We start from the raw sequence: 45,936 nt of genomic DNA, 5'->3' as shown, positions 1-45,936 counted from the left end.
CTCGAAATCCTCCAGCAGTTCCAGGGCGCGCACCACCCAGAAGATGGGGTCCCAGGCGTTGGTGTAGGCGTCATAGTCCAGCCCGTTCACCGTGCCCTGGGCTGGGTTCCAGTCGATCCCGAAGTTTCGCAGGATCTTCGCGATGAAGTCGTTGAGCGGATTGTCGATCGTCGGGTCGTGGTCCGGACCCGATGAATCATCGCTGGCATCATCGGATTTCACGATGGCCGGCGCCGGATCTGATTGCGGTGTCGACGCGACGGCCGCGGTCGTCACCGCTTGATAGGTCGACATGGTGGTGGCCGCCTGGGTCCACATTCGCGCATAGTCGGCCTCGTTGACGGCAATGGGAACCGTATTGACCCCAAAGAAATTCGTGGCCAGCAGAGCCCCGTGCACGGCGTGGTTGGCGGCCAGTTCCGGCAGCGTGGGCATGGCGGTCAACGCCGCGGTGTACGCGGCCGCCGCCACCTCGTGTTGACTGGCGGCCGTCGCGCTGTCGACGCTCGATTTCGTCAACCAGGCCAGGTACGGAGCGTGCGCGACGGCGTAGGACTCGCTCGTGGGTCCCTGCCATGCCCCTGTTTGGACTGCCGCCAGCAGCGCGCTCAATTCGTCTGCGGCAGAGGCATATTCGATGCTCAGTTGCGACCAGGCACCGGCCGCAGCCAGCAACGGCCCGGGTCCGGGGCCGCTGCTGAGCAGCGCGGAATGCAGTTCGGGCGGCGAGGCCATCCAAATTGGCGCCGTCATAAGGCACTCCTCAGGCTGGAAGGGTTACCAGACCGAGGAGCCTAATGAATATGATTATCGTTTTCAAGTCGTGCTTTGTCCTGCCGCGCGCTACACGAGCGGACGGCCCTTCTTGATCCTGCGGTCCAGGTCCCACAGCATCAGGTTGAAGGGGAATTGCCGGATGATTCGCGGCAGCTTGCGGTTCACCGCACCCACCACCGCCATCAGGCGGTCGAAGCGCCGCTGCATGGTGGCGTCCCAGGGCAACCGCATCTCGTCACGGAACCTCTGCGGCAAAAAGCCGGTGGTGATCAAGAGATTGAAGCTCTCCATCCGTTCCCGTAACCGGCGGGGGAGGCGCAAACCGCGTACCCGGGAGACGGCGATCGGGTAGAGGAACTCGCGCACGGTGTCGTCGATGCGCACCTTGGCCAACGACTCCTGCCAATACCGGTCGAAGGCCGCCCGGTCCGCCGGCCACATCTCCGGCGGCACCTGCAACGTGGTGCCCAGCGTCATCGCCTCGCGGTACAGCCGGTCGGCGTCCGCGTCTTCCATCTCGCCGACAAAAGTGCGGTAGATGTCGATCCCGCCCTTATAAATGCAGGCCGCGACCCACAACTGCAGCTCGGGATCGAACGCGTTGCACTCCACCGGGTCGCCGGGCCGTGAGTAGACCTCCGCATGCGACCGGTTGACGGCGCGGCGATAGGCGGCCTTCTGCTCATCCGTCCCGGCATTGGCGACAGCGATGTAGGTGAACGTGGTGCGGGCCCGCTTGATGGGATGGCGGTCGATGCGGCCGCTCTCGACGCGGCTTTCCGCGACGCCATGGCCGACGCCGGGGCGCGACAACTCCATGATCACGTTGGCCGGGCCGGCCAGGAGCGCGACACCCATCAACCCGTAGTCCTCGGACACTCGTCGGGGCCGTCGAGCCGGATGCGGCCGGGGCGGGTCAGCCATCGGCCGCTCGACGTGCGGGATGAGCGGTTGAATCGTCTCTTGGATTGCCATCCAAAGGCCTCCCCGGCACGGGTGACTAAATCTGATAACGTCTGTTTCCCGATATTGCCCCGGACTGCCGCCGCTGTCAAGATGGAGCACATGTCCGAGGACCCGCGCGAGCGACCGTACGGGGGCGTCGATGCCGGCAGGCGGGTTGCCGACCGCCGCGCCCGGTTGCTGAGCGCCGGCCTGGACGTCTTGGGAACCGAGCAACGGGGCACCGCCGCGTTGACGGTTCGCACCGTGTGCCGCCAGGCCGGGCTGACCCCGCGCTACTTCTACGAAAGCTTCGCCGACAAGGACGAGTTCGTCGCCAGCGTCTTCGACTGGGTGGTGGCCGAGCTGGCCGCTACCACCCAGGCCGCCGTCGCGGCGGCGCCAGCCGCGGAGCAGGCGCGCGCCTGCATGGCCGACATCGTGCGCAGCATCACCGAAGACCCCCGCGTGGGGCGACTGCTGTTCAGCACGCAACTGGCCGATCCGGTGATCGTGCGCAAACGCGTCGAGTCCAGCGCGCTGTTCGCCATGCTATCCGGTCAGCACGTCGGCCAGGCGCTACAGGTCCCGGCCAACGAACGCATCAAGGCAGCCGCGCATTTCGTGGTCGGCGGTGTCGGACAAACCATCAGCGCCTGGCTGGCCGGTGACGTCCAACTCGAACCGGACCAGCTCATCGATCAGTTGGCCGCACTGCTCGACGAGCTCGCCGAGCCGAAGCTGTACCGCCTCTTCGAAACTCGTGCGGACACCTAGCTCACCCGGGCTCACACCCGGGCTGAGCCCGAACCGATCGTTCGCTCAAGGGAACAGCGGCAGATCCCAGAGCCGCATGCCGGGATGCAGCAACCACAACCGCATCATCGTGAGCCGCATGATGCGCACCGCGCTGGTGATCATGAAGATCGCCAACGGCACTTCGACCAGCACCGCCGTGATGACCGACAGCCAGATGTCTTTGGGGCCGGCGGTCATCAGATCGAACCACGCGTCGCAGATCAGCAGGACACCGGTGGTGAAGGCGGCGAGCACCAGCAGCTGACGACGCAGATACCCGAGTGCGGCCGTCGTCAGCATGAAGGCGACCAGCAGCACGTCGAAACCGATCCAGGTGATGGGCCAGTTGTGCGCGACGTAGTTCTCGGGCAGCGTCACCGCCAGATACACCAGCCACGGCACCATCGCCATTGAGCCACCGACCATCAGACTCAACCGGATCCGCCGCACCCGCGCCAGGAACTCCGGGTCGATCACGTTACCGAGTGGCTGCTCCAGCCGGGTGATCAGTTCCCGCCGTTGCTCGGCCGTCAGCGCCGCGATCTGCGCGTCGGTCAAAATGCCGTCGGTCATGAAAACATCCTGCGGCTCGGCCCGGTGGGATCAGTGAGCGGCACCCACTGGAGGTCGGCGGTCCGCCGCGGTCTTGGGCTCCGCTTGGACGTCGCTGCTTGCGAATTCCTTTACCCAGCAGGCGAATTCAAGGGTGATGCCGTCCGGGTCCTGGAAATAGAATGAGCGCACGTAGACGCCGGGATGCACAGTCGCGGACACCTGCATGGGGCTTTCGTCGTGGTTGAGCACCGGCCCGACCCGCACCCCTTTGTCCTTGAGGCGCTGACGATAGGCGTCGAACTGCTCGGCCGGCACGTGGAAAGCCAGATGGTTCATGGTGCTGACTGCGCTGGTGATGTCGCCGATGCCCGGGATCGCGCCCGGCGACGAAATCCCCGGCACCCTATCGGGAGCGTCGGCGAACCAGAAGAACGCGACGCAGTCGCCGTTGCCGGCGTCGAAGAAGAAATGCTGGCCCGCGCCGTTGGGTAGATCCAGCGATTTGATCAGCGGCATGCCGAGGACATTGCTGTAGAAGTCCACGGTTTTCGCCATGTCGGAACAGACCAGGGCGACGTGGTTGATCCCGCCGAGTTCGAATTCCGTGTTGGTGTTGTGCGGCTTGATCATCTGGTGGCTCCCCTCGGTCCCCGGCTTGACGATCCTGGCCAAGATCCAAATCTGAATCTAACATCAGTTTCAGTTTCGGCCCAGGGAGGTGCGCAGGTGTCGACCGTGGCGTCCCCTGCTGGCCGGGACGGCCAGCCCGCCGAGCTTCCCACCGTTCGGGGCAGGCGCACGCAGGCGGCCATCGACGCGGCCGCCCGGACCGTCATCGCGCGCAAGGGCGTCCTGGCCACGACCATCGCCGACATCGCCGCCGAAGCCGGGCGGTCGGCGGCGTCCTTTTACAACTACTACGACTCCAAAGAGGCGATGGTGCGTCAGTGGGCGCTGCGCTTCCGTGACGAGGCCAACGAACGCGCGCTAGCGGTGACCGAACATGGTCTGTCCGATCGGGAGCGTGCGCACGCCGCCGCTTCCGCGCACTGGCACACCTACCGCAACCGGCTCGCCGAGGTGATCAGCGTGTCGCAGCTGGCGATGATCAACGACGACTTCGCCCGATACTGGGCCGAGATTTGTGAAATACCAATATCTTTCATAGTCGAATCGGTCCGACGTGCCCAGGCTGACGGCTATTGCCCCCACGACGATCCGCGGCTGCTCGCCGAAGCCATCGTGGCGATGTTCAACCAGTTCTGCTACATCCAGCTCGGCGGCGCACGCGCGGTGGAACCCGACGACAAGGCTTGCATCCGCACCATGGCCAACATCTACTACCGAGCCATCTATGCGCGAGAGGGGCCGCTGAATTGACTCGTCGTACCGGTGCCGGAGTCATCCGCGAATTCGTCGGGCTGCCGTCGCGCACCGCGGGGCGCGCGGGCGCGGGTGGGCACCCGTGCCAGGGCCTGTATCACCGGGGGGTGGGACGCAAACCGAAGGTGGCGATGATCGCCACGCACTACCAGATCGACTTCTCCGAGCACTATCTCGCCGACTACATGGCCACTCGTGGCATCGGGTTTCTGGGTTGGAACACCAGGTTTCGCGGCTTCGAAAGCAATTTCCTGCTCGACCACGCGCTGGTCGACATCGGCGTCGGTGTCCGCTGGCTGCGTGAGGCTCAGGGCGTGGATACCGTTGTGCTCCTGGGTAATTCGGGTGGTGGCTCACTGATGGCCGCCTACCAGTCGCAGGCCGTCGAGCCCAACGTGACCCCGCTGGACGGGATGCGCCCGGCCGCCGGGCTGACCGAATTGCCACCCGCCGACGGTTACGTCGCCACCGCCGCTCATCCCGGCCGTCCGGAGGTGCTCACCGCGTGGATGGACGCCGCCGTCGTCGACGAGAACGACCCCGTCGCCACCGATGCCGACCTTGACCTGTTCAACGAGGGCAACGGCCCGCCCTACTCGGCGGAGTTTCTCGCCCGCTACCGCAGCACGCAGACGGCGCGTAACCACGCGATCACCGACTGGGCGGAGACCGAGCTCAAACGCGTTCGCGCGGCGGGATTTTCCGATCGTCCGTTCTGCGTGATGCGGACCTGGGCCGATCCCCGCATGGTCGACGCCAGCATCGAGCCCACCAAACGGCAACCGAACATGTGCTACGCAGGCGTCCCTGCCAAGGCGAATCGCTCGGCGCACGGCATCGCGGCGACCTGCACGCTACGCAACTGGCTGAGCATGTGGAGCCTGCGGGTGGCGCAAACCCGCGCCGAACCGCACCTGGCCCGAATCAGCTGTCCCGCCCTGGTGATCAACGCCGAAGCCGACACCGGGGTGTTTCCCTCTGACGCCCAACGCATTTTCGACGCACTCGCCAGCACCGACAAATCGCGGGCCACGGTGGACACCGACCACTACTTCACCACCCCGGGGGCGCGGGGCGAGCAGGCCGACACCATCGCCCAATGGATCGGCAAGCGGTGGCGCTGAGTGCTTCGCCCATCTCGTTGCCGGCCGGTGTACGACGGACACCCGCTGGCCCATCTCGTCAACCAACCGACTGGTTGTTAGCTTGGAAAGGACTTGGCCGAGACGGCCTCCTGCAGCAACGGAAGGCGACCAATGCCGATCGCAATAAATCCTGAGCATCATGACCTGGCCGATTCGGTGCGATCGCTTGTCGCGCGCATCGCGCCATCCGAGACGTTGCATGCGGCCATGGAGACCCCTATCGATAACCCTCCGCCGTACTGGCAGGCCGCGGCCGACCAGGGGCTGCAGGGCGTTCATCTCGCCGAATCCGTGGGCGGGCAGGGCTTCGGCATCCTCGAGTTGGCCATCGTGCTGGCCGAATTCGGTTACGGGGCGGTGCCGGGCCCGTTCGTGCCGTCGGCGATCGCCAGTGCCCTGATCTGTGCGCACGACCCGGACGCGAAGGTGCTCGCTGAGCTGGCGTCAGGCGCCGAAATCGCCTCCTACGGCCTGAATTGCTGCGCACTGACCGCCACCCGGCAGGGCAATTCACTGGTGATCCGCGGCGAAGTCCGGGCGGTCCCCGCCGCCGCGCAGGCCACGCTGCTGGTGCTGCCCGTCGCGATCGACAGCGGCGAGGCCTGGGTGGTGCTGCGCGCCGACCAGCTCGAAATAGAACCGGTGAAAAGCCTGGACCCGCTGCGCCCCATCGCCGATGTGCGAGCCAATGCCGTCGAGGTCGGCGACGACGTCGTGCTGACCGACCTGAGCAAGGCGACGGCGCACGCGCTGATGACCACGCTGCTGTCCGCTGAAGCCATCGGTGTGGCCCGCTGGGCGACCGACACGGCCTCTCACTACGCCAAGGTTCGCGAGCAGTTCGGCCGCCCGATCGGTCAGTTCCAGGCCATCAAGCACAAGTGCGCCGAAATGATCGCCGACACCGAGCGGGCCACCGCGGCCGTGTGGGATGCCGCCCGCGCGATCGACGAAGCCCGCGAAAACAATTGGGACACCGCAGGTTCGCACGTAGATTTCGCGGCAGCCGTGGCGGCGACGCTTGCGCCCGCAGCCGCCCAGCGCTGCACCCAGGACTGCATTCAGGTGCACGGCGGCATCGGCTTCACCTGGGAGCACGACGCGGGCGTGTACTACCGGCGGGCACTTATGCTGGCCGCCTCCTTCGGTCGCAGTTCGGATCACCCGCAAAAAGTCGTCGACACCGCCACCACCACCGGCATGCGCGCGGTGGACATCGACCTCGACCCCGACACCGAGAAATTGCGAGCACAGATCCGCGCCGAGGTCGCCGCGCTCAAGCGGATGGAGCGGGAGCAGCGCAAGGTTGCCATAGCCGAGGGCGGTTGGGTGCTGCCGTATCTCCCGAAGCCATGGGGCCGCGCCGCCAGCCCGGTGGAGCAGATCATCATCGCCCAGGAGTTCGCCTCCGGGCGGGTCAAGCGCCCCCAGACGGGGATCGCGACCTGGATCGTCCCGTCGATCGTGGCGTTCGGAACCGAGGAGCAAAAGCAGCGCTTCCTTCCGCCGACCTTCCGCGGCGAGATGATCTGGTGCCAGCTGTTTTCCGAGCCGGGCGCCGGATCGGATCTGGCCAGCCTCACCACCAAGGCCACCCGGACCGACGGCGGCTGGCGCATCACCGGCCAGAAGATCTGGACCACCGCCGCGCAGTTCTCGCAGTGGGGCGCGTTGTTGGCCAGGACGGACCCCAGCGCCCCGAAACACGCTGGCATTACGTACTTCCTGTTGGACATGCACAGTGATGGCGTCGATGTGAAGCCGCTGCGCGAGCTCACCGGCAACGCCATGTTCAACACCGTGTACATCGATGACGTGTTCGTGCCCGACGAGTGCGTGCTCGGTGAGGTCAACCGGGGCTGGGAGGTCAGCCGTAACACCTTGACCGCGGAACGGGTATCGATCGGCAGCAGTGAAGCAAACTTCTTGGCCACGCTGGCACAGTTCGTCGAGTTCGTTCGCGACGGCCACTTCGATCAGATCGCCCAGCATCGGGCGGGGCAATTGATCGCCGAGGGTCACGCGGCCAAGGTGCTCAACCTGCGTTCGACGCTGTTGACGCTGGCCGGCGGCGACGCCATGCCGTCGGCGGCGATCTCCAAACTCCTGTCCATGCGCACGGGCCAGGGATATGCCGAATTCGCGGTCTCATCGTTCGGCACCGATGCCGCGATCGGCGACCCGGATCAACTGCCCGGCAAATGGGGCGAATACCTGTTGGCCAGCCGCGCCACCACCATTTACGGCGGCACCTCCGAGGTGCAGCTGAACATCATCGCCGAACGGCTCCTGGGCCTGCCCCGGGACCCGTAAAGCGTCGCAACAGGGCCCGAACAGGGCCATGCCGACCTGACTAGGTCAGGCCGGCATGGTTCCCCCGGACGCGGTCGGCCATCCCGAGGGTTGGCGTGTCGGCGATGGCCGCTACCGCGCGGAGATGGTGGTTACCACCACCAGTTCCACCGGTGCTGGGGGCCCCAGTAGCCACCGCCACGGCCCCAGTAGCCGTGCCCCCAATCGCCATGTCCCCGACCATCATGGCCGCCCCATCCGCGATCGCCGGGACGATCGGGGATGAAGCCCGGTCCGCTTTGCGGCCCAGCACCGGTGAAACTCGTGGTGGGTGCGGACGCAGGAGCAGCTTGAGCGATGGGAGCGCCGCCGGAGAGCAGCGCGCCCGCCGAGGCTCCGGCGCCTGTGACGCCTGCGGCCGCGCCGCGCAATGATCGCGGGGAGATCATCGAAGTCATTCCTTCCAACCACTTGCTTTCGCCAGTAAAAACGTTAGTCGTACATTCACTGGCAAACAAGATTAATTGCTTGTTAGACGTGTGAATTGGATAACTACCGCCCAAAAGTTCTGCCGGTTTCGATCCGTATTTACGCTGCGAATTTATCACCAAATACTGATGCTCCTCGACGACACTTAGTGCTATTTAAGCAGGCCACACGCCGTCTACTGAGGTACTGTTCATAGGTCACGTAGCTACTGATGTCAGGTTCTCCACATTAGCGGATACTTTGATTAATGAATATTCAAAAGTAGCCAACCGCGTCATGGTCGACGATCTTGCAAGGGTTTTCGAGCAAACAGTTACTGTCACAATTTACGGCCCGACATGCGGTGGAAGGCGCCATTGTGTCCCGTGACTGCGTTATCAGTTGTGCGGCGCCAGACCGGGGACGGAGGCGGCCGGGCGACGCGACTTACGCTGGCGTCGGTGACAGAATCAGTATTGACACAACGGCACCGAGCGCTGATTTACTGATTCGCACTCACGAGGAAGACACCGAAGTGAATTTCAACAGCAGCCACAGCGGACCCAGCGCCGGAGCCTTTCGCGCCCCCAACTCGGCCGGCGGACCCACGGGAGACGCGGCCCCCACCGAGCGTCTCAGCCTCGGGCAGCCGAGCGGACAGCGGATCGCCAGCCCGCCGCCGGGGGCCCAGGCCGGGCGTACCCAGCGGACGCGTCGAACCGTCGACCTGCCGGCACCCACCCACCGCGCCCTCGACATCTGGCAGCGTGAGGCGGCCGACCGGCTGGGGGTCGCCCGGGTGACCGGGCAAGAGGTCCTTACCGCGCTCATCGACCAGCTACTGGTCGACCCGAAATTGACCGCGCAGATCACCCGCGCCATCAAAGACCGCCGCTGACCCCGTCACCGACGCGGCACCCGCCCGAGCGAGGCTAATCGACGTCCATTTCGCGCAACTCGCGCTTGAGGACCTTGCCCGTTGGGTTGCGCGGCAGCTCGTCGAGGAAGACCACCTCGCGTGGCACCTTGTAGCGGGCCAGGTGGTCGCGGACGTAGTGCTTGACCGTGTCCTCGTCGAGGTCGGCGCCGTCCTTCTTCACCACGAAGGCGCGCAGGCGGTGGCCCCATTCCTTGTCTTCGACGCCGATCGCGGTCGCCTCCACGACGTCCGGATGCCCCGTGAGGAGGTCTTCGACCTCGGCCGGGAAGACGTTCTCGCCACCGGAGACGATCATCTCGTCGTCGCGGCCGCTGATGAACAGCAGGCCGTTCTCATCGAAGTAGCCCACGTCGCCCGAGGACAACAGCCCGTCGATGATCTGCTTCTTACCCCCACCGGTGTAACCCTCGAACGGGAACGCGTTGCCGACGAAGATGCGGCCCACCTCGCCCTGCGGCAGCTCCTTGCCGTTGTCGTCGTAGATCTTGACCTTCACGCCTTTGACGACCGGCCCGACCGTCGACGAGTTGTACTCCAGGTGCTTTGGTTCGGCGATGGTGGCGAACGCGATCTCGGTCGAGCCGTACATGTTGTAGATGACCGGCCCCAGGTCCTTCAGGCCCCGTTCGGCCAGGTCGGCTCCCAGCGCCGACCCGGAGACGAACACGATCTTCAGGCTGGACAGGTCGGGTTTCTTGTCCATCTTCTCGACCGCGTCGAGGATCCGCGACAACATCACCGGGACCACCACCATCGCAGTCACCTTGTGCTTCTCGATGTCTTCGAGCACCAGCGGCGGCTTGAATTTGCGGCGCAGCACCAGCGTCGAGCCCAGGAACATCGCGATCGTGCCATGTAGGAAACCCAGCGCGTGGAACATCGGTGCGGGCAGCGACGTCACCTCGCCGGCCTTGAACGGAACGTGCGACAGGATGCCGCCGATCGGCGCCAGCGTCGGCGGGGTGCTGCGATTCGCGCCCTTGGGGGTGCCGGTGGTTCCGCTGGTCAGGATGATGATCGAGGAGTGCTTGCTCGCCTTGGGCGCGGGCTTCTTGTCGCTGCGCTCGATCAGATCGGCCAGCGTCTCGTCCTTGCTGCCCGACTTCTCGTCACTGTCCGGGTTGGTCCCGAGCGCCCGCAGCTTGCCCAGCTCCGGCTCGGCCTTGCTGACCGCCTTGGTGTACTCGTCGTCGTAAATGATCAGCTTGGCGCCCTCGCGCTCCGACACCTCTTTGATTTGCGGACCCGAGAACTCGCTGTTCAGCAGGATGATGCGAGCCCCCACACGGGCGGCGCCGAAATAGGCGATCAGGAACCAGCGGCTGTTGCGGGCCAGGATGGCGACGCCGTCGCCGGCCTTGACGCCCTTCTCGATCAGCCCGTTGGCCACCGCATGCGCGGCCTCGTCCAGCTCTTTGAAGGTGAATTCGCCTTCTTCGTCGATGCAGGCCGCGCGATCGGGATGGCGCCTGGCGTTGAGAGCCGGCAGCATGCCGAACTCGCCCCACTTATAGATGTCGGCGGCCATCGCGGCGTAGTTCTGCGGCGGCTCGATCCGAAACGCGCCCGACTCGAAGATCTTTCGCACGTAGTGCAGTTCCGCGGAGCCGCGTTCGAGGTACTGCTGAACTTTTGCGGCGGCCTGACCGGGCAGGCCGAGGAGGTTAGGCATGAAATCCACCTTATGTGACGTCCGTCTCAGTCCGGCCGGAATTCCCGGCCAATTAGCATGAACCGCATGACCCGTCCGGTTTCGCTGGAGGTGGCCGGGCGCCAGGTCACCATCACTCATCCGGACAAGGTGGTGTTCCCCCGCACGAGCAGCCGCGAAACCATCAAGCGCTCCGTCGGCCCCTACACCAAGCTCGACCTGGTCCGTTATTACCTGTCCGTGGCCGACGGCGCGCTGCGCGGTGTCGCGGGCCGCCCGATGATCCTGAAGCGCTTCGTCAAGGGCATCACGCAAGAGGCGGTGTTCCAGAAACGCGCGCCGGCCAAACGGCCGGACTGGGTCGACGTTGCCGAACTGCGTTACGCCCGAGGCACTTCCGCCGCCGAGGCGGTGATCCACGACGCCGCCGGGCTGGTCTGGGCGGTCAACCTCGGCTGCGTCGATCTCAACCCCCATCCGGTGCTCGCCGACGACCTGGACCACCCCGACGAACTGCGAGTGGACCTGGATCCGATGCCCGGGGTCTCCTGGCGGGGCATCGTGGACGTCGCGCTGGTGGCCCGGGAGGTGCTCGAGGACTACGGCCTGACCGCTTGGCCGAAGACGTCGGGGTCGCGCGGCTTCCACATCTACGCTCGCATCGCCCCGCGCTGGGAGTTTCGTCAGGTGCGGCTGGCCGCGCAGACCGTCGCCCGCGAAGTCGAGCGGCGCGTGCCCGAGGCGGCGACCAGCCGATGGTGGAAGGAAGAACGCGAAGGGGTGTTCGTCGACTTCAACCAGAACGCCAAGGACCGCACCGTGGCATCGGCGTACTCGGTGCGCGCGACCCCCGATGCCCGGGTCTCAACACCGCTGCGGTGGGACGAAGTCGCCGGCTGCAACCCCGAGGCGTTCACGATCGACACCGTGCCCGCCCGGTTCGCCGAAATCGGTGACCCCTGGGCCGGAATGGACGACGCCGTCGGCGAGCTCAACCGGCTGCTGGTGCTCGCCGAGGAGATGGGGCCGCCCGAACGGGCGCCGAAGGGTGCGGGCAAGCGCGGAGCGGGAGGCCGAAGGCAATCCACGATGCCGCTGATCGAGATCGCCCGCACCAAGACCAAGGACGAGGCGTTGGCGGCGCTGGATGTCTGGCGCGAGCGCTACCCGGCGGTGGCCCGGCGACTAGAACCGGTCGACATCCTGGTCGACGGGATGCGCGGGCCCAGTTCGATCTGGTACCGGATCCGAATCAACCTGCGGCACGTTCCCGAAGACCTACGACCACCCCAGGAAGAGCTGGTCGCCGACTACAGTCCCTGGGACGGATATGGCGGGAAGCAGAAGCCGTCAAGTTGACGCTTGGCCCCCGCCTAGATTCCCACTCGCGTTACCGCGTTGTGCTTGCGCAGGTAGCAGTACCACGTGACGCCGAGCAGACCGAGGAAGAACACGACGTAGAACCGCAACGCCGGTTCGATGCCGCCGAACTGCGACTTTGACCACGCGTATGCCAGCGGAACCACGAATCCACCGAAGGCACCCACCGCCGAGATGACGCCCAGCGCCCCGGCCGCCTGCCGGCGCATGCCCGCCATGGTGTCGGGATCGCCCCCGGCCAGCTCGCCCTTGATCTTGAAGATTCGCGAAATCATCCGATAGGTCGAGCCGTTGCCGATCCCGGTGGCTACGAACAGGAACATGAAGCTGGCGAAGAACGCCGGCAGGTTGACCGCCTGCACCGACCACAGCGCGGCCGCGGCCCCGATCGCCAGCATCACGAAGCTGGCGGCGGTGATACGAGCGCCGCCGATCCGGTCGGCCAGCCTGCCGCCGAGGGGCCGGATGACCGATCCGATGGCGGCGCCCAAAAAGGCCCACGCCAGGGCGATGTCACCGCGTCCGAAAACCGTCTTGAGCAGGGTCGGGAAGGCCGCCGAGTAGCCGATGAACGACCCGAAGGTGCCGATGTAGAGCAGCGACAAGATCCAGGTGTCGGGATGCCGCAGCGACTCCAGCACCGGCTTCACGTCGGCTCCCCCAGTCTTCGAGGCCTCGGTGAGGTTGTTCATGAACACAAACGCGCAGACCGCGGCGGCCACCGCCAGCGGCACGTAGCACAGTCCAGCGCGTGACAGCGCCATCCCACCGCCGGCGATGACGATGGGCGGAATGATCTTCTGCACCACCGCCACGCCGATATTGCCACCGGCCGCATTCAGGCCCAGCGCCCAACCCTTGTCTTTCTCCGGGTAGAAGAACGAGATGTTGGCCATCGACGAAGCGAAGTTGCCGCCGCCCAAGCCGGCGGTCGCGGCGATCGCCACCAGCGCGCCGAACGGAATGCCGGGATGGCTCACCGCCCACGCCAGCAGCAGACACGGAATGAGCAGCAGCGCCGCCGAGATGGTCGTCCAGTTGCGGCCGCCCAACAGCGGGACCGCGAAGGTGTAGGGCAATCTCAGGAAAGCTCCGACCCCGCTGGGGACCGCGACCAGGCACAGGGCCTGACTGGCGGTCAGCGCCCATCCGGACGCGGCGGGGTGGCCGGGGCCGCCGGGCGCGGTCATCTGAACCACCACGATGCTCCACAACATCCACACGCTGAACCCGACGTGCTCGGCGAAGATCGAGAAGATCAGGTTCCGGCGAGCGATCTGCTTGCCCGAGGTCTCCCAGAACTCGGGGTCTTCGGGCCGCCAGTCATCGATCCAGTGCCGTCCCGTATGGCGCTCACGCGGGGGCGCGGGCTGCGATACGGGGCTAAGCGTCGTGGTCATCTGGTGGGACTCCTGAGTTGATTGAGGCGCGGGCAGTGACCATTCGACGCTAAAGACGCACTGTTACCGGGCGGGGTGTGCACAGTTACGTGGGCGATACGCAGAAATCGCAGCCGCCCGTACCCGTTTGTCAGAACTCCGCAACGCAAGGACGTCGCGCGCCCACCACGGGCCGTCGATGGGCGACAATCGGCGCATGCAGGCGACTGAGCCTCCCCTGGGCCTACGGGAGCGCAAAAAGATCAAGACCCGTCGCGCCATCAGGCGCGAGGCGTTTCGCCTCATCGAGCAGAACGGGTACGCGGCCACCACTGTCGAACAGATCGCTGAGGCGGCCGACGTGTCACCGAGCACCTTCTTTCGCTATTTCCGATCCAAGGAATCGCTGCTGCTGGCCGACGACTTGGACCCGCTGATCCTGGACGCGCTCAAGGCCCAGCCGCGCAACCTGTCTTTAGCGCGGGCTTTCCGCCGGGCCTACGAGGCCGTCATGGCCCAGCTGCCCGACGACCAGCTGGAGTTCGAGAGCACCCGGCAGCGTCTGATGTTCTCGATCCCCGAGCTCAAGGCGGCGATGTACGACGAGTACTACCGCACCGTGACCGTCGTCGCCGGGGCGATCGCCCACCGGATCGGCCGTGCCGCAGACGATTTCGAAGTCCGAGTGTGCGCAGGGGCATTGACGGGCGCCATGATGGCCGCCTTCGACGGCGCGCCGAAGACGGCAGACACGATCTATCGCGCGCTGGATTTCATGGACGCCGGCATGCCGCTGGGCTGAAGGGTCTCACGCGCGGCGACGCATCTGCGCGGGGGGAACGCGATACTCTCACGCGATGCGACAGGGATGGAATCGACGAGGATTCTTGCAGTTCGCAGGGGTTGCCGGGGTAGCCGCGATCGGCGGCGCGACCGCGCTCGCTACCGGGTGCTCGTCACGCAAACCGGCTCCGGGGGCCACCCCGGGATCGGTGACGGTCACCCACCTGTTCGGTCAGACCGTCATCAAAGAACCCCCCAAGCGTGTCGTCAGTGCCGGCTACACCGAACAGGACGACTTGCTCGCGCTCGGAGTGGTGCCGATCGCGGTGACCAACTGGTTCGGTGACCAGCCCTTCGCGGTCTGGCCGTGGGCCGCGCCCAAACTCGGCGGTGCGCGGCCGGCGGTGTTGAACCTGGATAACGGCATTCCGGTGGACCAGATCGCCGGTCTCAAACCGGACTTGATCGTGGCGGTCAACGCCGGGCTGGACGCCGACACGTATCAGAAACTGTCCGCGATCGCACCGACCGTCGCGCAATCGGACGGCGACGCCTTCTTCGAGCCGTGGAAGGAACAGGCCACCGCCGTCGGCCAGGCGGTCTTCCAGGCCGACCAGATGAAGTCGTTGATCGACGGCGTCGACCAGAAGTTCACCGACATTGGCAAAAAGAATCAGCAATGGACCGGCAAAAAGGCCCTGCTGATGCACGGCACGCTGACCCAAGGCACCGTCGCCGCAACCATGGCGGGCTGGCGCACGGATTTCCTGAATCAGATGGGACTCGTCATCTCCGACACCATCAAGCCATTCGCCACCGGTCAGCGGGCCGTCATTCCGCGCGATCGGATCAAATCGGTGCTCGAGTCCGCCGACGTGGTGATCTGGACAACCCAGAGCCCGGACGATCAGAAGGCGATACTGGCCGACCCTGAAGTGGCCGGGTCGCTCACCACCGCGCAGAACCGCAACATCTTCACGACGAAGGACCAGGCCGGCGCGATCGCGTTCGCGTCGCCGCTCAGCTACCCCGTCATCGCCGACCAACTCCCTCCGCTGATCACCAAGATTCTGGGCTAGTCACGCTGCTTGCCGTGGCTGTTTGAGCGTTTGCTAAGGCAGCTCTGGCAGTGCTCGAAAATCCGTCTTTACCCCTCGCACAGGCCGCGATCCCGGAGTTACCGTCGAGTAATGAGCGTGACGGACCTTAGCGGCGACCTGGCCCACAACCTGCCGACGGAGCTCGTCGGCAACACGGTTGTGGACTACGGCGACCGCGCGCTGATGGTGCAATGCGGCAGTACCGCCGAGGTATTGGCGTGGACGGACGCGCTGCGTGCGGCGGCGATGCCGGATGTGGTCGACATCGTCCCGGCGGCCCGCACGGTGTTGGTGAAGCTAAACGGCCCCCGCCACCAAGGCGTCATTCGCCAGCGGCTGCGCAAGCTGCGCATCGCGCCCGCCCCGGACGTCCCCTCGGAGCGCCACGCCGACGTGGTCATCGACGTCGTCTATGACGGTCCCGACCTGGCCGAGGTCGCCCGCCACACCGGTCTGACCATCGCTGCGGTGATCGACGCCCACACCGCCACGCTGTGGCGGGTCGGATTCAGCGGATTCGCGCCCGGTTTCGCCTATCTGATCGACGGCGACCCGCGGCTGCGGGTGCCGCGGCACCCCGAGCCGCGTACCTCGGTGCCGGCCGGCTCCGTCGGGCTGGCCGGCGAATTCAGTGCTGTATATCCGCGCCAGTCCCCCGGTGGTTGGCAACTCATCGGCCGCACCGACGCCGTGCTATGGGATCTGCAGCGCCCCAATCCCGCATTGTTGACCCAAGGCATGTGGGTTCAATTCCGGGCAATCTAGCCGTGACGATCGCAGGCGCGGCGCAGCCGGGCCAAGCGGGTCACGACCATAACTAAGGAGACAGCCGTGCCAATCCTGGAGATCCTCCGCACCGGACCCCTTGCCGTTGTCCAAGACCTCGGCCGCCCGGGACTGGCCCACCTGGGGGTGAGCCGGTCCGGCGCCGCCGACCGGCGCGCGCACAAACTGGCCAACCGGCTGGTGGCCAACCCCGACGACTGCGCCACCGTGGAGGTGACGTTCGGCGGTTTCGCGGCCAGGGTGCGTGGCGGCGACGTCGACATCGCGGTGACGGGCGCCGACACCGACCCCACCGTCAACGGAATCAAGTTCGGCACCAACAGCATTCAACACGTGCGCGACGGCGAGGTGATCTCGCTGGGAGCTCCTCGCGCCGGCCTGCGCAGCTACCTGGCGATCCGCGGTGGCATCTGCGTGGAGCCTGTGCTGGGCTCGCGCAGCTATGACGTGATGTCGGCCATCGGCCCGTCGCCGCTGCAGGCCGGCGACCGGCTGCCGATCGGCGAACACACCGACGCCTACCCAGAACTGGACCAAGCTCCCGTCGAAGCCATCAGCGCCGACGTCGTCGAGCTGTCCGTGGTGCCCGGACCGCGCGATGATTGGTTCGTCGATCCCGACGCCCTGGTGCACACCGATTGGGTCGCATCCGATCGCAGCGACCGGGTGGGAATGCGGCTTACCGGCCGGCCCCTGCAGCACTGTTACCCAGACCGCCAGCTCCCCAGCGAGGGAGCCACCCGTGGCGCAATCCAGGTGCCGCCCAACGGTTTACCGGTGATATTGGGTCCCGATCATCCGGTCACCGGCGGTTATCCGGTGATCGGCGTGGTGGTCGACGAGGACGTCGACAAGATCGCGCAGGTGCGGCCCGGCCAAACGGTACGATTGCACTGGGCGCGGCCCAGAACTCTGGCGGGCGCCCAGTCCGGTGCCGCGAGTTGGCCGTTCTCCTAACGTAATTCGTGGCAAAACCATCGGCATCTGAACGACAGATGTATTTGAGCTCACACACCGCGGCGTGCATGCGTGAAATCACTTGACGGCGCCGCCGATTCGGGCTGGATGAACCTTACATCCGCGCGGACGTCACTCCTCAGGGATCTACCAGAAAATTGGTAAACAACTAACAGGCGATAATGGCCCGTTCCGGTTGACCCGCTCGCGTCCTAAATGTGAGCATCGGAGCGTACGGCGGGGCATGCCCCATTACTCGGGGCGCCGAAGCGTCGAAAGCCAGTCTCCAAACAGCTCTCCCGATGTCGGGCGAGCGCGATGACCCCTGGCACGGCGGCGGCCGGATGCGGCGATACGTGGGGCCTGACGAGAGGATCTGTATGCACGCCAACCGGTTCGACGCCGTCACGGCACCGGCGATTCGCGCGACGAGCGGACGCGCGTGAACGTCACGCCGAAGAATGGCGGCGCCCGAACAGGCCGCAACCACCGCATCCCCGACTGGAATCCGGAAGACACGGCAGCCTGGGAGGCCGGCAACAACAAGATTGCCCGGCGCAACCTGCTGTGCACCATTGCCGGTGACCACGTGGCGTTTTCGATCTGGACCCTGTGGCCCGTGATGGCGCTGTTCATGCCCGGGTCCGTCTACGGGTTCTCCGCCGGTGACAAGCTGCTGCTGGGCGCGGTCGCCACCCTGGTCGGTGGTTGCGCCCGAATCCCTTACACCTTGGGCATCGCCGCCTTCGGCGGCCGCAACTGGACGACTTTCTCGGCCTTCGTGTTGCTGATCCCCACGGCCGGCACGATCGTGTTGCTGGCCAATCCCGGTCTGCCGCTATGGCTGTTCGCGTTGTGCGCGGCCATGACCGGGCTGGGCGGCGGCAATTACGCGGCCTCGCTGGCCAACGTCAACGCCTTCTACCCGCAGCGGCTCAAGGGCGGCGCGCTGGCCCTCAACGCCGGGATCGCCAACCTGGGGGTCGCGGTGATCCAGCTCGTCGGCCTGCTGGTGCTCGCCACCGCCGGACACGAAGCGCCCTACTGGGTGTGCGCGGTGTACCTGGTGTTGCTCGCCGTCGTCGGCATCGCCGCCGCGCTGTTCATGGACAACGTCAACCACGGTACCCGGCTGAGCACTATGCGTTCGATCCTGTTCGAGCGCGACACCCATGTGATCTCACTGCTCTACATTGCCACCTTCGGCTCCTGGATCGGCTTCTCATTCGCCTTCGGGCAGGTGATGCAGGTCAATTTCCTGGACAGTGGGGAAAGCCCGAAACATGCGGCGCTGCACGCCGCGCAGGTGGCCTTCATCGGGCCTCTGCTGGGCTCGCTGGCGCGCGTCTACGGTGGCCGGGTGGCCGACCGCTTCGGCGGCAGTCGGGTCACACTGGGCATCCTCGCCGGCATGACCCTGGGCGCCGGATTCCTGGTCACCGTCAGCACCCTGGACGATCACCACGCCACGACGCACTCCGCCAGCATGATCGGCTACGTCACCGGCTTCATGGCGCTGTTCATCCTGTCCGGCATGGGCAACGGGTCGGTCTTCAAGCTGATCCCCTCGGTCTACGAGGCGCGCAGTCGCTCGCTGGACAAGAGCGAGGACGAACGCCGTCTTTGGGCCCGCGCGATGTCGGGATCACTGATCGGCATCTGTTCGGCCGTCGGGGCGGTCGGGGGTGTGGGAATCAACCTGGCGCTGCGCCAGTCCTACCTGAGCACCGGCACGGAAACGTCGGCGTACTGGGCGTTTCTGGCCTCATACGTGGTGGCGGCGATCATGACCTGGATGGTCTACGTGCGCCGTCCCGTCTCGGCTCCGAGGCTGTCGGGGTCGGCGCCGGAAACCGAGGCCGCCCGTGTGTGAGCGGACTCGCAACACGGGCAATGCCACAGCAATTGAGCGGTAACGCAACCGAAACGTCGCAGGCATACACAATTCATATGGCCCCCCAACTGGCCCCACCGGGCTCCGCGCCGCTGACCGGCTACCGGATCGCCGTCACGTCGGCGAACCGCGCGGAGGAACTGTGCGCGTTGCTGCGCCGTAACGGCGCGGAGGTGTCCAGTGCCGCGGCCATCAACATCATCGCGCTGCCCGAAGACGCCGAGCTGCAGAGCCACACCGAAGCGGTGATCGCCCAACCCCCCGATATCCTGGTGGCGCACACCGGAATAGGTTTTCGCGGCTGGGTCGCCGCCGCCGACGGCTGGGGACTGGCAACCCAATTACTGGCGTCGCTTGCCAAGTCGCGGATCGTAGCCCGCGGTCCGAAGGCGACCGGCGCGCTGCGCGCTGCCGGTCTGCACGAGGAGTGGTCACCCAAATCCGAATCTTCGCGCGAAGTCCTGCGCTACCTCCTCGAATCGGGCGTCGCCGGCAAGCGCATCGCCGTCCAGCTGCACGGTGCTGCCGACGGTTGGGATCCGTTCCCACAGTTCATCAAAGGATTGCGCGCGGCGGGCGCTCAGGTGGTCCCCATCCACGTGTACCGCTGGAAGCCGACGCCGACCGGCGGCGATTTCGACCAGCTCGTCGCCTCGGTCGCGCGGCGGCAGTTCGATGCCGTGACCTTCACCTCGGCGCCCGCCGGCGCGGCGATGCTAGAACGCGGCCGCGAGCTGGGCATCGAAGATCAACTGCTGCAAGCCCTTCGCAGCGACGTGCACGCGATGTGTGTCGGCCCGGTCACCGCGCAACCATTGATCCGGGCGGGGATCCCGACGTCGTCACCCGAGCGAATGCGGCTGGGGGCGCTGGCCCGCCACATCGCACAGGAGCTGCCGCCCCTGCGGTCGTGCACCGTCCGCGCGGCCGGACACGACATGGAGATCCGCGGAACCTGTGTACTGGTCGACGGCTCGGTGAAGTCGCTGTCGGGATCGAGCATGGCGACCCTGCGCGAGCTGGCGCAACGACCCGGCGATGTCGTCGCGCGCAACGACTTGTTGCGAGTACTTCCGGGAAACAGCAATGACCCCCATGCTGTCGATACCGCGGTGCTGAGGTTGCGAACGGCGCTGGGCGACAAGAACATCGTCGCGACGGTCGTCAAGCGCGGCTACCGGCTCGCGATCGACCATCCGAGTGATTCCCCATGGCATTGATCCTGGTAGCGCACGGCACACGCAGGCCGGAGGGCGTGGCAATGATCGAAACCCTTGCGGCACAGGTTGGTACGCTTGTCAGTAACACGGTGGAGCTTTCCTTCGTAGACGTGGTGGGCCCTACTCCCAGCGAAGTCCTGTCACGGGCTAAGGCCGCCGACCGGCCCGCCATCGTGGTGCCCGCGTTCCTATCGCGCGGATACCACGTTCGGGCAGACCTGCCCTGGCACGTCCAGATCAGCGCCCACCCGAACGTGATCGTCACCCCCGCTTTGGGTCCGAGCGGTCAGATCGCCCGGATCGTCGGCGATCAGCTGTTGAAATGCGGTTGGCGACCGGGTGATTCGGTGATCCTGGCGGCCGCGGGAACATCAGACGACAAAGCCCGCACCGATCTGCACACCACCTCGACGTTGTTGTCGGCGCTGACCGGATCGCGGGTGAGCCTGGCGTTCGCGGCCACCGGCGACCCGCGGCTGCCCGAGGCCGTGGATCGGGCACGGGCTCGGGCACACCGCGCCGGCGGGCGGGTCGTGGTCGCCTCATATCTGCTGGCCGACGGCCTGTTCCAACAACGGTTGCACTGTTGCGGCGCCGACCTGGTCAGCGAGCCGCTGGGCACCCACCCCGGATTAGCGCGGCTGGTTGCGAACCGGTTCCGCCGCGCCCTGCCGCCGGTACTCGCGCCCACCGCCCGGCACGCGTCGCGCCGATCGGGTCCGCATCAACTGGCCCATGCGCGCCCCGCGCGTTCCATTCCCTAGCCCAAAACGCCTGCTGGCGAGGCGCGCCGATGTCCGTCGTTCCTTGATCTTTGCTCGCAGACGGGCGATCCTGTCACCATGCCCCGTCGCGAAGAGCCGCCGCATGGGATCCTCGACCCGGTCGCCAAGATGCTGCGGTTGCCCTTCGGCACACCGGAATTCATCGACCGGATCGTCACCGGCGGGGTCAACCAGGTGGGCCGGCGAACCCTGCGCATGCTGATCACGACGTGGGACGCCGCCGGCGGCGGACCGTTTGCGGCCAGTGCCGTCGCGTCGACGGGGATGGCGAAGACCGCCGAAATCGTGCAGGGCATGTTTATCGGCCCCGTCTTCGGCCCACTGCTGAAGATTCTGGGCGCCGACAAGGCGGCGCTACGGGCCTCGTTATGCGCATCGCAGTTGGTGGGCCTGGGCATCATGCGCTACGGCATCCGCTCCGAGCCGCTGCACTCCATGTCGGTGGACGCACTCGTCGACGCGATCGGGCCCACGATGCAGCGCTACCTCGTCGGCGACATCACCCGCTGAACGCGGTGAGGTTCAGGCGGCCCGCGGCTGGTAGTCGCGCGCGACCTGCACGTAGCCGTCGTCGGTGACTCGAACCGGGTATACCGGCACCGAAACGGCCGGATCGTCCAGGCAGGAGCCGTCTTCGAGCGAGAAAGCCTGCTTCAAGATGGGCGACTGAACCGTGACGCGGCCGTGGCGGTCACCCACGATTCCGCGGGAGAGCACCGCGGCCCCGGAGAACGGGTCGACGTTGCCCACCGCGTACACCGAGCCGTCGTCGAGTCGGAACAGCGCCGCCTGGGAACCGTCGTCGAGCAGCACGCCGACGCCGCGACCCGGAATGAGGTGCTCGTAAGCGCACGCGTTGGTCCACACCGCAATGTCGTTGAGAAGTGTCATGATTCCTTCCTCATTCCTCCGTTGTCGCTGTACGGACCCGCGGCATGCCAATGGACACAGGGATTTTGCGGCCGGCATGCTCGGTGAACGTCACCGTTGAGTCGACGGCGTCCGGGGCGTTGACGAACGACACGAACCGCGACAGCTTGTCCGGGTCGTCCAGCACGCCCTTCCACTCGCACTTGTAGTTCTCGACATGCCGCTCCATTGCGGCTTCGAATTCGCCGGCCAAGCCGAGCGAGTCGTCGCACACGACCTCGCGCACGTGGTCGAGTCCGCCGTCGAGCGATTCGACCCACGGCGCCGTGCGTTGCAGCCGGTCGGCGGTCCGGATGTAGTACATGACGAACCGGTCGACGTAGCGGACCAGGGTCGCGGTGTCCAGATCGCTGGCCAGCAGCTGTGCGTGCTTGGGCGTCATCCCGCCGTTGCCCCCGACGTACAGGTTCCAACCCTTTTCGGTGGCGATGACACCGACGTCCTTCGAGCGGGCTTCGGCGCATTCGCGCGCGCACCCCGAGACACCCATCTTGATCTTGTGCGGCGCCCGCAAACCTCGGTAGCGCAGTTCCAAATCGATGGCCAGCTGCACCGAATCCTGCTGCCCGTAACGGCACCAGTCGGTGCCCACGCAGCTCTTCACCGTGCGCAACGCCTTGCCGTACGCGTGGCCGGATTCCATGCCGCCGTCAACCAGCCGCTTCCAGATCTCCGGAAGCTGGTCCACCCGGGCGCCGAACATGTCGATCCGCTGCCCGCCGGTGATCTTGGTGTAAAGCCCGAAGTCCTGGGCGATCTGGCCGATCAGGATCAGATGCTCTGGCTTGATGTCGCCTCCGGGCACCCGCGGCACCACCGAGTAGCTGCCGTTCTTCTGGATGTTGGCCAAAAAGTGGTCGTTGGAATCCTGCAGCGAGGCCTGCTCGCCTTCGAGGATGTGGTCCGACCCGGTGGAGGCCAGGATGGAGGCGACCACGGGTTTGCAGATGTCGCAACCCTTTCCGCGACCAAAGCGCTCCAGCAGCCCCGAGAAGGTGCGGATCTCGGTCGCGGAGATGATTTCGAAAAGCTCCGCGCGCGACTGGCTGAAGTGCTCGCACAGCGCCTTGGACTGTTCCACGCCCTCGGCTTCCAGCAGCTGCTTGAGCAGCGGGACGCACGACCCACACGACGTGCCGGCCGAAGTGCACACCTTGAGCGCGGGGACATCGGCGCAGCCGTCGGCGATCGCACACTTCAGATCGCCCTTCGTGACGTTGTTGCACGAGCAGATCTGAGCCGAGTCCGGCAGCGCGCCAACCCCCAACGCGGTACCGCTGCCCGAGGAGGCCGGCGCGATCAGCGCCAGCGGGTCGCCGGGCAGCTCGCTGCCGACCATGGGACGCAGCACCCCGTAGGACGAGGCGTCGCCGACCAGCACGCCGCCGAGCAGCGTCTTGGCATCGTCGGACAACACGAGCTTGGCGTAGGTGCGATTGACCGCATCGTTGATGACAACTTCGAGGCAGTCCGGTGTCGTCCCCATCGCGTCGCCGAAGCTGGCCACGTCGACGCCCAGCAGTTTGAGCTTCGTGGACAGGTCCGCCTCACCGAATTCCGCCACGCCGTCCAGCAGTCGGTCGGCCACCACCTCGGCGGAGGTGTAACCCGGCCCCACCAGGCCGTAGCACCGCCCGCCGATGGCGGCGACCTCACCGATCGCGTAGATGTCGGGATCGCTTGTCCGACAAGACACGTCGGTGAGCACCCCGCCACGCTCGGCGCGCGTCAGCCCGGCGGCCGTCGCCAGCTCGTCGCGCGGGCGGACGCCCGCCGCGAAGATCACCAGGCCGGCGTCGATGACCTGCCCGTCGGTCAGGCTCACCCGCACCGACGTGGTGGCGTCCGGATGGTCGACCGGCTCGATCGATTCGGTTCCGGTGCCGACGTGCACCGAGATGCCGAGTTCGCCGATCATCCGTGCCAGCAGCGCACCGCCGGCCTCGTCGATCTGCTGGGCCATCAGCCGCGGCATCATCTCGACGACGTGGGTCTGCAACCCGAACTGGCGCAGCGCATTAGCCGCTTCCAACCCGAGCAGGCCACCACCGATCACCACACCCGCGCAGGTGTGCGAGGTTGCGACCGTGCGCTGGGCGTCGGCGCGGATGGCGTCGAGGTCGTCAAGCGTGCGGTACACGTGACATGCGGGTAGCTGGTGGCCCGGCACCGGCGGCACGAAGGCGTACGAACCGGTCGCCAGGACCAGGGTGTCGTAGCCGTGTCGCTGACCGTCGGCGGTCACCACCGTCTTTGCGGCGCGGTCTATTTCGGTGACGCGCTGGTTGAGCACGAGCCGGACCTGATCGTCACCCTCGTAATCGTTGCCGGGCAAGGCCAATAGCTTGCGATCCCAGCTCTCGGTGTAGGAGGTCAGGCCCACGCGGTCGTAGGCCGCGTCAGCCTCCTCGGCGAAAACCGTGATGCGCCACAACCCCTCGGTGTCGCGGGCGCGGAGCGCCTCCACGAACCGATGCCCAACCATGCCATGTCCGACTACGATGATGTGACGAGGCGCACAGCTGGCGCGCGAAATCCCGTCTGCAGACATGGCTTTGAGACTAACGGCCAGAAATTACGTTCTTTTCGCACAATGTGACGGTCCTATGACGAGGATCTCACAACTCACAGGGAGGCCTGTGATTGATCGTTCGCTGCCGGCGAACGGCGAGGTGGAACTTTAGCGGGGTCGACTCATGTTTCTACCAGTAGCCGGTCGCAGAGGCACCGGTCACAGGAATCTCACAATGATGCTCAAGGAAGTAGAAGGGAAAACACCATGAATACCCTCGCATTGTGGTCGCGACCGGCCTGGGACACCGACCGGTGGTTGCGCGACTTTTTCGGCCCCGCCGCCGCGGCGGACTGGAACACCCCCGCGACCAGCGGTTTCAGGCCTGCCGCCGAGATCGTCAAGGACGGCGACGACGCGATCGTGCGGCTCGAGCTGCCGGGCGTTGACGTCGACAAGGACGTCAACGTGGAGGTCGACCGCGGGCGGTTGGTCATCCACGGCGAGCACCGCGATGAGCGTTCGGAAGAGAAGGAAGGCCGCACGCTGCGCGAGATCCGGTACGGATCGTTCCGCCGGTCATTCCAGCTGCCCGGCCACGTCACCGGCGACGCCATCACGGCGAGCTATGACGCCGGTGTGCTGACGGTGCGCGTCACCGGTGCGTACGCCAACAACCAGGCGCAGCGCATCGCGATCACCAAATAGTGATCGACGGGTTGACGAGAAAAGTCGCTGAATCCGGCTGAGCCACAACGGTTCCGCCGGATTCGGCGCGTCAGCCCCAGCGGGCCAGCAGCTCCTTGGCGCGGGTCGCCAGCGCGGCTTGCAGGAACGGTCCGAAGCTGATTCGCGCCACGCCCAGCGGTGCGAAGGACGCCGGGTCGTCCTGGTCGGGCAGCGCGATCGCGTTGACCGGCAACTCCAGCTCGGCGGTCAAGCGCCGCAAGGTGTCGGGGTCGTGGCGGCCCACCGGATACAGCACATCGGCGCCGGCGGCCGCGGCCTGATTCAGGCGCGCTACCGCCCGCTCGACGCGATCGGACGCCTCGCCGTCCTGGCGAAGGAACAGATCCGTCCGGGCGTTGATGACGACGTGCACCCCGGCCGCGTCGGCGGCCGACCGCAGCGCCCGGACCAACTCCGCGTGTTCGTCGGCCGACCGCAACCGCTTGCCCTCCGCGTGCACGGTGTCCTCGATGTTCAGCCCGACGGCTCCGGCGCCCAGCAGGCCCTCGATCAGCCGGCCGGCCGGCTGCCCATAGCCGGATTCGATGTCCACCGACACCGGGACGTCGACCGCCGCGGTGATCTGTGCGACCCGCGCGAGGACGTCGTCGAACGACATGCCCTCGTTGTCGGGTTTGCCGATCGAGTCCGCCAGCGGGTGACTGCCCACGGTGAGGGCGGCGAAGCCGGCGTCGGTGGCCAGCCGCGCCGACCAGGCATCCCACACGGTCGGCAGGATTACCGGATCGCCCGGCCGGTGCAGTTCCAGCAGCGTGGCGGCCCGCTCAGCCGGTGTGGCGCGTCCCGTCATCAATGTTTGCTCCCTCGGCATCCGGGTTCAACAGACTGACGTCCGGACTGTGCCGTGGATAGTATCGAGGGCGTACTGTGATCCAAAACACTGCCGAGGAGATCCGTTGACGAGCACGCCGAGCACAACTGGCACGACCGAATTCGCCGAACTCCACGACCTCATCGGCGGCCTGCGGCGGTGCGTGAGCTCCCTGCGGGCCCGATACGGTGACAGCCCGGCCATGCGGCGCATCGTCATCGACGCCGACCGCATCATGTCCGACGTCGACCTGCTCGATTCCGATGTGTCCGAATTGGATCTGGCCGGAGCCACCGTGCAGCAGTCCGGCGAGAAGATCGTCATTCCAGACACCCAGTACGACACCGAATTCTGGCGCGACGTCGACGACGAGGGTGTCGGCGGTCACCACAGGCCCTGAACAACCCAAGCCCCCCAGAAAAGGGGGGCTTGTATCTGTGTACCCTTCGACAGACAGCCCGTTCGAAGAGGAACAACTAGATGAGCGCACCTACGGCGAACCGTCCTGCGTCCGGTGTCTTTTCACCCACGCGCGCCCGCATCGAACAGCGGACCCTACGCACCGACCGGTGGTGGATATCGCCGCTGCGGATCGACTTGGGCTTCGCCGCATTCCTTATCTATGCGATAGCGCGCGGATTGCAGAAGGACTACTTCTTCGTCCACCAGTACCACTACCTGACGCCGTTCTACTCGCCGTGCATGAGCAAGGCCTGCGGTGCGGCCAGCGACTTCTGGCCCCAGTTCCTGCCGAACTGGTGGTTTGTGCCATACGCGGCGATGTCGCTGCCGTTCCTGCTGCTGTTCCGGTTGACCTGCTACTACTACCGCGGCGCCTACTACCGCACGGTGTGGCAGTCGCCCAGCGCATGTGCGGTGGCCGAGCCCCGCGCCCATTACACCGGCGAGACCAGGTTCCCGCTGATTGTTCAGAACTCGCACCGGTACTTCTTTTACATCGCAGGCATCATCTCGGTGATCAACACCTACGACGCCATCGTCGCGTTCCACTCCGACAGCGGCCCCGGCGGATTCGGCTTCGGTCTGGGCAATCTGATCCTGCTCGGCAACGTCATCATGCTGTGGATCTACACGCTGTCCTGTCACTCCTGCCGCCACGTGACCGGCGGGCGGCTGAAGCACTTCTCCAAGCACCCTGTGCGTTACTGGATCTGGACCCAGGTCAGCGTCATCAACACTCGGCACAAGCTGTACGCGTGGATCACGCTGGGCACCCTGATGGTTACCGATTTCTACATCGCGCTGGTGGCCAGTGGCACAATTCCTGACCTGAGATTTGTTGGCTGACAGGCCATTTCGATATAAATCAGATTTAGCTAGCGAGGGTTTCATGGTTGAGATCGAGCGGCACACGTTCGATGTGGTCGTGATCGGTGCCGGCGGCGCCGGGTTGCGCGCGGTTATCGAAGCGCGCGAACGGGGTTTGCGGGTCGCGGTGGTATGTAAGTCCCTGTTCGGCAAGGCCCACACGGTGATGGCCGAGGGTGGCTGCGCGGCGTCCATGGGCAACACCAACCCGAAGGACAACTGGGAGACACACTTCGGCGACACCATGCGCGGCGGGAAATTTCTGAACAACTGGCGCATGGCCGAGCTGCACGCCAAGGAAGCCCCCGACCGCGTGTGGGAGCTGGAAACCTATGGCGCGCTGTTCGATCGCCTCAAGGACGGCAAGATCAGCCAGCGCAACTTCGGCGGGCACACCTACCCGCGGCTGGCCCACGTCGGTGACCGCACCGGCCTGGAACTGATCCGCACCATGCAGCAGAAGATCGTCTCGCTGCAGCAGGAGGATTTCGCCGAGCTCGGCGACTACGAAGCACGGATCCGGGTGTTCGCCGAAACCACGATCACCGAGCTGGTCAAGGACGGCCCTGAACAAGGGGGGCGAATCGCCGGGGCATTCGGCTACATCCGCGAAAGCGGAAACTTCATCTTGTTCGAGGCGCCCGCGGTGGTGCTGGCCACCGGCGGAATCGGCAAGTCGTTCAAAGTCACCTCGAACTCGTGGGAGTACACCGGCGACGGCCACGCGCTGGCCCTGCGGGCGGGCGCGTCGCTGATCAACATGGAGTTCGTCCAGTTCCACCCGACGGGCATGGTGTGGCCGCCGAGCGTGAAGGGGATCCTGGTCACCGAGGGCGTTCGCGGCGACGGTGGGGTGCTGAAGAACTCCGACGACAAGCGGTTCATGTTCGACTACATCCCGTCGGTGTTCAAAGGCCAGTACGCCGAAACCGAACAGGAAGCCGACCAGTGGCTCAAGGACAACGACTCGGCCCGCCGCACTCCGGACCTGCTACCGCGCGATGAGGTCGCGCGGGCGATCAACTCCGAGGTCAAGGCCGGGCGAGGCAGCCCACACGGCGGCGTCTTCCTCGACATCGCGTCGCGGCTGACGCCGGCGGAGATCAACCGCCGCCTGCCGTCGATGTATCACCAGTTCAAGGAGCTGGCCGGCGTCGACATCACCAAAGAACCGATGGAAGTCGGGCCGACCTGCCACTACGTGATGGGCGGCGTCGAGGTGGACGCCGACACCGGAGCTGCCACAGTCCCCGGACTCTTCGCCGCCGGCGAATGCTCCGGCGGCATGCACGGCTCGAACCGGCTGGGCGGCAACTCGCTGTCGGACCTGCTGGTGTTCGGCCGGCGGGCCGGTCTGGGCGCAGCCGACTACGTGCGGGCGTTGAGCAGCCGTCCGACGGTCGCCGAAGGCGCCGTCGACGCCGCGGCGAAGCGGGCGCTGTCACCCTTCGAGGCACCGGCCAATGGCGCGGCCGCGGAGAACCCGTATTCCCTGCAACTCGAACTGCAGCAGTCGATGAACGACCTGGTCGGCATCATCCGTAAGGCCGACGAAATCTCGGAGGCCCTGGCACGGCTCGACAAGCTGCGTGCGCGGTTCAAGAACCTCCATGTCGAGGGGCAGCGGCGATACAACCCGGCCTGGAACCTCGCCATCGACCTGCGCAACATGCTGCTGGTCAGCGAATGCGTCGCCAAGGCCGCGCTGCAGCGCACCGAGAGCCGCGGCGGGCACACCCGCGACGACCATCCGTCGATGGACTCGTCCTGGCGCAAGGTGCTGCTGGTTTGCGAGGCAGCGGGCGGCGACGAGGCGATTCCCGACATCACCATCACGAAGAAGGATCAGACGCCGATGCGGCCCGACCTGCTCGGGCTGTTCGACATCGCCGAGCTGGAGAAGTACTACACCGACGAAGAACTCGCCGGGCACCCAGGACGGAGTGGCAAATGACCTACAACGCGACGCTGCGGGTGTGGCGCGGCGACGACGTCGGCGGTGGTCTGCAGGACTTCACGGTTGAGGTCAACGAGGGCGAGGTCGTCCTCGACATCATCCATCGCCTGCAGCAGACCCAGACGCCCGACCTGGCGGTCCGGTGGAACTGCAAGGCGGGCAAGTGCGGCTCGTGTTCGGCGGAGATCAACGGCTATCCGCGGTTGCTCTGCATGACCCGGATGTCCACCTTCGCCGAGGACGAGGTCGTCACCGTCACGCCGCTGCGGACGTTCCCGGTGATTCGCGACCTGGTCACCGACGTCTCGTTCAACTACGAAAAGGCCCGCGAGATACCGTCTTTCGCGCCGCCTAAGGACCTGCAGCCCGGGGAATACCGGATGGCGCAGGAGGACGTCGGACGCTCCCAGGAATTCCGCAAGTGCATCGAGTGCTTCCTCTGCCAGAACGTGTGCCACGTGGTCCGCGACCACGAGGAGAACAAGAAGGCGTTCGCCGGTCCACGCTTCCTGATGAGGATCGCCGAGCTGGAGATGCACCCGTTGGACACCCGGGACCGGCGCAACGACGCTCAGGACGTGCACGGTCTGGGCTACTGCAACATCACTAAGTGCTGCACCGAGGTCTGCCCGGAAAACATCAAGATCACCGACAACGCGCTGATCCCGATGAAAGAGCGGGTCGCCGACCGCAAGTACGACCCGGTTGTGTGGCTCGGTAACAAATTGTTCCGTCGCTGAGCTGCCAGGCCGCTCTGATCCAGTCCGATCCCGTCGTCACACGTCAGGCCGTTGCGGCACCCGGGTAACCGAACTGCATCCTGTCGGGCCGCCCCGTGCGGCCGTGTGTGCACGACCGGAAAGGCAGTTCATGGAACCCATGCGAGAAACCGCCAGCATCAACAACATTCGCACCGCGATTCGGCAGTTGTCGGTCCGCGCCCAGCTCGCGAACAAGGAAGGCCGGTACAGCGACGCCGCCGAACTCGAGCGCCGCATCCAGGGCTTTCGAGAAGAGCTGAGCCACCGCCCGTAGCCGGTCCGCGGCCCAGGCGCAGCTGTTACGCACCGAGACGGCGAAAGACGCTCCGATGGAACACGATGGGCGCAACGTCGGCGTCCACCGTCACCTCGCTGACTCGCAACACCACGATCGTGTGGTCCCCGGCCGGGATGAGCTGCTCGATCGAGCTTTCCAGCCAGAGCCCGGTGCCCTTGATGAACACCGCACCGGTGGACCGCGAAACCGTCTCCAATCCGGCAAACCTGTCGCCGGTCTTGGCGGCCAGCGCGCGCGCGGCCTCGTCATGCTCCTCGCCGAGCACACTGATGCCCAGCATCGGCAGGCCCTTGAGCTTGGGCCACGTCGTCGACGTGTTCTGCACGCAGAACGACACCAACGGGGGATCCAGCGATACCGGCACAAATGTGCTGGCCGCCAGGCCTTCCCGGGTTCCGTTCACCTCGGCGGCGATCGCCACGACACCGGACGGGAAATGACCGAAGGCCTCTCGAAGTGACGACGCTGTCAGCTTGTTAGTCGAGTTCACCGGACTGATTCGCCCCTAGAGCCGGAGACGGGATTTATCGGATGTGACCCTACCCGGCGTCGCCCGCTCGGGCACGGCCACCCTTAGCCGTTTTCTAAGCATTCCGTCGAATACCCGTGTGCCGCGGCGACATCCGGATGGGCCCGCAGCCTGCTCTTCCAGGCATTGCGCCCGTAGACCGCGAAGATCGGATCGGATGGATCATCCACGCGCTGCGCGCGCGCCTCGAGTTCGTCGGGCAGTGACAGCACCGGTATCCGCGCGTCCAGGCGGGGGTTGAAGAAGAACGGCACCGAGATGCGGTCGCCGGCGGACCCCTGCAGGTTGACCCGGTGCTGCGTGGCGCGCAGGTACCCGCGCGTCGCCACCTCCAGCAGTTCACCGATGTTGACGATGAACGCGCCCTCGCGCGGTGGCACGTCGATCCAAGCGCCGTTTGAATGGTCCATTCCGGGCGGCAGCACCTGCAAGCCCGTGCTGTTGGGATCGGCCAGCAACAGCGTCAGCACCCCGGAGTCGCGGTGCGCTCCCACGCCCTGCGCGCTTTCCGCGCGGCGGGGGTAGCGGATGATCTTGATCAACGTGGCCGGCGCGTCGGCGAATGCCGCGTCGAACACGCCGGGGGGACTGCCCAGCGAGGCCGCCCAGTGCTGTAGCAGGGTGCGGGCGACCGCGGACAGCGCGGTGTCCCACTCCGCGACGATTCCCGGCAGTTCCGGCAGCGCGGCCGGCCACTGATTGGGGCCCTGCAGCCACCGATAGTCGGACCTGTCCAGCCCACCGATCGGTGGGCGCTGCGGCCCGACGTCGATCTGCTCGCGCCAATCCACCTGTCCGCGGGTCAACTCGCCGCCGAGCCGCGTGTACCCGCGGAAGTGCGGGCTGCGCACCATCGCGACGGCGTCCTTCTCCCGTTGCGGCAGCGCGAAAAGCCGGCGGGCGGCGTCCAGGACCCGCTTCACCAACTCCGGCGGCACGCCGTGACCGGTGAGATAGAAGAAGCCGACCTCGTGCCCGGCCGCGCGCAGCTCACCTCGCAGGCGGCCCGGGTCGGCCCGCAGGTCCACGGTGGGCAGCTCCAAGGGCGGCGCAGTGACGGGACGCGCACCGGTCATGTGGGCATCGTTGCCGCAGGTAAATCCGATTTCAACCCCATGACCTGCAGCTTCCCAACCGGTTGGTTAATTAGGCAATGAAATCTAGCTCACATTGGCTTGCATACTGCTGACGCTAACGATAGTTTGGCGGTGTTACTGGTGGGTAACTTAGACCTAGTACCCAACCACAAGTGGCATTCTCAACGAGGAGGACCGTAGTGAGCCACTACAAGAGCAACGTCCGCGACCAGGCGTTCAACCTGTTCGAAGTTCTGGGCGTTGACCAGGCATTGGGCCAAGGCGAATACACCGATCTGGACGCCGACACCGCCCGCGAAATGTTGAACGAGATCAGCCGGCTGGCCGAAGGCCCGATCGCGGACTCGTTCGTCGAGGGCGACCGCAACCCGCCGGTCTTCGACCCGAAGACGCACTCGGTGACGCTGCCCGAGTCATTCAAGAAGTCGGTTCACGCCGTCATCGAGGCCGGCTGGGACAAGGTCGGCATCGACGAGGCTCTCGGCGGTGTCGCGATGCCCAAGTCGCTGCTGTGGGCGCTGCACGAGCACATCCTGGGTGCCAACCCGGCCGTGTGGATGTACGCCGGTGGCGCGGGCTTCGCCAACATCCTGTACCACCTCGGCACCGAGGAGCAGAAGAAGTGGGCCGTGCTGGCCGCTGAGCGCGGCTGGGGCTCGACCATGGTGCTCACCGAGCCGGACGCCGGTTCCGACGTCGGCGCCGGGCGCACCAAGGCGGTCCAGCAGGAAGACGGTTCCTGGCACATCGACGGCGTGAAGCGGTTCATCACCTCCGCCGACTCCGGCGATTTGTTCGAGAACATCTTCCACCTGGTACTGGCGCGCCCCGAGGGTGCCGGACCGGGCACCAAGGGCCTGTCGCTGTTCTTCGTGCCCAAGTTCCTGTTCGACTTCGAGACCGGTGAGCTGGGCGAGCGCAACGGCGTCTACGTCACCAACGTCGAGCACAAGATGGGCCTGAAGGTATCGGCGACGTGTGAGCTGAGCTTCGGCCAGCACGACGTCCCCGCCAAGGGCTGGCTGGTCGGCGAGGTGCACAACGGCATCGCGCAGATGTTCGAGGTGATCGAGCAGGCCCGCATGATGGTCGGCACCAAGGCCATCGCGACCCTGTCGACGGGTTACCTGAACGCGCTGGAGTACGCGAAGTCTCGCGTCCAGGGCGCCGACATGACTCAGATGACCGACAAGACCGCACCGCGGGTGACCATCACGCATCACCCGGACGTGCGCCGGTCGTTGATGACCCAGAAGGCCTACGCCGAGGGTCTGCGCGCGCTGTACCTGTTCACCGCGACCTACCAGGACGCGGCGGTGGCCGAGGCCCTCCACGGTGTGGACCCCGAGCTGGCGGTCAAGGTCAACGACCTGATGCTGCCGGTCGTCAAGGGAGTGGGCTCGGAGCAAGCATACGCCAAGCTCACCGAGAGCCTGCAGACCTTCGGTGGGTCCGGCTTCCTGCAGGACTACCCGATCGAGCAGTACATCCGGGACGCCAAGATCGACTCGCTCTATGAGGGCACCACCGCCATCCAGGCGCAGGACTTCTTCTTCCGCAAGATCGTCCGCGACAAGGGCACCGCACTGGCTCACGTCTCCGAGCAGATCCAGAAATTCGTCGACAGCGAGTCGGGCAATGGCCGCCTGAAGACCGAACGGGAGCTGCTGGCCAAGGCACTGGACGACGTCCAGGCGATGGCGGCGACGCTGACCGGTTACCTGATGGCGGCGCAGGAGGACGTGACCAGCCTGTACAAGGTGGGTCTGGGTTCCGTGCGCTTCCTGATGAGCGTCGGTGACCTGGTCATCGGCTGGTTGCTGCAGCGCCAGGCGGCGGTTGCCGTGGCGGCGCTCGACGCCGGGGCCAGCGGTGAGGAGAAGTCCTTCTACGAGGGCAAGGTCGCGGTGGCGTCGTTCTTCGCAAAGAACTTCCTGCCGATGCTGACCAGCACCCGCGAGGTCATCGACACCCTGGACAACGACATCATGGAGCTCGACGAGGCCGCCTTCTAAGCCGACTCGAAGACCACGCAAATCCCCCGCTTCGCCCGCGAAGCGGGGGATTTGTCGCTTCGCAGAACCGCTGCAAGATGCTGGACAGCAAAAAGGCCGCCGCTGGATCCCCTCACCCCAGCGGCGGCCCTTCTCGCACGCCAGTCCTCAAGGGGCCGGCGCTCGCATTCGGGGGATGCCCCGTATTGCCGTCGGGGTCGGGGGGTCAGACCACAACACGGGGCCATCCGGTGGGTCGGGTACCCGTTAGCCCGATTCGGCTAACCAGGCGTGAGTCAACTCATTCGGAGTGTCGAGTCGGCATGGACGGCGCGCTGACTGCCCGCTCAGGCCTCCAGAATCGCGGCGACACCCTGGCCGCCGGCCGCGCAGATCGAGACCAGGGCGCGCACTGTGCCGTCGCCCTTCTGCTCGGCCTTGCGCTGGGCAAGCTGTTTGGCGGCCTGAGCCAGGATTCGTCCGCCGGTGGCCGCAAACGGGTGCCCGGCGGCCAGCGAGGAGCCGTTGACGTTGAGCTTGGACCGGTCGATCGAACCCAGCGCGGCATCCAGGCCAAGGCGCTCCTTGCAGTACTCCTCGGATTCCCACGCCTGCAGGTGACACAGCACCACCGACGCGAACGCCTCGTGGATCTCGTAGAAGTCGAAATCCTGCAGGCTCAGGCCGTTGCGGGCGAGCAGCCGCGGCACCGCGTAGGTCGGGGCCATCAGCAGGCCGTCGCGCCCATTGACGTAGTCGACCGCCGCCGTTTCCGAATCCACGTAGTAAGCCAGGGGGGTCAGCGAATGCGCGGCCGCCCACTCGTCGGTGGCCAGCAGTGCCACCGACGCGCCGTCCGTCAGCGGAGTCGAGTTACCGGCCGTCATCGTCGCGTCACCGGCCTTCACGCCGAACACCGGACGCAGCTTCGCCAGCTTTTCCGCCGATGAGTCCGCGCGCAAGTTGTCGTCGCGGTACAGCCCCAAAAAAGGCGTGACCAGGTCATCGAAGAAGCCACGGTCGTAGGCGGCGGCCATGTTGCGGTGGCTGGCGGCGGCCAGCTCGTCCTGGGCGACGCGGCTGATGCCCATCTTCTTGGCGGTCAGCGCCTGGTGCTCACCCATGGACAGCCCGGTGCGGGGTTCGCTGTTGACCGGGATCTCCACTCCCAGCGTCGCGGGCAGAGTGCCCGCCAGCTTCAGCCGCTGCACGTTGGACTTGGCGCGGCGCAACTTGAGCAGCGTGCGCCGCAGGTCGTCGCCCAGACCGATGGGCGCGTCGGAGGTGGTGTCCACTCCGCCGGCAGCGGCCACGTCGTAGCGGCCAGCCGCGATGCCCTCGGCGGCGGTGACGGCCGCCTGCAGCCCGGTCCCGCAGGCCTGCTGCAGGTCGAACGCGGGTGTGTGCGACGACAGCTGCGAACCGAGCACGCATTCACGCGTCAGGTTGAAGTCCCGGCTGTGCTTGAGCACGGCGCCGCCGACCACCACACCCAGCCGTTCGCCGGCCAGCCCGAAACGATCCACCAGCCCTTCGAGCGCCGCGGTGAACATGTCCTGGTTGGACGCCTCCGCGTAGGCACCGTCGGATCGGGCGAAGGGGATGCGGTTACCGCCCAGGACGGCCACGCGTCGCCGCTCGGAACTGCGCTGGTTACTTGCCTCAGAACTTGCAGGGGCCACTGTTTTCTCCGTGTTTCTGCGGTCTATCGGTTTGGATCGCCCGTCTGGGGCCATACTACTCACTGTTCTTACTCTGCAGTAAGTTCGTCTCGATACGGTTGTGCTGTAGGCATACCCCGAATTCGAAAGAACATGGAAGGTAGCTCCGGTGGCTCCCAAGGCTTCATCCGATCTGTTCTCTCAGATCGTCAATTCCGGTCCTGGATCGTTTCTCGCCAAGCAGCTCGGCGTTCCCCAACCCGAGACGCTGCGCCGCTACCGCGCCGGTGAACCGCCGCTGGCCGGGGCCCTGCTGATCGGCGGGGAGGGTAGGGTCGTCGAGCCGCTGCGCGCGGCGCTGGACGCCGATTACGACCTGGTGGGCAATAACCTGGGCGGCCGGTGGGCCGACAAGTTCGGCGGGCTGGTGTTCGATGCCACCGGCATCACCACGCCCGAAGGGCTCAGGGGGCTGTACGAGTTCTTCACCCCCCTGCTGCGCAATCTGGGTCATTCCGCGCGCGTCGCCGTGGTCGGGACCACGCCCGAGGCCGCGGCCAGCCCGCACGAGCGGATCGCGCAGCGCGCCCTGGAAGGCTTCACTCGCTCGCTGGGCAAGGAGCTGCGCAACGGCACCACGGTGGCCCTGGTCTATCTGTCGCCGGACGCCAAACCCGCTGCGACGGGCCTGGAATCGACGATGCGGTTCATCTTGTCGGCCAAGTCCGCCTACGTCGACGGCCAGGTCTTCTACGTCGGGGACGCGGACTCCACGCCCCCCGCCGATTGGGAGCGCCCGCTGGACGGAAAGGTCGCCATCGTCACGGGCGCGGCCCGGGGAATCGGCGCGACGATCGCAGAGGTGTTCGCCCGCGATGGTGCGCGCGTGGTCGCGATCGACGTCGAATCGGCCGCCGAGGCGCTGGCCGAGACGGCCAGCCGGGTGGGGGGCACCGCGTTGTGGCTCGACGTCACCTCCTCCGACGCCGTCGACAAGATCACCGAACACCTGCGCGAACACCACGGCGGCCGCGCCGACGTGCTGGTCAACAATGCCGGCATCACCCGCGACAAGCTGCTGGCCAACATGGACGACGCTCGCTGGGACGCCGTCCTGGCGGTCAATCTGCTTGCACCGCTGCGTCTTACCGAAGGGCTGGTGTCCAACGGCACCCTCAGCGAGGGTGGCCGGGTGATCGGCCTGTCGTCGATGGCCGGCATCGCCGGCAACCGCGGTCAGACCAACTACGCGACAACGAAGGCTGGGATGATCGGCCTCACCCAGGCGCTGGCCCCGGAGCTCTACGACAAGGGCATCACGATCAACGCCGTCGCGCCGGGATTCATCGAAACCCAGATGACGGCCGCCATTCCGCTGGCCACCCGCGAGGTCGGACGCCGGATGAACTCGCTGCTGCAGGGCGGACAGCCCGTGGACGTCGCGGAAACCATCGCCTACTTCGCCAGCCCAGCTTCAAATGCGGTGACAGGTAACGTTATTCGCGTTTGCGGCCAGGCCATGCTGGGCGCATAGGCCGGCGAGGAGGAACGCCATGAACCAGCCAAGCGGCCTGAAGAACATGCTGCGGGCAGCCGCCGGGGCCCTGCCGGTGGTGTCGCGTGGAAGTGAACTGCCCACCCGCACCGTGACCATCGACGAACTGCCGATCGACCGCACCAATGTGGCCGAGTACGCGGGGGTGACCGGTCTGCGCTACGGCAATCATGTCCCATTGACCTACCCGTTCGCGCTTACCTTTCCGGCGCTGATGTCGCTGGTGACCGGATTCGACTTCCCTTTCGCCGCAATGGGATCGGTACACACCGAAAACCACATCACGCAGTACCGCCCGATTGCGGTCACCGATACCGTCGGGGTGCGTGTGCACGCAGAAAATCTCCGCGAACACCGCAAGGGTCTGTTGGTCGATTTGGTGACCGACGTCAGCGTCGGCAACGACACCGCGTGGCACCAGGTGACGACCTTCCTGCACCAGCAGCGGACCAGCCTGTCCGACGAACCCAAGCCGCCCCCGCAGAAACAACCCAAGCTGGCGCCCCCGTCAACCGTGCTGCGCATCAGCCCGGGGCTGATCCGGCGCTACGCGGACGTCTCGGGCGATCACAATCCGATCCACACCAACTCGGTCGCGGCAAAGCTGTTCGGGTTCCCGACGGTGATCGCGCACGGAATGTACACCGCGGCAGCCGTATTGGCCAATATCGAAGCGCTGATTCCGGACGCGGTCCGGTATTCCGTGCGGTTCGGCAAGCCGGTGGTGCTGCCCGCGACCGCAGGCCTCTACATCGACGAACACGATGGCGGCTGGGATATCGCGCTGCGCAACATCGCCAAGGGCTACCCGCACCTGACCGGAACGGTCCGGCCGCTTTAGACGCCCGGCTCCGCCGCGCTCGCGATCGCCAGAACTGACCGTGGCGACCCGCATCGCCCGGCTCCGCCGCGCTCGCGATCCGCCGCTTTAGTCGCCCGGCTCCGCCGCGCTCGCGATCGCCACTAGCCGGCGTGCGTCGTACTGCGGCCCTGGGCAAGCACTTTCAAACCGTGGGCGGTGGTCGCGGTGAGCAGGAAAAGCAGGAACAGCCACAGGGGCGGCCGGGCCAGTTCCCAGACGAAGATCGCCGCCCAGATCGGTGAGCCCTGCGTCACCGCGAGCACGCCCGCGGCGCCGGCCAGCGACACCGCCGGCACATGCAGGTGTGTCCCGGTCGCCCAATTGATCATCAACACCAGCGCCGCCCCGGCGGCGGCGCCGGTCGCCAGCGAGGGCGTGAGCAATCCGCCAGCCCCACCGGCCCGTAGAAACAGTGCGGTCAGCAGGGGTTTCAGCGCCAGAATCGCCAGCGCCGACAGCAATGTCAAGCCGCTGTCCAGGCTGACCGTCAGGATGCTTCGGCCGTTGCCGGGCAACTCGGGCCACCAATGCGAACAGATCCCCATCACCAAGCCCGCCCCGGCAAGCGCGGGGATCAACAACGCGGTCCGCATCGGGCGGGCCGGCCGTGCCGCGGCCATCAACCGGTTGAACGCCAAACCCACCGCGAAAGTCACCGGCGCCAGCAACAATCCGTGCGCGGTCAGCAGATACGTCGACTCCTCGATCGGCCACTGCAGGTTGGACTGATCGCGGGTGGTCGCCAAACCGACCGCCACCGCCAAGCCGGAGGACAGAAGCGCCGCGCCCACCGCGCGCGGCCGCCACGTGTTGAGCAGGATGCGCACCGAGAACAGCGCCCCAGCCCGCGGAACCGCATACACCGCGCCCAGCCCGGCCCCCGCCGCGCAGGCCAGCAGGACCTCACGATCACTCGGAGAAAGGCGCTTGAGCCATCCCGTTCCCAAATCGCTTAGCGCTGCGGCGAATTGACGCGGGGCCCCTTCCCGTCCCAGTGACGCGCCCGATCCGACGAGCAGCACCTGAAGCAAAGCGTCGACGCTCCAGGAAAGCCTCGGCACGGGTTCACGCGCGGCGATGGTCGGCGCAAGTGGCGGCACCTGCGCCCGGCGCCGCAACAGCCACCATCCCAGGCCCGCTAGCGCGGCGCCGATCATCGGGCCGACGATACGGCGGATCGGGCTGCTGGCGGCCACCCCCGCCAGCAGCGCGCCGAAACTGTAGTTGTAGGTGGCGTGCTGGACGGCGCGCAGCACGAACGTCGTCACCAATCCCGCAACTCCGGCGAGCAACCCGACGATGGTTACCGCGCAAAAGAAGTCGAGGTTGCCGCGGTCCGAGCCGGGCGCGCCCATACCGGCCACCGGAACGAATGCGGGACTAGTCGGCGGCGGTGTCCGAGCCGCCCGGATCGGGGTGGGCCGCGGCCGCCTCTTGTTCCGCCGGTGAGCCCTTGAGGCCGTACCAGAACAGGTCAGTCATCAGCTGGGCCGCCTCCTCGACGTCGACGTCGCCGGTGCTGAGCCGGTTGGCGACCGCCTCGCCCGCCCCCACTAGGGCCACGGCCATCATCTCGTGCTCTCGCTCGGAGCGTGGGTTGCGGCTACCGGCCCGCATCAGCCCGGCCACCAATTCGATGATCTGCTCGCGTCCCTCGCGGACCATGTGGGCGAACGCCTGCGAGCTGGTGGCCTGGGTGTACATCACGATCCAGGACGCCCGGTTGGCGTCGATGTAGCGCATGAACGACGCAATGGTGTTGCGCAACATGTCCCTGGGGCTCTGCCGGAAATCGACGTCTGCGCGCACCACGTCGATGAACCGGCCCATCTCCCGGTTCAGGCAGGCGCCGAACAGGTCCTCCTTGGAACCGTAGTACAGGTAGAGCATCGGTTTGGAGATCTGCGCCTCGGCGGCGATGGCGTCCATCGAGGTCTCGTGATAGCCGTTGACCGAGAACATCTGCACGGCGGCGTCGAGCATCTGCTGCTCGCGGACGGCACGCGGTAACCGCTTGGTACCACCCGCCATCGCTAACCTCTCCGTCTATCTGACTCAAGAGTAAGCAACGCCCTGCCGCGGCGCTCGCGATCACCGGCTAGTGCCCGCAGGTGGCGCTGCGGCCCTTCATGGTCGCCACCCGCACCAGCGACTCGTCGACCTGCTGAGCCGGCAATTCGCCTGACGCCACAGCCTTTTGCAGCCGGTCCAAGACCGCCGGCACCTCGTCGGTGGTGACCCACAGTGCGACGTCGACCCCGGCCCGCAGGCTGCGCAGCACCGCCTCCGCTACCCCGTACCGATCGGAGATGGCGGCCATGCTGGACAGGTCGTCACTGAACACCGGGCCGGTGAACGGCGGGCCTTTGTAGCCGACGCCGTTGCGCAGCAGTTGCACCGCTTCGGGGCTCAGGCTGGCGGGGACGTCACCGGTGAGTCCGGGAACCTGCAAGTGACCCACCATCACCGCGACCGGCGCCGCGGCCACCAGGGATCGATACGGCACCAGATCGCTGTTCTGCAGATCGTCTAGCGGCGGCGTAACGACGCCGCCGGTGTGCGAATCGCCCGAGCCGTGGCCGTGGCCGGGGAAGTGCTTGAGCACGGGAAGCAGCCCGGCCTCCCGCAGCCCCTGCGCATAAGCCCCGGCGTAGTCGGTGACGGCGGCCGGATCCGCGCCGAACGACCGGTTGCCGATCACGGCGTCGTCGGGCTCGTCGCTGACGTCGACGACGGGCGCGAAGTCCACCGTGATGCCCAGGTCGTGCATTTTCTTGCCGCGGTCGGTGGCCAGGTCATGCACCTGCTGGACGGTCTGCGTCTGCGCCAGCTCGCGAGGCGACGGCGACGTGCCGATCAGCGATTTCAACCGCGAGACCCGGCCGCCCTCTTCGTCGACGCTGACGGCCAGCGGCAGCGGCCCCGCCTTGGCCGCGATGTCGGCCAGCGGCCCCTTGAAGATCGACAAGTCGGTCCAGCTGCCGATGAAAATGCCGCCGACGTGGTAGCCGTTGACGACGGCACGGGCGTCGTCGGCGTTCTTGACGCCGACCATCAACAGCTGCGCGAGCTTGTCCCGGATGTCCAAAGTGGCCGGAACCGCCGACGGGTCGGCGCACACGGGTGGCGCGGGGGCGGCCACCGGCCTGCTCGGCGTGGACGTCGAGGGGCGAGGCGGGTGCGCGGTGTGGTGGCTGCAACCGGCCACCAGCGCCGACGCGGCCGCGAGCACGGCGAAGGTGCGCGAAAATGCCATCGGGCCATGCTTTCACGACGGGCGTTTCGTGCCCGGCTCCAGGGTGCGTCGGCGGTACCTTGCTGATCAGGGGGCTGCGCGCCCGTTGACTGGCAGGGAGGAGCCAGCGATGACCGGTTTCACGTTGGCCGCCGCGGTCAGCGTCGCGGTGGGGTTGTCCGCCGGGGTCGCGACGACCGTCGGAGTCACGCTTGCCGTGGCCGACCACAGCCGGGTGCAGGTTCCGACCCTCCAGCGCCCCGCCCTCCCCGCCGGTCCCTATCAGGTGGAATACGGCGACCGCTGTGTCCACGGACACTGTCTGCACTGGTGACCAGCGCCCCGGTGGCCGCGCGGGGTTCTGCTAGGTTGGCTAGGTTGAAAGTCCCGACCGCAAGCCGACACTCAGGAGCCGTCGATGAACCGGATCGTTGCGCCCGCCGCAGCGAGTGTTGTGGTTGGCCTGTTACTCGGCGCGGCCGCGATCTTCGGAATCACGCTGATGGTCCAGCAAGACACGAAGCCGCCACTTCCCGGGGGCGATCCGCAGTCGTCAGTGCTCAACCGGGTCGAGTACGGAAACCGTAGCTAGCGGCGATCGCAAGCGCGGCGAAGCCGGGCGCAGCGGGTCGCCGCCGTCGGATCGCGGCGATCGCAAGCGCGGCGAAGCCGGGCGCAGCGGGTCGCCGCCACGGCAATCCGCGCCGGGGGCGGAGACCGGAATGCCGTTCTCATGCTCGATGACTGGGCCGGTGTCGCGCCGGTGGTTATGGCTGATCGGTGCCATCGCGCTGGGTTTGACGTTCATCCAATCCCCCGGGCGGATCTCTCCCGACACCAAGCTTGACCTGACCGCGAACCCGCTGCGCTTTCTGGCCCGGGCGACCAATCTGTGGAACAGCGAGCTGCCGTTCGGGCAGGCGCAGAACCAGGCCTACGGGTACCTGTTTCCGCACGGCACCTTCTTTCTGCTCGGCCATGCGCTGGGGGTGCCCGGCTGGATCACCCAACGGCTGTGGTGGGCGCTGCTGCTCACCGTCGGCTTCTGGGGGCTGTTACGGGTCGCCGAGGCGTTGCGGATCGGCAGCCCGGCGTCACGGGTGCTCGCTGCGGTCGCGTTCGTGCTGTCGCCGCGCGTGCTGACCACACTCGGATCGATCTCGTCGGAGACGTGGCCGATGATGTTGGCGCCGTGGGTGTTGTTGCCCACGATCCTTGCCCTGCGGGGCTCCACGGGATCAACGTCAGCCCGGTCGGTGCGGGCGCTGGCCGCGCAAGCGGGTCTCGCCGTCGCGCTGATGGGCGCGGTCAACGCCATCGCGACACTCGCCGGATGCCTGCCCGCGGTGATCTGGTGGGCTTGCCACCGGCCGAACCGGCTGTGGTGGCGCTACACCGGGTGGTGGCTGGTGGCGCTGCTGTTGGCCACGCTGTGGTGGGTGGTGGCCCTGGTGATGCTGCGCGCCATCAGCCCTCCGTTCCTGGACTTCATCGAATCCTCCGGCGTGACGACGCAATGGTCGTCACTGGTCGAGATGTTGCGCGGTACCGACAGCTGGACCCCTTACGTTGCGCCGACCGCAACCGCGGGCGCTCCGCTGGTGACCGGATCGGCGGCCGTGTTGGGGACCTGCCTGGTCGCGGCGGCCGGACTGGCGGGCCTGGCCAGCCCGGCCATGCCGGCGCGCGGGCGGCTGGTGACGATGTTGCTGGTCGGCGTGGTGTTGATGGCTGCCGGATACAGCGGCGGGCTGGGCTCGCCGGTGGCCCACGCGGTGCAGGCCTTCCTGGACGCAGGTGGCGCCCCGTTGCGCAACGTGCACAAGCTCGGCTCGGTGATCAGGATCCCGGTGGTGCTGGGCATCGCGCAGCTGCTGGGCCGGATACCGCTGCCGGGCAGCGCGCCGACGTCGGCGTGGCTGCGGGCCTTTGGGCACCCGGAGCGCGACAAACGGGTCGCGGCGGCAATCGTCGTCATGACGGCGTTGATGGTCAGCACGTCACTGGCATGGACCGGCCGGCTGAGTCCGCCGGGCACCTTCACTGCGATCCCGCGGTATTGGCACGAGGCCGCCGACTGGCTCACCGAGCACAATACCGGGACGCCGACACCCGGACGGGTACTCGTGGTTCCGGGTGCGCCGTTCGCCACCCAGGTATGGGGCACCAGCCACGACGAGCCGCTGCAGGTGCTGGGTGCCAGCCCCTGGGGGGTGCGCGATTCCATTCCGCTGACCCCGCCCCAGACCATTCGGGCGCTGGATTCGGTGCAGCGCTTGTTCGCCGCCGGCCGCCCCTCGGCCGGCTTGGCCGATACCCTTGCCCGCCAGGGTATTTCCTACGTGGCGTTGCGTAACGACCTGGACCCCGACACGTCGCGCTCGGCGCGCCCGATCCTGGTGCACCGCGCCATTGAAGGATCACCGGGGCTGCGCAAGGTGGCACAGTTCGGCGCGCCGGTGGGTCCCGGCACGCTGGCGGGTTTCGTCGCGGACAGCGGACTGCGGCCGCGATACCCGGCGGTTGAGATTTATCGAGTCGGCGGCGACACCGATCCCAGCGACCCCGCCACACCGTATTTCGTCGACACCGACCGGCTGGCCCGGGTCGGCGGCGGGCCCGAGGCGCTGCTGCGCCTTGACGAGCGCAGGCGGCTCCTGGGTCAGCCGCCGCTCGGTCCGGCGCTGTTGACGGCCGACGCGCACGGCGCCGGGCTGCCGGTGAGCGCCGGGGTGACCATCACCGACACCCCGGTGGCCCGAGAGACGGATTATGGCCGGGTTGACCACCATTCATCGGCGACCCGCGCGCCCGGCGATGCGCGACACACCTACAACCGGGTACCCGACTACCCCGTCCCAGGTGCCGACCCGGTGGTCGGCGCCTGGACCGGCGGACGGATCACGGTATCGAGTTCGTCGTCGGATTCCACCGCGATGCCCGACGTCGCACCGGCAAACTCGGCGGCCGCCGCGATCGACGGCGACTCGGCAACCGCCTGGGTGTCGAACTCGCTGCAGGCCGCCGTCGGTCAATGGATGCAGATCGATTTCGACCACCCGGTGACCAACGCGGCGATCACTCTGACGCCCAGCGCCACCGCCGTCGGCGCCCAGGTGCGTCGTATCCTGATCGAAACCGCCACCGGCAGCACCACTTTGCGCTTCGATGAGCCGGGCAAGCCGCTTGCCGCGGCGCTCCCCTACGGCGAGACCCCGTGGGTGCGAATCACCGCCGCGGGCACCGACGACGGATCCGGCGGGGTGCAGTTCGGCATTACCGACCTGTCGATCACCCAATACGACGCGTCCGGATTCGCCCACCAGGTCGAACTGCGGCACACCGTGCGGGTGCCCGGACCGCCACCGGGATCGGCGGTCACCGCGTGGGACCTGGGATCGGAACTACCGGGCAGACCGGGCTGCGCGCAAGCACCCGACGGTATGCGCTGCGCGCCGTCGATGGCCCTGGCCCCAGAGGAACCGGTCAACTTCAGCCGGACGCTGACCGTGCCGACGGCGACGTCGGTGACCCCGACGGTGTGGGTGCGGCCGCGTCAGGGACCCAAGCTGGCCGACCTGATCAACGAGCCGAATACTACAGTCGCTCATGGTGATTCGGATACCGTCGATGTTCTCGGCTCCGCATATGCTGCCGCCGACGGCGACCCGGGCACCGCGTGGACGGCGCCGCAGCGGGTGGTGCAGCACAAGACCCCCCCGACCCTGACCCTGACGCTGCCCCGCCCCACCGAGGTCACCGGCGTGCGACTTGCCCCGAGCCGCTCGGCGCTGCCCACGCACCCGACGATGGTGGCCATCAATCTCGGCGATGGCCCGCAAGCCGCCGCGGTGCGCCGGGACGGGGCGCAGATCGTGCCGCTGAAACCGCGGGTAACCGACACCGTGACCATCAGCCTGTTGAATTGGGAAGACGTCATCGACCGTAACGCCTTGGGTTTCGACCAGCTCAAGCCTCCCGGCTTGGCAGAGGTCGCGGCGTTGGGCGCCGACGGAAAGCCGATCGCGCCCGCCGACGCGGCCCGCAACCGCAGCCGGGAAATCACCGTCGGCTGCGACCACGGACCCGTCATCGCCGTCGCGGGCCGGTTCGTGCACACCGCAGTCCACAGCACCGTGGGGGCCATTCTGGATGACGCGCCGCTGGCCGCGGTGCCCTGCGAGCGCGACCCGATCGCCTTGCCCGCGGGCCAGCAGGAGTTGCTGGTCAGCCCCGGCGCTCAGTTCGTTGTGGATGGAGCCGAGCTGTCCGCCTCCGTCACGCCCGAAGTCGCACGGCCCACGAGTGTTTCGTCATGGCGGAGCTGGGGTCCCGCTCGCCGCGAAGTGCAGGCGCCCGCCTCCGCCACGTCCCGGGTTCTGGTCATCCCGGAAAGCATCAACCCGGGCTGGGTGGCGCA

The 45,936-nt window shown here is 66.8% G+C and carries 42 protein-coding genes (1 of these 42 cut by a window edge); 26 read left to right on the top strand and 16 right to left on the bottom strand.

Annotation, left to right across the window (positions count from 1 at the left end; translation table 11 throughout):
- Together A5686_RS05220 and A5686_RS05215 are read right to left on the bottom strand one after the other, a co-directional pair.
- Nucleotides 1-753: PPE family protein (locus tag A5686_RS05220; protein WP_156749941.1), on the bottom strand; the 753-nt coding region annotated here is incomplete at its 3' end.
- 90 nt (nt 754-843) lie between these two features.
- Nucleotides 844-1,752 (bottom strand): oxygenase MpaB family protein, encoded by a 909-nt coding sequence (locus tag A5686_RS05215; RefSeq protein WP_067931806.1) that lies wholly within the window; start codon nt 1,750-1,752, stop codon nt 844-846.
- A 90-nt stretch (nt 1,753-1,842) separates the two neighbouring features.
- Between A5686_RS05215 and A5686_RS05210 the strand changes: the two genes are divergently transcribed.
- Nucleotides 1,843-2,496 carry a TetR/AcrR family transcriptional regulator gene (locus A5686_RS05210; protein WP_369829676.1) on the top strand — a complete coding sequence of 218 codons (654 nt, stop codon included), beginning with the start codon at nt 1,843-1,845 and terminating at the stop codon, nt 2,494-2,496.
- 45 nt (nt 2,497-2,541) lie between these two features.
- Here the strand turns inward: A5686_RS05210 and A5686_RS05205 are convergent, their stop codons facing one another.
- Together A5686_RS05205 and A5686_RS05200 are read right to left on the bottom strand one after the other, a co-directional pair.
- Nucleotides 2,542-3,090, bottom strand: a complete 549-nt coding sequence (locus A5686_RS05205; RefSeq protein ID WP_067931802.1) for a hypothetical protein — start codon at nt 3,088-3,090, stop codon at nt 2,542-2,544.
- 30 nt (nt 3,091-3,120) lie between these two features.
- Nucleotides 3,121-3,702 (bottom strand): VOC family protein, encoded by a 582-nt coding sequence (locus A5686_RS05200; protein WP_067931800.1) that lies wholly within the window; start codon nt 3,700-3,702, stop codon nt 3,121-3,123.
- A 96-nt stretch (nt 3,703-3,798) separates the two neighbouring features.
- Here A5686_RS05200 and A5686_RS05195 point away from each other — a divergent pair, with 96 nt between their 5' ends.
- The 3 genes from A5686_RS05195 to A5686_RS05185 all read left to right on the top strand — a co-directional run bounded on the left by A5686_RS05195 (nt 3,799) and on the right by A5686_RS05185 (nt 7,913).
- Nucleotides 3,799-4,452: a TetR/AcrR family transcriptional regulator gene (locus tag A5686_RS05195; RefSeq protein WP_067931798.1), complete on the top strand. Its 654-nt coding sequence runs from the start codon at nt 3,799-3,801 to the stop codon at nt 4,450-4,452.
- Complete coding sequence (locus A5686_RS05190) at nt 4,449-5,579, top strand: alpha/beta hydrolase (RefSeq protein WP_067931796.1); 1,131 nt, start codon at nt 4,449-4,451, stop codon at nt 5,577-5,579. The genes A5686_RS05195 and A5686_RS05190 overlap by 4 nt, the downstream gene beginning before the upstream one ends.
- A gap of 132 nt (nt 5,580-5,711) precedes the next feature.
- Nucleotides 5,712-7,913, top strand: a complete 2,202-nt coding sequence (locus tag A5686_RS05185; protein ID WP_067931794.1) for an acyl-CoA dehydrogenase — start codon at nt 5,712-5,714, stop codon at nt 7,911-7,913.
- Between the two features lie 131 nt (nt 7,914-8,044).
- On the opposite strand, the gene A5686_RS27050 is transcribed toward A5686_RS05185, so the two are convergent.
- Nucleotides 8,045-8,341: a hypothetical protein gene (locus A5686_RS27050; protein WP_156749940.1), complete on the bottom strand. Its 297-nt coding sequence runs from the start codon at nt 8,339-8,341 to the stop codon at nt 8,045-8,047.
- Nucleotides 8,342-8,895: 554 nt separating this feature from the next.
- Here A5686_RS27050 and A5686_RS05175 point away from each other — a divergent pair.
- Nucleotides 8,896-9,258 carry an ATPase gene (locus A5686_RS05175; protein WP_067931790.1) on the top strand — a complete coding sequence of 121 codons (363 nt, stop codon included), beginning with the start codon at nt 8,896-8,898 and terminating at the stop codon, nt 9,256-9,258.
- Nucleotides 9,259-9,292: 34 nt separating this feature from the next.
- Here A5686_RS05175 and fadD2 read toward each other — a convergent pair whose 3' ends face one another.
- A complete protein-coding gene (gene fadD2, locus A5686_RS05170) occupies nt 9,293-10,972 on the bottom strand; it encodes a long-chain-fatty-acid--CoA ligase FadD2 (RefSeq protein WP_067931823.1) in 1,680 nt (559 codons plus the stop codon).
- Nucleotides 10,973-11,029: 57 nt separating this feature from the next.
- On the opposite strand from fadD2, the gene A5686_RS05165 reads away from it, so the two are divergent.
- Entirely contained in the window at nt 11,030-12,310 is a 1,281-nt protein-coding gene (locus tag A5686_RS05165; RefSeq protein ID WP_067931788.1) for a DNA polymerase domain-containing protein, read from the top strand.
- A 14-nt stretch (nt 12,311-12,324) separates the two neighbouring features.
- Here A5686_RS05165 and A5686_RS05160 read toward each other — a convergent pair whose 3' ends face one another.
- Complete coding sequence (locus A5686_RS05160) at nt 12,325-13,731, bottom strand: NarK family nitrate/nitrite MFS transporter (protein WP_067931786.1); 1,407 nt, start codon at nt 13,729-13,731, stop codon at nt 12,325-12,327.
- A gap of 196 nt (nt 13,732-13,927) precedes the next feature.
- On the opposite strand from A5686_RS05160, the gene A5686_RS05155 reads away from it, so the two are divergent.
- From A5686_RS05155 to A5686_RS05120, 8 genes are all read left to right on the top strand, one after another.
- Nucleotides 13,928-14,512, top strand: coding sequence for a TetR family transcriptional regulator (locus A5686_RS05155; RefSeq protein ID WP_067931821.1), 585 nt, complete (start codon nt 13,928-13,930; stop codon nt 14,510-14,512).
- A 55-nt stretch (nt 14,513-14,567) separates the two neighbouring features.
- Nucleotides 14,568-15,572 (top strand): ABC transporter substrate-binding protein, encoded by a 1,005-nt coding sequence (locus A5686_RS05150; protein ID WP_067931784.1) that lies wholly within the window; start codon nt 14,568-14,570, stop codon nt 15,570-15,572.
- Between the two features lie 111 nt (nt 15,573-15,683).
- Nucleotides 15,684-16,358 carry an allophanate hydrolase subunit 1 gene (locus A5686_RS05145; protein ID WP_067931782.1) on the top strand — a complete coding sequence of 225 codons (675 nt, stop codon included), beginning with the start codon at nt 15,684-15,686 and terminating at the stop codon, nt 16,356-16,358.
- Between the two features lie 66 nt (nt 16,359-16,424).
- Complete coding sequence (locus A5686_RS05140; protein ID WP_067931779.1) at nt 16,425-17,336, top strand: 5-oxoprolinase/urea amidolyase family protein; 912 nt, start codon at nt 16,425-16,427, stop codon at nt 17,334-17,336.
- 442 nt (nt 17,337-17,778) lie between these two features.
- On the top strand, nt 17,779-19,209 hold the full coding sequence (locus tag A5686_RS05135; RefSeq protein ID WP_067931777.1) for a NarK/NasA family nitrate transporter: 1,431 nt from the start codon (nt 17,779-17,781) through the stop codon (nt 19,207-19,209).
- Nucleotides 19,210-19,298: 89 nt separating this feature from the next.
- The gene (locus A5686_RS05130; RefSeq protein ID WP_156749944.1) at nt 19,299-20,450 is read left to right on the top strand and encodes a uroporphyrinogen-III synthase; all 1,152 of its coding nucleotides are present in this window, start codon (nt 19,299-19,301) and stop codon (nt 20,448-20,450) included.
- On the top strand, nt 20,441-21,214 hold the full coding sequence (locus A5686_RS05125; protein WP_067931773.1) for a sirohydrochlorin chelatase: 774 nt from the start codon (nt 20,441-20,443) through the stop codon (nt 21,212-21,214). The genes A5686_RS05130 and A5686_RS05125 overlap by 10 nt, the downstream gene beginning before the upstream one ends.
- 78 nt (nt 21,215-21,292) lie before the next feature.
- On the top strand, nt 21,293-21,745 hold the full coding sequence (locus tag A5686_RS05120; RefSeq protein ID WP_067931771.1) for a hypothetical protein: 453 nt from the start codon (nt 21,293-21,295) through the stop codon (nt 21,743-21,745).
- A gap of 12 nt (nt 21,746-21,757) precedes the next feature.
- On the opposite strand, the gene nirD is transcribed toward A5686_RS05120, so the two are convergent.
- Nucleotides 21,758-22,126: a nitrite reductase small subunit NirD gene (gene nirD, locus A5686_RS05115; protein ID WP_067931769.1), complete on the bottom strand. Its 369-nt coding sequence runs from the start codon at nt 22,124-22,126 to the stop codon at nt 21,758-21,760.
- Nucleotides 22,127-22,136: 10 nt separating this feature from the next.
- The gene (nirB, locus tag A5686_RS05110; RefSeq protein ID WP_082947485.1) at nt 22,137-24,716 is read right to left on the bottom strand and encodes a nitrite reductase large subunit NirB; all 2,580 of its coding nucleotides are present in this window, start codon (nt 24,714-24,716) and stop codon (nt 22,137-22,139) included.
- Between the two features lie 228 nt (nt 24,717-24,944).
- Here nirB and A5686_RS05105 point away from each other — a divergent pair, with 228 nt between their 5' ends.
- A complete protein-coding gene (locus A5686_RS05105; RefSeq protein ID WP_067931765.1) occupies nt 24,945-25,385 on the top strand; it encodes an Hsp20/alpha crystallin family protein in 441 nt (146 codons plus the stop codon).
- Nucleotides 25,386-25,455: 70 nt separating this feature from the next.
- Here A5686_RS05105 and A5686_RS05100 read toward each other — a convergent pair whose 3' ends face one another.
- Nucleotides 25,456-26,217: an isocitrate lyase/phosphoenolpyruvate mutase family protein gene (locus A5686_RS05100; protein WP_067931763.1), complete on the bottom strand. Its 762-nt coding sequence runs from the start codon at nt 26,215-26,217 to the stop codon at nt 25,456-25,458.
- A 106-nt stretch (nt 26,218-26,323) separates the two neighbouring features.
- On the opposite strand from A5686_RS05100, the gene A5686_RS05095 reads away from it, so the two are divergent.
- The 5 genes from A5686_RS05095 (at nt 26,324) to A5686_RS27540 (ending at nt 30,559) form a co-directional block, all read left to right on the top strand.
- The gene (locus tag A5686_RS05095; protein WP_067931761.1) at nt 26,324-26,638 is read left to right on the top strand and encodes a hypothetical protein; all 315 of its coding nucleotides are present in this window, start codon (nt 26,324-26,326) and stop codon (nt 26,636-26,638) included.
- An 80-nt stretch (nt 26,639-26,718) separates the two neighbouring features.
- Nucleotides 26,719-27,546, top strand: coding sequence for a hypothetical protein (locus A5686_RS05090; protein WP_067931760.1), 828 nt, complete (start codon nt 26,719-26,721; stop codon nt 27,544-27,546).
- A 43-nt stretch (nt 27,547-27,589) separates the two neighbouring features.
- On the top strand, nt 27,590-29,521 hold the full coding sequence (locus A5686_RS05085; RefSeq protein ID WP_067931758.1) for a fumarate reductase/succinate dehydrogenase flavoprotein subunit: 1,932 nt from the start codon (nt 27,590-27,592) through the stop codon (nt 29,519-29,521).
- Entirely contained in the window at nt 29,518-30,264 is a 747-nt protein-coding gene (locus A5686_RS05080) for a succinate dehydrogenase/fumarate reductase iron-sulfur subunit (RefSeq protein WP_067931756.1), read from the top strand. The genes A5686_RS05085 and A5686_RS05080 overlap by 4 nt, the downstream gene beginning before the upstream one ends.
- A gap of 130 nt (nt 30,265-30,394) precedes the next feature.
- Complete coding sequence (locus tag A5686_RS27540; RefSeq protein ID WP_197520478.1) at nt 30,395-30,559, top strand: hypothetical protein; 165 nt, start codon at nt 30,395-30,397, stop codon at nt 30,557-30,559.
- A gap of 25 nt (nt 30,560-30,584) precedes the next feature.
- Here A5686_RS27540 and A5686_RS05075 read toward each other — a convergent pair whose 3' ends face one another.
- Together A5686_RS05075 and A5686_RS05070 are read right to left on the bottom strand one after the other, a co-directional pair.
- Entirely contained in the window at nt 30,585-31,073 is a 489-nt protein-coding gene (locus A5686_RS05075; RefSeq protein WP_067931753.1) for a flavin reductase family protein, read from the bottom strand.
- Between the two features lie 83 nt (nt 31,074-31,156).
- Complete coding sequence (locus A5686_RS05070) at nt 31,157-32,188, bottom strand: isopenicillin N synthase family oxygenase (RefSeq protein ID WP_067931751.1); 1,032 nt, start codon at nt 32,186-32,188, stop codon at nt 31,157-31,159.
- Nucleotides 32,189-32,388: 200 nt separating this feature from the next.
- Between A5686_RS05070 and A5686_RS05065 the strand changes: the two genes are divergently transcribed.
- Nucleotides 32,389-34,224, top strand: coding sequence for an acyl-CoA dehydrogenase (locus tag A5686_RS05065; RefSeq protein WP_067931750.1), 1,836 nt, complete (start codon nt 32,389-32,391; stop codon nt 34,222-34,224).
- Between the two features lie 326 nt (nt 34,225-34,550).
- Here A5686_RS05065 and A5686_RS05060 read toward each other — a convergent pair whose 3' ends face one another.
- Nucleotides 34,551-35,885 (bottom strand): acetyl-CoA C-acetyltransferase, encoded by a 1,335-nt coding sequence (locus A5686_RS05060; RefSeq protein WP_067931747.1) that lies wholly within the window; start codon nt 35,883-35,885, stop codon nt 34,551-34,553.
- A gap of 148 nt (nt 35,886-36,033) precedes the next feature.
- Here A5686_RS05060 and A5686_RS05055 point away from each other — a divergent pair, with 148 nt between their 5' ends.
- Together A5686_RS05055 and A5686_RS05050 are read left to right on the top strand one after the other, a co-directional pair.
- Nucleotides 36,034-37,398: a 3-oxoacyl-ACP reductase gene (locus A5686_RS05055; protein WP_067931745.1), complete on the top strand. Its 1,365-nt coding sequence runs from the start codon at nt 36,034-36,036 to the stop codon at nt 37,396-37,398.
- 19 nt (nt 37,399-37,417) lie between these two features.
- A complete protein-coding gene (locus A5686_RS05050) occupies nt 37,418-38,260 on the top strand; it encodes a MaoC/PaaZ C-terminal domain-containing protein (RefSeq protein ID WP_067931743.1) in 843 nt (280 codons plus the stop codon).
- Between the two features lie 122 nt (nt 38,261-38,382).
- On the opposite strand, the gene A5686_RS05045 is transcribed toward A5686_RS05050, so the two are convergent.
- From A5686_RS05045 to A5686_RS05035, 3 genes are all read right to left on the bottom strand, one after another.
- Nucleotides 38,383-39,636: a chloride channel protein gene (locus tag A5686_RS05045; RefSeq protein WP_067931740.1), complete on the bottom strand. Its 1,254-nt coding sequence runs from the start codon at nt 39,634-39,636 to the stop codon at nt 38,383-38,385.
- A 25-nt stretch (nt 39,637-39,661) separates the two neighbouring features.
- A complete protein-coding gene (locus A5686_RS05040) occupies nt 39,662-40,312 on the bottom strand; it encodes a TetR/AcrR family transcriptional regulator (RefSeq protein WP_067931738.1) in 651 nt (216 codons plus the stop codon).
- A gap of 67 nt (nt 40,313-40,379) precedes the next feature.
- Nucleotides 40,380-41,537, bottom strand: coding sequence for a glycoside hydrolase family 3 N-terminal domain-containing protein (locus A5686_RS05035; protein WP_067931736.1), 1,158 nt, complete (start codon nt 41,535-41,537; stop codon nt 40,380-40,382).
- Nucleotides 41,538-41,646: 109 nt separating this feature from the next.
- On the opposite strand from A5686_RS05035, the gene A5686_RS05030 reads away from it, so the two are divergent.
- The 3 genes from A5686_RS05030 to A5686_RS05020 all read left to right on the top strand — a co-directional run.
- Entirely contained in the window at nt 41,647-41,850 is a 204-nt protein-coding gene (locus A5686_RS05030; protein ID WP_067931734.1) for a DUF2613 family protein, read from the top strand.
- Between the two features lie 84 nt (nt 41,851-41,934).
- Complete coding sequence (locus tag A5686_RS05025) at nt 41,935-42,108, top strand: DUF2613 domain-containing protein (protein WP_007769006.1); 174 nt, start codon at nt 41,935-41,937, stop codon at nt 42,106-42,108.
- Between the two features lie 148 nt (nt 42,109-42,256).
- Nucleotides 42,257-45,936, top strand: the 5' portion of a protein-coding gene (locus A5686_RS05020) for a DUF3367 domain-containing protein (protein ID WP_067931820.1). Its footprint extends 544 nt past the window's final position; 3,680 of the gene's 4,224 nt are visible here — the first part of the coding sequence; the start codon lies at nt 42,257-42,259; its stop codon lies off the right edge, out of view.

The sequence above is a fragment of the Mycobacterium sp. E2479 genome (assembly GCF_001667925.1).
Classification (GTDB): Bacteria; Actinomycetota; Actinomycetes; order Mycobacteriales; family Mycobacteriaceae; genus Mycobacterium.
The sequence above is the reverse complement of the archived record's forward strand: the minus strand, read 5'-3'. Positions and strand labels throughout refer to the sequence as shown.

Bases quoted from the DNA above. Each gene is read 5' to 3' on its own strand.
- A5686_RS05215 (WP_067931806.1), bottom strand. From the start codon at position 1,752: ATGGCAATCCAAGAGACGATTCAACCGCTCATCCCGCACGTCGAGCGG.
- A5686_RS05210 (WP_369829676.1), top strand. From the start codon at position 1,843: ATGTCCGAGGACCCGCGCGAGCGACCGTACGGGGGCGTCGATGCCGGC.
- A5686_RS05205 (WP_067931802.1), bottom strand. From the start codon at position 3,090: ATGACCGACGGCATTTTGACCGACGCGCAGATCGCGGCGCTGACGGCC.
- A5686_RS05200 (WP_067931800.1), bottom strand. From the start codon at position 3,702: ATGATCAAGCCGCACAACACCAACACGGAATTCGAACTCGGCGGGATC.
- A5686_RS05185 (WP_067931794.1), top strand. From the start codon at position 5,712: ATGCCGATCGCAATAAATCCTGAGCATCATGACCTGGCCGATTCGGTG.
- A5686_RS27050 (WP_156749940.1), bottom strand. From the start codon at position 8,341: ATGATCTCCCCGCGATCATTGCGCGGCGCGGCCGCAGGCGTCACAGGC.
- fadD2 (WP_067931823.1), bottom strand. From the start codon at position 10,972: ATGCCTAACCTCCTCGGCCTGCCCGGTCAGGCCGCCGCAAAAGTTCAG.
- A5686_RS05165 (WP_067931788.1), top strand. From the start codon at position 11,030: ATGAACCGCATGACCCGTCCGGTTTCGCTGGAGGTGGCCGGGCGCCAG.
- A5686_RS05160 (WP_067931786.1), bottom strand. From the start codon at position 13,731: ATGACCACGACGCTTAGCCCCGTATCGCAGCCCGCGCCCCCGCGTGAG.
- A5686_RS05155 (WP_067931821.1), top strand. From the start codon at position 13,928: ATGCAGGCGACTGAGCCTCCCCTGGGCCTACGGGAGCGCAAAAAGATC.
- A5686_RS05150 (WP_067931784.1), top strand. From the start codon at position 14,568: ATGCGACAGGGATGGAATCGACGAGGATTCTTGCAGTTCGCAGGGGTT.
- A5686_RS05145 (WP_067931782.1), top strand. From the start codon at position 15,684: ATGAGCGTGACGGACCTTAGCGGCGACCTGGCCCACAACCTGCCGACG.
- A5686_RS05125 (WP_067931773.1), top strand. From the start codon at position 20,441: ATGGCATTGATCCTGGTAGCGCACGGCACACGCAGGCCGGAGGGCGTG.
- A5686_RS05120 (WP_067931771.1), top strand. From the start codon at position 21,293: ATGCCCCGTCGCGAAGAGCCGCCGCATGGGATCCTCGACCCGGTCGCC.
- nirD (WP_067931769.1), bottom strand. From the start codon at position 22,126: ATGACACTTCTCAACGACATTGCGGTGTGGACCAACGCGTGCGCTTAC.
- nirB (WP_082947485.1), bottom strand. From the start codon at position 24,716: ATGTCTGCAGACGGGATTTCGCGCGCCAGCTGTGCGCCTCGTCACATC.
- A5686_RS05105 (WP_067931765.1), top strand. From the start codon at position 24,945: ATGAATACCCTCGCATTGTGGTCGCGACCGGCCTGGGACACCGACCGG.
- A5686_RS05100 (WP_067931763.1), bottom strand. From the start codon at position 26,217: ATGACGGGACGCGCCACACCGGCTGAGCGGGCCGCCACGCTGCTGGAA.
- A5686_RS05090 (WP_067931760.1), top strand. From the start codon at position 26,719: ATGAGCGCACCTACGGCGAACCGTCCTGCGTCCGGTGTCTTTTCACCC.
- A5686_RS05085 (WP_067931758.1), top strand. From the start codon at position 27,590: ATGGTTGAGATCGAGCGGCACACGTTCGATGTGGTCGTGATCGGTGCC.
- A5686_RS05080 (WP_067931756.1), top strand. From the start codon at position 29,518: ATGACCTACAACGCGACGCTGCGGGTGTGGCGCGGCGACGACGTCGGC.
- A5686_RS27540 (WP_197520478.1), top strand. From the start codon at position 30,395: ATGGAACCCATGCGAGAAACCGCCAGCATCAACAACATTCGCACCGCG.
- A5686_RS05070 (WP_067931751.1), bottom strand. From the start codon at position 32,188: ATGACCGGTGCGCGTCCCGTCACTGCGCCGCCCTTGGAGCTGCCCACC.
- A5686_RS05050 (WP_067931743.1), top strand. From the start codon at position 37,418: ATGAACCAGCCAAGCGGCCTGAAGAACATGCTGCGGGCAGCCGCCGGG.
- A5686_RS05045 (WP_067931740.1), bottom strand. From the start codon at position 39,636: ATGGGCGCGCCCGGCTCGGACCGCGGCAACCTCGACTTCTTTTGCGCG.
- A5686_RS05040 (WP_067931738.1), bottom strand. From the start codon at position 40,312: ATGGCGGGTGGTACCAAGCGGTTACCGCGTGCCGTCCGCGAGCAGCAG.
- A5686_RS05035 (WP_067931736.1), bottom strand. From the start codon at position 41,537: ATGGCATTTTCGCGCACCTTCGCCGTGCTCGCGGCCGCGTCGGCGCTG.
- A5686_RS05030 (WP_067931734.1), top strand. From the start codon at position 41,647: ATGACCGGTTTCACGTTGGCCGCCGCGGTCAGCGTCGCGGTGGGGTTG.
- A5686_RS05025 (WP_007769006.1), top strand. From the start codon at position 41,935: ATGAACCGGATCGTTGCGCCCGCCGCAGCGAGTGTTGTGGTTGGCCTG.